This is a genomic window from Streptomyces longisporus, assembly GCF_039532765.1.
Classification (GTDB): Bacteria; Actinomycetota; Actinomycetes; order Streptomycetales; family Streptomycetaceae; genus Streptomyces; species Streptomyces longisporus.
In genome coordinates this window covers 228,491-284,841 of record NZ_BAAASG010000002.1, presented here as the reverse complement: position 1 = coordinate 284,841, position 56,351 = coordinate 228,491, and the positions used below count along the sequence as shown (strand labels likewise).

Annotated in this window: 49 protein-coding genes and 3 pseudogenes (2 of these 52 running past the window's edge); 23 read left to right on the top strand and 29 right to left on the bottom strand. The window is 72.2% G+C overall.

The annotated features are described in order from the left end of the window. The 5 genes in view from ABD355_RS02855 to ABD355_RS02835 are tightly spaced (at most 42 nt apart) and all read right to left on the bottom strand, a layout consistent with a single transcriptional unit that may run on beyond the window. Positions 1-1,042, bottom strand: the 5' portion of a protein-coding gene (locus ABD355_RS02855) for an NAD(P)-binding protein (protein WP_344398410.1). Its footprint begins 584 nt before the window's first position; the window shows 1,042 of its 1,626 coding nt (coding positions 1-1,042); the start codon lies at positions 1,040-1,042; the stop codon falls past the left edge of the window. After that, positions 1,039-2,049, bottom strand: coding sequence for a thiamine pyrophosphate-dependent enzyme (locus tag ABD355_RS02850; RefSeq protein WP_344398409.1), 1,011 nt, complete (start codon positions 2,047-2,049; stop codon positions 1,039-1,041). The genes ABD355_RS02855 and ABD355_RS02850 overlap by 4 nt, the downstream gene beginning before the upstream one ends. After that, positions 2,046-3,287: a pyruvate ferredoxin oxidoreductase gene (gene porA, locus ABD355_RS02845; protein ID WP_344398408.1), complete on the bottom strand. Its 1,242-nt coding sequence runs from the start codon at positions 3,285-3,287 to the stop codon at positions 2,046-2,048. The genes ABD355_RS02850 and porA overlap by 4 nt, the downstream gene beginning before the upstream one ends. Beyond that, entirely contained in the window at positions 3,271-3,849 is a 579-nt protein-coding gene (locus ABD355_RS02840; RefSeq protein WP_344398407.1) for a 2-oxoacid:acceptor oxidoreductase family protein, read from the bottom strand. Before ABD355_RS02840 ends, porA begins: the two co-directional genes overlap by 17 nt. Before the next feature lie 42 nt (positions 3,850-3,891). Beyond that, complete coding sequence (locus ABD355_RS02835; RefSeq protein WP_344398406.1) at positions 3,892-4,782, bottom strand: universal stress protein; 891 nt, start codon at positions 4,780-4,782, stop codon at positions 3,892-3,894. 277 nt (positions 4,783-5,059) lie between these two features. Between ABD355_RS02835 and ABD355_RS02830 the strand changes: the two genes are divergently transcribed. The 4 genes and pseudogenes from ABD355_RS02830 to ABD355_RS02815 all read left to right on the top strand — a co-directional run. Then, complete coding sequence (locus ABD355_RS02830) at positions 5,060-5,779, top strand: CBS domain-containing protein (protein WP_344398405.1); 720 nt, start codon at positions 5,060-5,062, stop codon at positions 5,777-5,779. Positions 5,780-5,927: 148 nt separating this feature from the next. Beyond that, positions 5,928-6,350: an Hsp20/alpha crystallin family protein gene (locus ABD355_RS02825; RefSeq protein ID WP_344398404.1), complete on the top strand. Its 423-nt coding sequence runs from the start codon at positions 5,928-5,930 to the stop codon at positions 6,348-6,350. A 176-nt stretch (positions 6,351-6,526) separates the two neighbouring features. Beyond that, positions 6,527-7,042, top strand: a complete 516-nt coding sequence (locus tag ABD355_RS02820; RefSeq protein WP_344398403.1) for a hydrogenase maturation protease — start codon at positions 6,527-6,529, stop codon at positions 7,040-7,042. A 190-nt stretch (positions 7,043-7,232) separates the two neighbouring features. After that, positions 7,233-7,719 (top strand): annotated as a pseudogene (locus ABD355_RS02815) (alcohol dehydrogenase catalytic domain-containing protein); the annotation flags it as partial. 88 nt (positions 7,720-7,807) lie between these two features. Here the strand turns inward: ABD355_RS02815 and ABD355_RS02810 are convergent. After that, positions 7,808-8,170 (bottom strand): winged helix-turn-helix transcriptional regulator, encoded by a 363-nt coding sequence (locus ABD355_RS02810; RefSeq protein WP_344399029.1) that lies wholly within the window; start codon positions 8,168-8,170, stop codon positions 7,808-7,810. A 174-nt stretch (positions 8,171-8,344) separates the two neighbouring features. Next, positions 8,345-8,566 (bottom strand): hypothetical protein, encoded by a 222-nt coding sequence (locus ABD355_RS02805; RefSeq protein ID WP_344398402.1) that lies wholly within the window; start codon positions 8,564-8,566, stop codon positions 8,345-8,347. 237 nt (positions 8,567-8,803) lie between these two features. Between ABD355_RS02805 and ABD355_RS02800 the strand changes: the two genes are divergently transcribed. From ABD355_RS02800 to ABD355_RS02775, 6 genes are all read left to right on the top strand, one after another. Further along, positions 8,804-9,679, top strand: coding sequence for a universal stress protein (locus tag ABD355_RS02800; protein ID WP_344398401.1), 876 nt, complete (start codon positions 8,804-8,806; stop codon positions 9,677-9,679). A gap of 118 nt (positions 9,680-9,797) precedes the next feature. Further along, a complete protein-coding gene (locus tag ABD355_RS02795) occupies positions 9,798-10,556 on the top strand; it encodes an HAD family hydrolase (protein WP_344399028.1) in 759 nt (252 codons plus the stop codon). Beyond that, a complete protein-coding gene (locus ABD355_RS02790; RefSeq protein ID WP_344398400.1) occupies positions 10,553-12,922 on the top strand; it encodes a glycoside hydrolase family 65 protein in 2,370 nt (789 codons plus the stop codon). Before ABD355_RS02795 ends, ABD355_RS02790 begins: the two co-directional genes overlap by 4 nt. A gap of 125 nt (positions 12,923-13,047) precedes the next feature. Beyond that, positions 13,048-13,314 (top strand): SHOCT domain-containing protein, encoded by a 267-nt coding sequence (locus tag ABD355_RS02785; protein ID WP_344398399.1) that lies wholly within the window; start codon positions 13,048-13,050, stop codon positions 13,312-13,314. Positions 13,315-13,351: 37 nt separating this feature from the next. Further along, a complete protein-coding gene (locus ABD355_RS02780; protein WP_344398398.1) occupies positions 13,352-14,341 on the top strand; it encodes an Acg family FMN-binding oxidoreductase in 990 nt (329 codons plus the stop codon). Positions 14,342-14,464: 123 nt separating this feature from the next. Beyond that, on the top strand, positions 14,465-15,256 hold the full coding sequence (locus ABD355_RS02775) for a universal stress protein (protein ID WP_344398397.1): 792 nt from the start codon (positions 14,465-14,467) through the stop codon (positions 15,254-15,256). Here ABD355_RS02775 and ABD355_RS02770 read toward each other — a convergent pair whose 3' ends face one another. After that, positions 15,257-15,961 (bottom strand): response regulator, encoded by a 705-nt coding sequence (locus ABD355_RS02770; RefSeq protein ID WP_344398396.1) that lies wholly within the window; start codon positions 15,959-15,961, stop codon positions 15,257-15,259. 228 nt (positions 15,962-16,189) lie between these two features. On the opposite strand from ABD355_RS02770, the gene ABD355_RS02765 reads away from it, so the two are divergent. Continuing rightward, entirely contained in the window at positions 16,190-16,777 is a 588-nt protein-coding gene (locus ABD355_RS02765) for an Rv1733c family protein (protein ID WP_344398395.1), read from the top strand. 34 nt (positions 16,778-16,811) lie between these two features. On the opposite strand, the gene ABD355_RS02760 is transcribed toward ABD355_RS02765, so the two are convergent. Together ABD355_RS02760 and ABD355_RS02755 are read right to left on the bottom strand one after the other, a co-directional pair. After that, a complete protein-coding gene (locus ABD355_RS02760) occupies positions 16,812-17,498 on the bottom strand; it encodes a CBS domain-containing protein (RefSeq protein ID WP_344398394.1) in 687 nt (228 codons plus the stop codon). A gap of 23 nt (positions 17,499-17,521) precedes the next feature. Beyond that, positions 17,522-17,986, bottom strand: coding sequence for a cyclic nucleotide-binding domain-containing protein (locus ABD355_RS02755; RefSeq protein ID WP_344398393.1), 465 nt, complete (start codon positions 17,984-17,986; stop codon positions 17,522-17,524). Positions 17,987-18,195: 209 nt separating this feature from the next. Here ABD355_RS02755 and ABD355_RS02750 point away from each other — a divergent pair, with 209 nt between their 5' ends. Further along, positions 18,196-18,420 (top strand): hypothetical protein, encoded by a 225-nt coding sequence (locus ABD355_RS02750; RefSeq protein ID WP_344398392.1) that lies wholly within the window; start codon positions 18,196-18,198, stop codon positions 18,418-18,420. Between the two features lie 5 nt (positions 18,421-18,425). On the opposite strand, the gene ABD355_RS02745 is transcribed toward ABD355_RS02750, so the two are convergent. Continuing rightward, entirely contained in the window at positions 18,426-20,120 is a 1,695-nt protein-coding gene (locus ABD355_RS02745) for a SulP family inorganic anion transporter (protein WP_344398391.1), read from the bottom strand. Positions 20,121-20,289: 169 nt separating this feature from the next. Here ABD355_RS02745 and ABD355_RS02740 point away from each other — a divergent pair, with 169 nt between their 5' ends. The 3 genes and pseudogenes from ABD355_RS02740 to ABD355_RS02730 all read left to right on the top strand — a co-directional run bounded on the left by ABD355_RS02740 (position 20,290) and on the right by ABD355_RS02730 (position 22,846). Next, on the top strand, positions 20,290-21,195 hold the full coding sequence (locus ABD355_RS02740; protein WP_344399027.1) for a universal stress protein: 906 nt from the start codon (positions 20,290-20,292) through the stop codon (positions 21,193-21,195). A 30-nt stretch (positions 21,196-21,225) separates the two neighbouring features. Further along, positions 21,226-21,968: pseudogene (locus tag ABD355_RS02735) on the top strand (zinc-binding dehydrogenase). A 5-nt stretch (positions 21,969-21,973) separates the two neighbouring features. Further along, the gene (locus ABD355_RS02730; RefSeq protein ID WP_344398390.1) at positions 21,974-22,846 is read left to right on the top strand and encodes a universal stress protein; all 873 of its coding nucleotides are present in this window, start codon (positions 21,974-21,976) and stop codon (positions 22,844-22,846) included. Between the two features lie 14 nt (positions 22,847-22,860). Here the strand turns inward: ABD355_RS02730 and ppk2 are convergent, their stop codons facing one another. Then, a complete protein-coding gene (ppk2, locus tag ABD355_RS02725) occupies positions 22,861-23,664 on the bottom strand; it encodes a polyphosphate kinase 2 (protein WP_344398389.1) in 804 nt (267 codons plus the stop codon). Between the two features lie 49 nt (positions 23,665-23,713). On the opposite strand from ppk2, the gene ABD355_RS02720 reads away from it, so the two are divergent. Together ABD355_RS02720 and ABD355_RS02715 are read left to right on the top strand one after the other, a co-directional pair. Then, positions 23,714-26,098, top strand: a complete 2,385-nt coding sequence (locus tag ABD355_RS02720; protein WP_344398388.1) for a phosphoketolase family protein — start codon at positions 23,714-23,716, stop codon at positions 26,096-26,098. A gap of 143 nt (positions 26,099-26,241) precedes the next feature. After that, a complete protein-coding gene (locus tag ABD355_RS02715) occupies positions 26,242-26,835 on the top strand; it encodes an Rv1733c family protein (protein ID WP_344398387.1) in 594 nt (197 codons plus the stop codon). A gap of 90 nt (positions 26,836-26,925) precedes the next feature. Here the strand turns inward: ABD355_RS02715 and ABD355_RS02710 are convergent, their stop codons facing one another. The 4 genes from ABD355_RS02710 to ABD355_RS02695 form a co-directional block, all read right to left on the bottom strand. Beyond that, positions 26,926-28,269: a S53 family peptidase gene (locus ABD355_RS02710; protein WP_344398385.1), complete on the bottom strand. Its 1,344-nt coding sequence runs from the start codon at positions 28,267-28,269 to the stop codon at positions 26,926-26,928. A gap of 28 nt (positions 28,270-28,297) precedes the next feature. Further along, entirely contained in the window at positions 28,298-30,967 is a 2,670-nt protein-coding gene (locus tag ABD355_RS02705; protein WP_344398383.1) for a lectin, read from the bottom strand. Continuing rightward, positions 30,960-32,027 (bottom strand): PI-PLC domain-containing protein, encoded by a 1,068-nt coding sequence (locus ABD355_RS02700; protein ID WP_344398382.1) that lies wholly within the window; start codon positions 32,025-32,027, stop codon positions 30,960-30,962. Before ABD355_RS02700 ends, ABD355_RS02705 begins: the two co-directional genes overlap by 8 nt. 216 nt (positions 32,028-32,243) lie before the next feature. Further along, positions 32,244-33,311 (bottom strand): S1 family peptidase, encoded by a 1,068-nt coding sequence (locus tag ABD355_RS02695; protein ID WP_344398381.1) that lies wholly within the window; start codon positions 33,309-33,311, stop codon positions 32,244-32,246. A 1,018-nt stretch (positions 33,312-34,329) separates the two neighbouring features. Between ABD355_RS02695 and ABD355_RS02690 the strand changes: the two genes are divergently transcribed. Further along, on the top strand, positions 34,330-35,238 hold the full coding sequence (locus ABD355_RS02690; protein ID WP_344398380.1) for an NAD-dependent protein deacetylase: 909 nt from the start codon (positions 34,330-34,332) through the stop codon (positions 35,236-35,238). 483 nt (positions 35,239-35,721) lie between these two features. Here the strand turns inward: ABD355_RS02690 and ABD355_RS02685 are convergent, their stop codons facing one another. The 7 genes from ABD355_RS02685 to ABD355_RS02655 all read right to left on the bottom strand — a co-directional run bounded on the left by ABD355_RS02685 (position 35,722) and on the right by ABD355_RS02655 (position 43,033). Continuing rightward, entirely contained in the window at positions 35,722-36,747 is a 1,026-nt protein-coding gene (locus tag ABD355_RS02685) for a 6-phosphofructokinase (protein WP_344398378.1), read from the bottom strand. Positions 36,748-37,013: 266 nt separating this feature from the next. After that, positions 37,014-37,301: a hypothetical protein gene (locus ABD355_RS02680; protein ID WP_344398377.1), complete on the bottom strand. Its 288-nt coding sequence runs from the start codon at positions 37,299-37,301 to the stop codon at positions 37,014-37,016. Between the two features lie 57 nt (positions 37,302-37,358). Then, the gene (locus ABD355_RS02675; protein ID WP_344398376.1) at positions 37,359-38,717 is read right to left on the bottom strand and encodes an SMI1/KNR4 family protein; all 1,359 of its coding nucleotides are present in this window, start codon (positions 38,715-38,717) and stop codon (positions 37,359-37,361) included. 109 nt (positions 38,718-38,826) lie between these two features. After that, the gene (locus ABD355_RS02670) at positions 38,827-40,137 is read right to left on the bottom strand and encodes a beta propeller repeat protein (RefSeq protein ID WP_344398375.1); all 1,311 of its coding nucleotides are present in this window, start codon (positions 40,135-40,137) and stop codon (positions 38,827-38,829) included. A gap of 315 nt (positions 40,138-40,452) precedes the next feature. After that, positions 40,453-41,211 (bottom strand): polysaccharide deacetylase family protein, encoded by a 759-nt coding sequence (locus ABD355_RS02665; RefSeq protein ID WP_344398374.1) that lies wholly within the window; start codon positions 41,209-41,211, stop codon positions 40,453-40,455. 39 nt (positions 41,212-41,250) lie between these two features. Continuing rightward, positions 41,251-42,171: a DMT family transporter gene (locus ABD355_RS02660; protein WP_344398373.1), complete on the bottom strand. Its 921-nt coding sequence runs from the start codon at positions 42,169-42,171 to the stop codon at positions 41,251-41,253. Positions 42,172-42,184: 13 nt separating this feature from the next. Continuing rightward, positions 42,185-43,033 carry an SDR family NAD(P)-dependent oxidoreductase gene (locus ABD355_RS02655; RefSeq protein ID WP_344398372.1) on the bottom strand — a complete coding sequence of 283 codons (849 nt, stop codon included), beginning with the start codon at positions 43,031-43,033 and terminating at the stop codon, positions 42,185-42,187. Positions 43,034-43,228: 195 nt separating this feature from the next. Between ABD355_RS02655 and ABD355_RS02650 the strand changes: the two genes are divergently transcribed. Both ABD355_RS02650 and ABD355_RS02645 read left to right on the top strand, forming a co-directional pair. Further along, positions 43,229-44,332, top strand: a complete 1,104-nt coding sequence (locus ABD355_RS02650; protein ID WP_344398371.1) for an MGDG synthase family glycosyltransferase — start codon at positions 43,229-43,231, stop codon at positions 44,330-44,332. A 60-nt stretch (positions 44,333-44,392) separates the two neighbouring features. Further along, the gene (locus tag ABD355_RS02645; protein WP_344398370.1) at positions 44,393-44,836 is read left to right on the top strand and encodes a phage holin family protein; all 444 of its coding nucleotides are present in this window, start codon (positions 44,393-44,395) and stop codon (positions 44,834-44,836) included. 158 nt (positions 44,837-44,994) lie between these two features. Here ABD355_RS02645 and ABD355_RS02640 read toward each other — a convergent pair. The 6 genes and pseudogenes from ABD355_RS02640 to ABD355_RS02615 form a co-directional block, all read right to left on the bottom strand. Continuing rightward, positions 44,995-45,390, bottom strand: a pseudogene (locus ABD355_RS02640) (respiratory nitrate reductase subunit gamma); the annotation flags it as partial. Between the two features lie 659 nt (positions 45,391-46,049). Further along, the gene (locus tag ABD355_RS02635; RefSeq protein ID WP_344398368.1) at positions 46,050-47,225 is read right to left on the bottom strand and encodes an ABC transporter permease; all 1,176 of its coding nucleotides are present in this window, start codon (positions 47,223-47,225) and stop codon (positions 46,050-46,052) included. After that, entirely contained in the window at positions 47,225-48,391 is a 1,167-nt protein-coding gene (locus tag ABD355_RS02630; RefSeq protein WP_344398367.1) for an ABC transporter permease, read from the bottom strand. The genes ABD355_RS02635 and ABD355_RS02630 overlap by 1 nt, the downstream gene beginning before the upstream one ends. 6 nt (positions 48,392-48,397) lie before the next feature. Continuing rightward, on the bottom strand, positions 48,398-49,375 hold the full coding sequence (locus tag ABD355_RS02625) for an ABC transporter ATP-binding protein (protein ID WP_344398366.1): 978 nt from the start codon (positions 49,373-49,375) through the stop codon (positions 48,398-48,400). A 35-nt stretch (positions 49,376-49,410) separates the two neighbouring features. Further along, entirely contained in the window at positions 49,411-51,735 is a 2,325-nt protein-coding gene (locus tag ABD355_RS02620; RefSeq protein WP_344398365.1) for a heavy metal translocating P-type ATPase, read from the bottom strand. A 30-nt stretch (positions 51,736-51,765) separates the two neighbouring features. Beyond that, positions 51,766-52,644 carry a universal stress protein gene (locus ABD355_RS02615; protein ID WP_344398364.1) on the bottom strand — a complete coding sequence of 293 codons (879 nt, stop codon included), beginning with the start codon at positions 52,642-52,644 and terminating at the stop codon, positions 51,766-51,768. 243 nt (positions 52,645-52,887) lie between these two features. On the opposite strand from ABD355_RS02615, the gene ABD355_RS02610 reads away from it, so the two are divergent. The 3 genes in view from ABD355_RS02610 to ABD355_RS02600 are tightly spaced (at most 16 nt apart) and all read left to right on the top strand, a layout consistent with a single transcriptional unit that may run on beyond the window. Beyond that, on the top strand, positions 52,888-55,581 hold the full coding sequence (locus ABD355_RS02610) for a bifunctional acetate--CoA ligase family protein/GNAT family N-acetyltransferase (protein WP_344398363.1): 2,694 nt from the start codon (positions 52,888-52,890) through the stop codon (positions 55,579-55,581). Between the two features lie 11 nt (positions 55,582-55,592). Next, positions 55,593-56,324, top strand: a complete 732-nt coding sequence (locus ABD355_RS02605) for a CBS domain-containing protein (protein ID WP_344398362.1) — start codon at positions 55,593-55,595, stop codon at positions 56,322-56,324. Positions 56,325-56,340: 16 nt separating this feature from the next. After that, positions 56,341-56,351 carry the 5' end (the start) of a flavodoxin domain-containing protein gene (locus tag ABD355_RS02600; RefSeq protein WP_344398361.1) on the top strand. It continues 499 nt past the right edge of the window, so the window shows 11 of its 510 coding nt (coding positions 1-11); its start codon is at positions 56,341-56,343; the stop codon falls past the right edge of the window.

Genomic DNA, 56,351 nt, shown 5'->3' with positions numbered 1-56,351 from the left:
CCGCCTCCAGCTCCTCGAACTCGCCGGTGGGCTGCGGGAATCCGGTCTCGTCGAGCTCCATCCGCTCGATGGTCAGCCGCCCCTCGTCGGCGTGCTTGATGGTCGAGAGCCACTTCATCCGCACGCCCTCCTCCAGCGCCTCCTCGACCTCCACGTCGTGCGCGGGCATACGGTCCCGGGTGCGCCGGTAGACCACGACCGCGTCGGTCGCACCGAGCCTGCGGGCGGTGCGGGCCGCGTCCATGGCCGTGTTGCCGCCGCCGTAGACCGCGACCCTGCGGCCCAGCAGCGGCCGGTCCTCGCCCTCCATGCTGCCCAGCAGCGTCACCGCGTCGAGGATGCGGGCGCTGTCACCGGCCGGGATGTAGGCACGCTTGCCGATGCCCGCGCCCACCGCGAGGAACACCGCGTCGAAGCCGCCGTCCCGCTGCGCGGCGAGCACGTCGTCGACCTTCGTGCCCAGCTGCAGTCCGACGCCCAGCGCCGTGATCCGGTCGATCTCGGCGTCCAGCACGTCGCGCGGCAGCCGGTAGCGCGGGATGCCGTAGCGCATCATCCCGCCGGGCTGCTCCTGCGCCTCTCGGATCGTCACCTCGTGGCCGAGCATCCTCAGGTGGTACGCGGCCGACAGCCCGGCCGGGCCGGAGCCGACGACCAGGACGCGCTTGCCCGAGGTCTTCTCAGGCACGGGCACCCTCCAGCCCCGCCTGATCGCCTCGTCGCCCAGGAACCGCTCGATCGAGTTGATGCCGACCGCGTTGTCGACCTGGACCCGGTTGCAGGCGGTCTCGCACGGGTGATAGCAGACGCGGCCCATCACGGCGGGCAGCGGATTGTCCCGCATCAGCTGCCGCCACGCGGACTCGTAGTCGCCGCTCTCCGCGTGGAACAGCCACTGCTGGATGTTCTCCCCGGCCGGGCAGGCCTGGTTGCACGGCGGCATCCGGTCGACGTAGACGGGACGTTCGGTGCGCCAGGCACCGGTGTGGTTCGCCCGGCTGGAGCCGACATCGAGAGTGATCGCGAACGGTTTGTCCTTCACGACGACGCCTCCTCATGGGCCAGTAGCCCGAAGCGGGCGATGTTGCGGTCGGCGGTCCGCTGCAGGCGGCCGATGACGTCCGTGCGCAGCTCCGGCCGGAAGAGGTGCGCGTAGCGCTTCTGCGGGCGCAGGTACTCCTCCACCGGCAGGCGCCGCCGGATCGGTGTGACGTCGGTGACCTCGCCGTCGAGCGCCTCGAACACCGGGAACAGCCCGGTCTGTTCGGCCAGCCGGGCGATGCGCACCGTGTCGTGGGACGCCGTGCCCCAGCCCAGCGGGCAGGGCACCAGCACATGCAGATAGCGGGCGCCGCGCATCCCCATCGCCCGGTGCACCTTGGCCTCCAGGTCGCGCAGACCCGCCACGGTGGCCGTGGCGACGTACGGGATCTCGTGCGCCATCGCGATCAGCGGCAGGTTCTTGCCCTGCCCGAAGGGGGCCCCGGGCTCCTCGCCCACCGCCTGGGTGGTGGCGGTGCGCGCGGTCGGGGGAGTGGCCCCGGAGCGCTGCACGCCGGTGTTCATGTACGCCTCGTTGTCATAACAGACGTACAGCACGTCGTCATTGCGCTCGAACATGCCGGACAGGCAGCCGAGGCCGATGTCGACGGTGCCGCCGTCGCCGCCCTGCCCGACCACACGGATGTCGGTGCGGCCCTTGGCGCGCAGTGCGGCGGCGACGCCCGCGGCGACCGCGGGCGCGTTGCCGAACAGCGAGTGCAGCCAGGGCAGTTGCCACGAGGTCTCCGGATACGGCGTCGAGAACACCTCCAGGCAGCCCGTCGCGTTCACCGCGATCACCTTGCCGCCGGCCGCCCGCTGGGCCGAGTCCAGGATGTAACGGGCGCCGAGCGCCTCGCCGCAGCCCTGGCAGGCACGGTGGCCGCAGGTCAGCGCGTTGGCACGGCCCGGATCGGCCTGGTCGGACTGCAGCTCGGGCCCCAGCAGCCGGTTCCCGGCCGCGAAGCTGCCCACCTGGTAGAACCTGACCTGCGGTGCGGCACTCATCGGTTGCTCCCCACATCACGCAGGATGTTCTCCGCGGACGGACCGGACCGCCTGGTCTGGGCCATCCGCGCCAACTCCCGCTCCACCAGCTCGGTGTCGAGGTCCAGGAACGTCAGCTCTCCGAGCCGGCCCGCGATCGCGTCGTCGAAGAGCCGGTGCAGGGATTCCTTGGTGACCGCCCGTCCGCCGAGCCCGGCGACCACCGTGTGCCCGTCGAGCAGGATCCCGGACAGCGCGGTGCGCACGTTCGCCGACACGATCCCGCCGACCCCGACCGCGAACGCCCGCTCCAGCACGAGCACCTGGCGTGCCCTGCCGAGCACGGTCCGCACCGCGTTGAGCGGGAAGGGCCGGAACGACGTGATGGCCAGCGCCCCGATCCGTACCCCGCGTGCACGCATCTCGTCGACGACGTCGCACACCGTTCCGAACACCGAGCCCAGGGCCACGACGATCGTGTCGGCGTCCTCGCAGGCGTAGGGGTGGACCAGGCCGCCGCTGGAGCGCCCGAAGACCTGCCGGAACTCGTCGGCCACCCGGGGGATCGCCTCCAGCGCCTGCATCTGCTTGGCGTGCGCCAGATAGCGCACCTCGGTGAAGGCGTCCGGGCCGACCATCGCACCGATCGACACCGGCTCGTCCGGGTCCAGGACCTGGCGTGGCTCGTACGGCGGCAGGAACGCGTCGACCTGTGTCTGCTCCGGCACCTCGATGCGCTCCCAGGCGTGGGTGAGCACGAAGCCGTCCATGCACACCATCACGGGCAGCGACAGCTCCTCGGCCAGGCGGAACGCCTGCGGATGCAGGTCGGCGGCCTCCTGGTTGTCGCGCGCGTACAGCTGGATCCAGCCGGAGTCGCGCTGCGACATGGTGTCGCTGTGGTCGTTCCAGATGTTGATGGGTGCGCCGATGGCCCGGTTGGCGACCGTCATCACGATCGGCAGACCGAGCCCGGAGGCGTTGTAGAGGGCCTCCACCATGTACAGCAGGCCCTGGCTCGCGGTCGCCGTATACGTGCGGGCGCCCGCGGCCGAGGCTCCGATGCACATGGACATCGCGGCGAACTCCGACTCCACGTTGACGTACTCGCACGGTTTCAGCGCACCGGACTTCACCAGGCGGCTGAGCTCCTCGACGATGTGCGTCTGCGGCGAGATCGGATATGCGGCGATCACTTCGGGCCGGCAGCAGGCGACGGTCTCGGCGACCGCACGCGACCCCTCAGTCTGCTTGAGCATGCGCCCGCTCCTCCCGCTGGGTCTTTTGTACGTGGTCGTACGCCTCCCGGGCCGCGGCTGCGTTGGCCTTGCCCAGCTCCCCGGGGAAACGTTCGCGGACGGCGGCGCCGAGCGACTCGATCCTCACGCAGCCGGTGAGCGCGGCGAGGCCGCCGAGCAGGACGGCGTTCGGCACCGGTCGGCCGAAGTGGCGCACGGCGAGTGCGGTGGCCGGGACGGTGAGGGCATGGCCGGCAAGCTCGCCGAGACCCAACTCGTCGGCGGGCCGCGGTGAGTTGATCAGCACGGCGCCGCCGGTCCGCAGCCCTTCGAAGACGTTCACCTGGTGCAGCAGCGTGGGATCCTGGACCACCAGCGCATCGGGCCGCATGACGGGCTCGCGCACCCGGATCGGCCGGTCGTCGATCCGGCAGAACGCCACGACCGGCGCCCCCGTCCGCTCCGATCCGAAGCTCGGGAACGCCTGCGCGTGACGGTCCTCCTTGAACGCCGCCACCGACAACAACTCGGCGGCCGTGACGGCTCCCTGGCCGCCACGGCCGTGGATGCGAACCTGGAACACGGCACCTTCCCTTCCACCCGGATCCTCGTGTCTTCGGGCGAGTCAGTCGTGCGGGACGATCACGACCGGGCAGCGCACGTGGTGCATCACCGCGTGCGCGACCGGCCCGGTGTGCGAGCCCAGCCTCGCCGGGCGGTTCCTGCGGCCGACGACCAGCAGCCCGGCGTCCTGCGTGGCGTGCAGCAGCTGCTGGGCCGGGCGGCCGTTCTCCACCAGCGTCCGGACCTTCACCGTCGGGTACTTCTCCCGCCACGGCTGGAGCGCGGCGTCCACTGCGGTTTCGGCGGCCTGCTGTGCCGCGGCGCTCATCGTGGCCGCCGCGGCGGGCGGGGCGTACGGCACGTGCCAGGTGTGCAGCACCTGCAGCCGTGCGGAACGCAGGGCCGCGCTCTCGAAGGCGAACGCGAGCAGTTCCTCGCACGGGTGCGCGATGTCCACACCGACCACGACGTCGCGATACGGCGTGCGCAGCGACGGCCGGCCCTCCGCGTCCGGCAGGTGGTCGTCCTCCGCGGTCCGGTCGGCCCGTACGAGCACCACGGGCCGCGCCACGCGGGCCACCGTCGCGAGCGCCACCGAACCGGCCATGAAGCCGCCGAATCCGCTGAACGCCCGGCTGCCCAGGACCAGCAGCTCGGCCTCGGCGCCCGCCTCCACGAGCGCGTCCGCCGCGGGCCGGGCGATCTGCTCGGCGCTGAGATACACCTGCGGGTGACGCTCATTGAGCTGGTCCATGGCTCCGCGCAGGATCCGCCGCGCCCAATACCGCGGCGCCTCCAGCTCGGGCAACTGCGACGTGTCGGACTCCAGTCCCTCCCACGCGTGCACCAGCCGCAGTGGCAGGCCGCGCCGCAATGCCTCCCCGGCCGCCCACTCGGCGGCGGCAAGGCTCTCACGCGAACCGTCCAGGCCTACGACAACAGGGCGAAGCACGGCGTCCACCTCCCCTGATCGGCGGCCGCCCGGCTCCGGGCGGCCCTCTGCACCACCAGCGTCTCCGGGAAGCCGCCTGCCCTGGCAGGGGCTGCGTGGCCTGCGGAACGGGCCGAACGGCCCTTGGACGCGTTGCTCGGGCCGAGCAGCACAAACAGAGCCCACCGGAACCCGGTACTGGGCCACTCGGCCCATGTCGACGGCGGGCGGGTGCCCGACGCTGAAGGTGTCGTGCGACCCGAGCAGGTCGCGGGCCGCGAGCACAAGGGAGAACGCCATGCACGGCACTCCGCACATCGTCAGCGATGTGATGACCCGCACCGTCGTCGCCCTCGGCCGCGGAGCGACGTTCAAGGAGATCGTGAAGACCATGCAGCAGTGGAAGGTCAGCGCCATGCCCGTGGTGGAGGGCGAGGGCCGGGTGATCGGTGTCGTCTCCGAGGCCGATCTGCTGCCCAAGGAGGAGTTCCGCGACGGCGACCCGGACCGCTACACCCAACTGCGGCGGCTGGCCGACCTGGTCAAGGCCGGCGCCGTGACCGCCGAGGAACTGATGAGCGCACCGGCCGTCACCGTGCAGGCACACGCCTCGCTCGCACAGGCCGCCCGGATCATGGCGCTCCACAAGGTGAAACGGCTCCCGGTCGTCGACGACGAAGACATGCTGCGGGGCATCGTCAGCAGGGCCGACCTGCTGAAGGTCTTCCTGCGCAGCGACCAGGACATCGCCGGGGAGGTGCGGCGCGACGTCGTCGACCACCTGTTCCCTGCCGAGGCCGAATCGATCCGGGTCGAGGTGCGCGAAGGCGTCGTGAGGCTCACCGGAAGGACCGGCGACACCGCCCTGGTGCCCATCGCCGCACGGCTGGTGCGGGCCGTCGAGGGCGTCGTGGACGTGGACTGCGCGCTGCTGGGACCGCGCCGGCGTCCGGATCTCGACCCGGATCTGCCGGACGCCGAGACGACCGCGCCGCCATCGGGAGTCGGTGGCGCGTGATGGGGCGGCGCCCCAACCGGCGGGTGCCGGGGGGACGTTGGGGCGCCAGGGCCGACCGGGCCCGGTACGGGTCCGGTCGGCCCACGCGCATCCCGCCCCGGCGCGAGACGCTCGAAGTGGCGAAGAAGAGGAAAGACGAGGAGGGGACATGACCGGCATGATCGAACGGCTGCCGGGCTGGCCGACCCTGCCCGACCTGTTCGGCTGGGTCGAGACCGGTTTCCCCGGGGCGCACACGGTCCCAGGGCTGCACGGCATCCGCATCGAAGAACACCTGGCGGACGAGACGTACGTGCTGCGGGCGGAGCTCCCGGGCATCGACCCCGCCAAGGATGTCGAAATCACCGTCGCGGAAGGCGTTCTGACCCTGCGGGCCGAGCGCAGTGAGGAGACGACACAGAAGCACCGCACGGAGTTCCGCTACGGCACCTTCGCCCGCTCCGTCCGGCTGCCGGCCGGAGCCAAGGGCGACGAGGCCACTGCCGAGTACAAGGACGGCGTCCTGACCGTCACCATCCCGGTGCCCGAGACCAAGACGGGCACGAAGACCATCCCGGTGCGGCAAGGCTGAGTGCGGGCGGGCGCTCGCCCGCACCCGCGGTGCGCGGCCGGTACGCCGGCCGCGCACACGTCTGCCCGGGCCGGGCGGCCGGGCCGGGCGGACCGTTTCCGAGGTCCTTCGGCCCAGCGACCGGAATACCGGGCTCCGGCAAGGGTGGAGACAGACGCAGTGCAGGGAGAAGAACCATGACTGTCTCCACTCGTATCGCGATCATCGCCATCGGCGATCCGGACCGGCACGACGACGGTGTGCCCCGAGCGGTGCTCTCCCGGTTGCGGGAGCGGGCCGCCGAACGGCCACTGCCCCCGGGCACCCGGCTCGCCGAATGCGACCCGGACCCGGCACGGCTGATCCGGCTGTGGGAGAACGCGGAGCTGGCCGTCGTGCTGGAGCCCGCCCACGCCCGCCCGAGCCACCCCGGCCGCATCTACCGCCTCGAACTGGACACCGCGGCGCTGTGGCGGGCCGGCACGATGCGCTCGCACGGCCTGGGCGAAGCCGTCGACGTGGGCAGGGCGCTCGGGTGGCTGCCCGCCCGCCTGGTGGCATACGCCGTGGACGGAGCGGACACCTCGCTCGGCCAGGGACTTTCCGAACCCGTCGCAGCAACGGTCGGGCACCTCGTGACCTGCGTCGAGGCGGAGATCACCCGTCATCGGGCTGCGGTCGCACAGGACTTGACCCACCGGTCCCGGCCATGAAGGACGGGAAGGGCCCTGTCCACTTCTCGCGGATCCTGATCGCGCGGTGCGCGGCCGTCGGCCGCTTCTCCGCGCCATTGCCGGGTCCTTCCCGTCACCTCCAGCACAACACGAGGACACCGGACACGCCAGGGCCACTCGGCCCCGAATCACGGACTCGGAGCGGCCCGGCAAGAGGGTGAGGCCGGACATGAAGGGGTACGTGTCCCACGGCCGAGGGCAGGCGGCCCGGGAAGAGGTCGCCGACCCGGGCACGGATCTGCACATCCTCAAGGGCGATGTGCCCGAGGTGCCCCGGGCGCGGTGCTGGGCGCGAGGCGGTCGGTGAGATCGTCGAGGTCGGCGGCGACGTGCGGACCGTCCGGCCCCGGGGACCGGGTCCTGATCTCCTGCATCAGTGCCTGCGGGCGCTGCCGCTACTGTCGCGAGACCACGTACGGACAGTGCCGGGGCGGCGGAGGCTGGATCCTCCGCCACCGGATCAACGGCACCCAGGCCGAGTACGTCCCGGTCCCTTAAGCAGTCCTCTCCTTACATCCGCTGCCGAGCGCGGTGGACGAAGCTCGGCGCCGGAGCAGCTGATCGCCGACCTCACCGACGGGCTCGGTGCCGACGTGGTCATCGAGGCGGTCGGCGCGCCCGAGAGCTTCCAGCTGTGCACGCGCATGGCAACGCCCACGGACAACAGGCCCGCTTTACCAGCTCTTCATAGGTGAGGGTGCAGTGCCGAGAATGCAGAGCTGTCGGACGGTTGCACGTGCGTCGTCAGGAGGTGCGAGCCTCGTGGTTCTCACGGTTTGCGAGGACCTCGGCCATGTGTGTCTGCGCCCAGTTTCTGAGCCCGCGCGTCATGTGGTGGAGCGAGAGGCCGAGGTCGGTCAGCTCGTAGGTGACGGTGACGGGGACGGTTGGCGTCGCGGTACGTGTGAGCAGGCCGTCGCGTTCCAGGGACCGGAGCGTCTGGGTCAGCATCTTCTCGCTGACCCCGGCCAGAAGACGAGAGATCTCGGAGTAACGCATCGCCTTCGGAGCGTCCGAGTGTGCTGCACCCGGGGGTCCAGGGTTGTTGTCGCCGCCCAGCGCACACAGGATCAGGACGACCCACTTGTCCGGGATTCGGTCGAGCAGCTGCCGGGCTGCGACCGCCGGAGCGGCCGGCGGACTTCGAGGTGGGTTCCGTGCCGAGCCCCACTCCGGGTGGCCCGCTCATGCAGGTCACCGAAGGCTGCGAGTTCCTTGTCGATGGCATGACGCAAGCCCCGGCCGGAGCAGCCGCCCGGCCGGGGCGGGGCCGTTCATGGCTCATGTGCGGTAGTGCCGGTGGTGATCGGCATTGCCCATGAAGTGCTTTTCGATGATCGTCTCGCCTTCACCGGGCCGACCGACCGCCCCCGGCGTGTTCATGAAGACGATCAGGCCCAGGATGCCGGCCGCCAGCAGGACGAAGCCGACGACGAACGAGCTGTACCCGAAGATCAGGCACGCGCCCAGTACGGCCGCACCGATCAGGATGAGAGGGACCATGACTGCCTTCCTTCGGTCGGCGGTGCACTGCGGCCCGGACCCGGAGGAACGGTCCGGTCACTCTCAGTGTCCTTGTGCAGCGGGGCCCGCCCCAGAGGCTGTGCGGGCACGGACCTGGGCCGAGCGGCCCCGCACGGGGGCCGAACCACCCCTGCTGAGGCCGGGCTGCCGGTGTCACGGTGGAAGTGGAGCTCTGCCCTGAGCTGCCGCACAGACCGACGAAAGGCGGTGGGGACGATGGAGCTGCCCCTGGTCGTGGGCGTCGACGGATCCGACGGCAGCCTCGCCGCGGTCGACTGGGCCGTGGACGAAGCGGCCCGGCACGGCCTGCCGTTGCGCCTGGTGTACGCCTCGCTGTGGGAACGCTACGAAGGCACCGTGCCGTCCAACAGTCTTGAACGTCCGTCCGAGCAGGTGATGGCGGAGCACGTCGTCGCCTCCGCGGCGGAGCGCGCCGGGCGGCGCAACCCCGACGTGAAGGTCACCACCGAGGTGCTCCCCGAAGAAGCGGCCGCCGCGCTCCTGCGTGAGGGCAACAACGCCTCCGTACTGGTGACCGGCTCGCGCGGGCGCGGCGAGCTGGCGGGCCTGCTGCTCGGCTCGGTCGGACTGGCCGTGGCCGCCCGCGCCCACGGTCCGGTGATCGTCGTCCGCGGCGACAAAGCCGGCCTCGCGGGCACCCACGAGCGGATCCTGCTCGGCGCGGGGGAGCCCGCGACCGGCGGCGAGGCCGTGCGGTTCGCCTTCCGCGAGGCCGAGGCACGCGGATGCCCCCTCGACGTCGTGCGCACCTGGCGCTGCCCCGCCCGTGAGAGTGCCGACCACCCCCGGCTGGCGCAGGACCCCGCGCACCGCCACGAGGAGCAGGCGTCCGCGCTGCTCGACGCCCTGCTGGCAGACGCGATCGCCGACCACCCGAGCGTCCTGGTGCACCGCGTCACCGTCGAGGGACCGGCCCGCAAGGTGCTGCTGCACCGCTCGGCCGCCGCCGACCTCGTGATCGTCGGAGCGCAGCGCCGCACCGGCCACAGCGGCCTCCAACTCGGCCGGGTGGCCCACACCTTGCTGCACCACGCCGACTGCCCGGTCGCGGTCGTGCCCCAGCAGGTGTGACGTGCGCCGCCCCCTTGGTGAGGCCCCGGGCGACACCGCGCCCCTTAAGGGGCGCGGGGAACTGCGCGACCAACCCCCACCGGCCCGCGCCCGCGGCGGAGCCGCACATCGATACGGCCTGAACGCCCTTGCAACGGAGCGCCCCGCACCGGTGCTGCGGGACGTACGGGCCGTCGTCTTCGACACCGACGGCGTCATCACCGACTCTGCCCGGGTGCACGCCGCCGCCTGGAAGACGGCCTTCGACGCCTTCCTGCGCGCCCACCCGCCCCGGGATCCGGGGCTGCGCCACCCCTTCGACGTACGCGACGACTACCTGCGCCATGTGGACGGCAAGTCCCGACTCGACGGCGCCGCGGCCTTCCTCCGTTCACGCGGCCTCGACCCGTCGCAGGAGACCGTGCGAGCCGTCGCCGCGGACAAGGAGCGCCTGTTCACCGAGCGGCTGCGCGCGCACGGCGTCGACGCGTACCCCGGAACGGTACGGCTGGTGCAGGCCCTCCGCCGGGCCGGGATACCCCGGGCCGCGGCCTCCGCGTCCCGCCACGCCGGTGAGCTGCTCGACCGGGCCGGGGTACTCGACCTCTTCGACGTGCTCGTGGACGGCGGCGAGGCGGCCCGACTGGGGCTGCCCGGCAAACCACGGCCGGAACTCTTCCTCGAAGCGGCCCGCCGCCTCGGCGTCCCCGCAGCACGCACCGCCGTCGTGGAGGACGCCCTGGCGGGCGTCGAGGCGGGCCGCCGGGGCGCATTCGCCCTGGTGATCGGCGTGGACCGCACGGACGGCCCGGACACCGGGCAGCGGCTGCTGCGGCACGGCGCCGACATCGTCGTGTCCGACCTCGCCGAACTGGTCGTACAAGGAGAGCCGAAGTGACGGGCCGGACCTGGGAGTACGAGGGCTACGAGCCCGCCGACGAGCGCCTGAGGGAGGCGCTGTGCACCCTGGGCAACGGCTACTTCGCCACCCGGGGAGCGCTGCCCGAGTGCGCCGCCGACGAGGTGCACTATCCAGGCACGTATGTGGCGGGCTGCTACAACCGGCTCACCTCCGAGGTGGCGGGCCGCCGGGTCGAGAACGAGGACATGGTCAACCTGCCGAACTGGCTGCCGTTGCGCTTCCGCCTCCCCGGCGGACGGTGGCTCACGCCCGACACCGCGACCGTCCTCGAACACCACGAGACCCTGCATCTGTCCTCGGGGCTGCTGGAGCGTCGGACGACGTACCACCTCGGCGAGGAGCGGGCGTTGACGGTGCGTCAGCAACGGTTGGTGCACATGGGCGACCCCCATCTGGCCGCATTGCACACGGAGTTCAGGGCGGAAGGTTGGGCCGGTCGGCTCGATGTCGAGGCCGCCCTCGACGGCGGCGTCACCAACAGCGGTGTGCCCCGCTACCGGGACCTCGACGGCCGCCACCTCACCCATGTGCACACCGGAACCGCGGCCCCGGACACCGTGTGGCTGCGCTGCCGCACCCGCACGTCGGACATCCGTGTCGGCATGGCGGCCCGCCTGACCGCCGACACACCCGCCACGATCAGCCACCGAGGTCCGCGCGCCGTCCAGCGGTTGGGCCTGGACCTGGCCACCGGGCACACCGCCGTCGTCGACAAGACGGTCGCCCTGCACACGTCACGCGACCCGGCGATCAGCGACCCGCTCTTCGCCGCCGTCGACCGGGTGAACCGGGCGCCCGGCTTCGACGAGCTCCTCGAATCCCATCTGACGGCCTGGGACCAGCTCTGGCGCCGCGCGGACCTCGACGTCGACGGGGAGGCGGGCCGCATCCTGCGGCTGCACCTCTTCCACGTCCTGCAGACGCTCTCCCCGCACACCGCCGACCTCGACGTCGGCGTACCCGCCCGCGGACTGCACGGCGAGGCCTACCGCGGACATGTCTTCTGGGACGAACTGTTCGTCCTGCCCTACCTCAACCTGCACTTCCCCGAGGTCTCCCGCGCCCTGCTCCGCTACCGCCACCGCCGCCTCGGACAGGCCTGCACCGCTGCCCGATCGGCGGGCCGCAGGGGTGCGCTGTATCCCTGGCAGAGCGGGAGCGACGGGCGCGAGGAGACCCAGCAGCTGCATCTCAACCCCCGTTCGGGACGCTGGCTGCCCGACCACTCCCGGCTCCAGCACCACGTCGGCTCGGCCATCGCATACAACGTATGGCAGTACTGCGAGGCCAGCGGGGACGCCGAGTTCCGCAACACCAAAGGCGCCGAGATGCTGCTGCAGATCGCCCGATTCTGGGCCGACTCGGCCGTCTATGACGAAAGGCTCGGACGCCATCGCATCAAGGGCGTGGTCGGCCCCGACGAGTATCACGACGCCTACCCCGGCGCCTCGGAGCCCGGCCTCCACGACAACGCCTACACGAACGTCACCGCCGCCTGGGTGCTCACGCGCACGCTCGAACTGATGCAGTCGCTGCCCGAGCCACGGCGGCGCGAACTCGTCGAACGCACCGGGCTCGACGGCGGCGAACTCGAACAGTGGCAGGACGTCTCCCGCACCCTTCACGTGCCCTTCCACGACGGCGTCATCAGCCAGTTCGAAGGCTACGGCGACCTCGCCGAACTCGACTGGGACGGCTACCGCGAGCGCTACGGCGACATCCGGCGACTGGACCGGATCCTGGAGGCGGAGGGCGACACCGTCAACCGCTACCGGGCCTCCAAGCAGGCGGACGTCCTGATGCTCGGCTATCTCTTCGCACCGGCCGAACTGCAGGGCCTGTTCCGCCGGCTGGGGCTGCGCCTCGACGAGGACCTGTGGCGGCGCACCGTCGACCACTACCTGCAGCGCACCAGCCACGGCTCCACGCTCAGCGGGCTGGTCCACGGCTGGGTCCTGGCCCGGGCCCGGCGGGCGGAGGCGTGGAAGTTCTGCCAGGAAGCCCTCCGGGGCGATGTCGCCGACGTCCAGGGCGGCACCACCGGTGAGGGGATCCACCTGGGCGCCATGGCCGGCACCCTCGACCTCGTCCAGCGCGGACTGACCGGCCTGGAGACCAGGGGCGGCGCGCTGTGGCTCGACCCGGTGCCGCTGCCCGAGCTGTCCTCGTACGGGTTCGCGCTGCGCTACCACGAGCACTGGGGGGTACGGCTGAGGCTGGAGCGCGGTCTGCTGGAGATCGCGGTGCCGTCGTCCGACGGTACGCCCATCGACATACGGCTGCCGGACCGGGCGGTCTGCCTGCAGCCGGGGGAGACCGGCCGACTGCTGCTCGGGGACTGAGGGCGAACGGGTCCGGGCTTGGGCCGGATGGTCCCGTATCGACACCGGGCGGCCCATACCCGCTGGTCGTGCGGGGTGTGAGGGTGGTCGTGAGAAGGAGTCCGAGACAGAGGAAGCGGTCCGCGATGTACTGGAACGGTCACGACATGAACGGATGGGGCTGGTTCACGATGTCGATCGGCACGGTCCTGCTGTGGGCCCTGCTCATCACCGTGGCCGTACTGCTCTACCGCACCCTGAACCGGGCCCCGGAGCCCCCGCGCACCCCTCCCGCCGCCTCGGCCGAGCAATTGCTCGCCGAGCGATTCGCCCGGGGTGAGATCGACGAGGAGCAGTACCGCCGAAGCCTGGCCGTGCTGCGCGGGGACGGCCCCACCCTCGCCAAACACTGACCGAACCGCCCCGCCCGTCCGAGGGGAGGTGCGCCCCATGTCGGCGCGACCACTCGACACGAGGAACATCACGAGCCTGGTGGCCGCCGCCACGGCCGCGCCCTCCCTGCACAACGCGCAGCCGTGGCGATTCCGCCATCACACCAGGGTCGGCACGGTCGAACTGCGTGCCGACTTCGAGCGCGCCATGCCGCACACCGACCCGAACAACCGCGGCCTGCATATCGGCTGCGGAGCGGCCCTGTTCAACCTCCGTGTCGCCGCCGCCGACAGCGGCCTGCACGTCGATGTGCATCTGCTGCCCGATCCCGCCGACCGGGAGCTGCTCGCCGTCGTGCATCTCAACGACAGCGACCGGCCCGACCGTGACCTGGCGACACTGTTCCCGGCGATCGCCCGCCGGCACACCAGCCGCCATCCCTTCCAGGACAGGCCGATCCCGGCCGCAGTCCGGGACGCCCTGCGCGACGCCGCCTTCAGGGAGGGCGCCCAGCTGGCCTTCCCCGACGCCTGGCACGTGGAGTCACTGCTGGAGCACGTCCGCGACGTCGAGGGACGAGACAGCCTGCACCCCGAGCGCCTCGAGGACATACAGAGGTGGACCCGCATCGGGGCGGAGAGCGCCGGCCCGGCTGTGGACGGCATTCCCGAGGGGGCCTTCGGGCCGCGCAAGCAGGGCGGCCGCGCTCCGGTCCGTGACTTCGCCGGCCGTAGCGCCGTGCCCGGCCGCCCGGCGGCCGTCTTCGAGACCGCGCCGCACCTCGCCCTGCTGGGCACCCGCAACGACCACCCCGACGACTGGCTGCGCGCGGGACAGGCGCTCGAACGAGTCCTCCTGCTGGCCACGCTCGACGGCCTGGCCACCTCCCTCACCTCCCACGCACTGGAGCAGGCGGACCTGCGGGAGCTGGCCCGCGATCCACGCTCGGCCATGGGCTTCGTGCACATGGTGCTGCGCCTCGGCTACGGGCCCGCGGGGACGGGGGCGCCCCGCCGCCCCGTGGACGAGGTGCTGGAGATCGGCTGAGCGTACGGCCGGCCCGTGAGAGGGCCGGTCGGCGCGTGCCCCTGGGCCCGTCGGCCCAGTGCGGCCAAGGCCTGGCAGGCGAAGCCTGAGAACCGTGAAAACCGCAGACGAGGGAGGGGCACCATGAACGGTCCGGTCGTGGTGGGAGTGGACGGTTCGCCGTCGGGTCTGGCGGCCGTGGAAGCCGCGGCGTGGGAGGCCGACCGGCGCGGAGTGGGCCTTGAGCTGGCACACGCCCTGACCTGGTCAAAGGAGCTGGTGCCGGCCGGTGTGGCGCCCTGGGATCCGGACGGCGGCGGGCTGCGGGACCGGGTGAACGAGGCACTGGCCGATGCCGAGTGGCGGGCCCGGCGTGTGGCGCCCGACCTGGCGATCACGCGTGAAGTCCTCGTCGGCGAGCCGGTCACGGTGCTCGGGTCCGCGTCGCGCGCCGCATCGCTCACCGTGGTGGGGAGCCGCCCCGCGCACGGCATGCGCGGCCGCCTGCACGGCTCGGTCGCCGGTCGTCTGCCGGCCCGTGCGGGCTGCCCGGTGCTGGTGGTGTGCGGCAGGCAGAGCCGGAGCGGTCCCGTCGTCCTGGCGCAGGACGAGTCACCGGGGGCCCACGAAGCCGCCGAGTTCGCCTTCGCGGAGGCATCGGAGCGCGGTGCGGACCTGGTGGTCCTGCACAGGACGGCGGCCGTCCGCGCCCTGTCCGGGCTGCGCGAGCGGTATCCGGACGTCGCCGTGCGCACACGCCCGGTCCGGAGCAGCCGGCACCGCTCCCTGGTCGAGGCGAGCGTCGGCGCGCAGCTCGTCGTGGTCGGCGTACGACGGCGCAACGGCAGTGCGACCGCGCTGTCCGGCCCCGGCGGCCGGGCGATCCTGCGCCACGCACACTGCCCCGTCGCTCTGGTCCCGTCCGGGAAGGTGTGATCAGTGCGGGGGGCGGTCGCCCATCTCCTGCTGCTGGTCCAGGTGCGTGGCCAGGACCGCGGCCTGCACGCGGCGTTGCACACCGAGCTTGGCCAGCAGCCGGGAGATGTGGTTCTTGACGGTCTTCTCCGACAGATAGAGCTGCTTGCCGATCTCACGGTTGGTGAGTCCGTCCCCGATCAGCGCCAGGATCTCCCGCTCGCGCGGCGACAGACCCGCCAACTCGGGTGCCACCGAGGGTGTTTCGGCGGGTTCGGTGCGCAGGGAGCGCATCAGCCGGGCGGTGGTTGCCGGGTCCAGCATGGACTGGCCGGAGGCGACGGTACGGACCGCCGAGATCAGGTCGGAGCCCTTGATCTGCTTGAGGACATAGCCGGAGGCGCCGGCCATGATGGCGTCGAGGAGCGCGTCCTCGTCGTCGAACGAGGTGAGCATCAGCACGGCGAGCTCGGGCATACGGCTGCGCAGGTCCCGGCAGACGGAGATGCCGTCGCCGTCGGGCAGTCGGACGTCCAGGACGGCGACATGGGGGCGCACGGCGGGTGCGCGGACGAGGGCGTGCTCGACGTTCTCGGCATCTCCGACGACGCTGATGTCGGGTTCGGCGTCCAGCAGGTCGGCCAGCCCGCGTCGGACGACCTCGTGGTCGTCGAGCAGGAAGACGCGGATCGGGTCCTGCGCCGTGAAGGTACGTGCCTCGGTCATGTCGACCCCTCGTTCCCCGGATGTATGACGTACCGGCGGCGGACCGCACGTCACGACGATCATCACCCGTGGGGACCGGACGCACTAGGGCCGACCGGCCCCACTCGTCGCCGCACCACCCGGTCCGCTGCACCGTGCGAAAGGCCTGCTGCCCCTCCCGCCGACGGCGATCTGGTGAGACCTTTTAGGTGTGTGCGTCCTCATTGCACCCGTAAGGGGGTGTGACCGATGCGAAAGGTCAGACGCGCGAAGGTCCTGGGGTGGCGCTGGCGGAGCAACCCGTTGCGGCGGCGCAGCGATGTGCTGGAGGCGTGGATCGTGCTGGCCGCCTGGGCGGCCGCGACGGCCGGAGCGGTTGCCGCCGGGATGGTCGGGGCGCAGGCCGCGCAGCGCGTGGTGAACGAGGACCGGGCGGGCCGTCGCCCCGTGTCGGCGGTGGTCGTGAAGACCGTGGCCGGAAGCGGGCGGGACGTCGTCACCGGTGTGCGGTACGACCGGGTGCTGGCGACGGTGCGCTGGAGCGACGGGAAGGGAACGGCCCACACGGGCACGGTGGACGTGAAGCCCCCGGCGAAGCCGGGCGGCGAAGTCCGGGCCTGGACGGACGCACACGGCCGCCTGGTGTCGGCACCCGTGAACGCCGGCGAGGCGGCGACACGTGTCGTACTGGCCGGCACCGGAGTCGGGCTGGCGACGGGGCTGACCGTGCTCGGCGGCGGGCAGCTGGTGCGGCTGCGCGTCCAGCGGCGGGCCACCGAGCGGTGGGGAGCCGAATGGGAGCGGGTCGGACGGGAATGGGGGCACACGACAGGCTGAGACGACTGGCCGGCAACCGCGATGACGACGCCGGTCAGATCGCAGACCGATCCTGTGCGTCGTGGTCGTTGTGTCCGTCGTGTCCGTCGAGTGCGAACTCCACGTCCACGACGCCCTCGACCGCCCGGACCAGGCGAGCGGCCACCGGCACGAGGGACGTGTCGCGGACCCGGCCGCCGAGCGTCACGACGCCGTCGCGGACCTCGACGCGTACCGCCGAGGCCGGTGCCGGGAGCAGGTACGAGACGATTTCCCGCCGTACCTCCTCGGCGATGTCCTCGTCGTCCCGCAGGAACACCTTGAGCAGGTCCGCCCGGCTGACGATGCCCTCCAGCCTCCCGCCGTCGTCGACCACCGGCAGACGCTTGACCCGGGCGCGGGCCATCTCCCGCGCGGCCTGCGCGAGCGTGGTGCCCGCCCGGACGGTGAGGGCCGGTGAGGTCATCAGCTCGCCGGCGGTGACCGAGCCGGCCTTCGCGAGATCGGACAGCCGCCGCAACTGCGTGTAGCGGTCGGGATCGCTGTCGCGGAACTCCTCCTTGGGCAGCAGATCGGCCTCGGACACGACCCCCACGACCCGGCCCCCGCCGTCCACCACGGGCACCGCACTGACCTTCCGGTCCTGCATGGTCCGCACGATGTCCTTGAAGGCGGCCTCGCGGCCGACTGCAGCGACGTTGCGGGTCATCACGTCACTCACGATGTGCGGGGATGCGTACACGACGCCTCCTTGATCGCTCGGGTTCAGCGGAGCGTCCCGCTGCCGTACGGGGCATAGAGGTCCAGCAGCCGTACCCGGGCCGCCTGCAGCCGGTGGGCCACGACCTCGCCCACCCAGCGGGCGACGGTCCGTCCGAACGCGGGATCCTCCTGGCAGATCGTCCGCACGGTCGTGGCGTCGAACTCGTAGGCCCGCAGCGGCGAAGACGCCTCGGCGCCGAGGTGCCAGATGTACGGGGCGAACAGCCAGGACCAGCCGACCAGTTCGTTGTGCCCGAGGGACTCGATGACGGCGGCCCGGCGGCCGGGCACGCGCATGTCGAGATCGACCGTGCCGGTGCGGATGATCCAGAACCGGTCGGCGTGACCGCCCTCCTCGAAGAGGCGGGTGCCCTCGGGGAACGACACCTCCCGGGCGATCCGCATCAGCCGTTGCCGGTGCTCGGCAGGCAGCGCCCGCGGCATGCTCGTGGTGACGGGAGCGTTCATGGCGTGCCTCCACTCAGGCGTACGGACTACCACTCCCAGCGTGTGCGCCCGGTTCGGCACGGGCCAGGGGCCACCCGGCCCCACGATCGGGCCGACCGGCGGTGCGCCCCACCCCAGTGGCACCCTGTGCCATCCGCCCGCCCGCGGTTCGATGGTGGTGAGAGAGCCACCCCACAGTGCAGAACGACAGAGCGGAAAGGGGGAACACCATGGGTACGAGCCTGACTCCGGAGTTCTGGCGGCAGTCCGCCGTTCTCCTGGTGATCGCCATGGCCGTCACCTTCGTGCTCAGCGCGGCACTCGATGCGCTGGTCCTGCGGGCGCAACAGCGCCGTGCCGCACGGGGGCCGTCGGACACAGGGACGTCCGCACCGACCGGGACGACCGGGACGACGACGCGCCGCCCCGTCGTGCGCACACCCGTGAAGAACTGACCGGCCTACCCCTCGCGGCACCACGTCCGATACGCCGCCACGGCGGTCGGCAGGGTGGGAAAGATCAGGTCCCTGCCCACTGCTTCGGCCAGCCCGTACGCCTCCAGGTCGTCCAGCAGGTCCTGCTTGACCCGGGCGAGGGCGAACACGATGCCACGGCGGGTGAGTTCGCGGCGCACCTCGTCGACCGCGTCCAGGGCGGTGATGTCCACCTCCACGTTCGCCTCGGTGTTGAGGACGAACCAGCGGACCGGGGTGGTCTGTTCGTCCACCGCGGCCAGCGCCCGGCGGTGGAAGTCCTGCGCGTTGGCGAAGAAGAGCGGTGAGTCGTAGCGGTAGACGAGCAGGCCCGGGACGGTCCGGGCCTGCGGGTAGTCGTCCACGTCGTGCATGCCGGCCACGCCCGGCACCAGCCCCTCGACGGCGTCGTGCGGGCGCGCCACGCGGCTCAGCAGCTCCGCCACGGACAGCCCGACGGCGACGATCACGCCGTAGAGGATGTCCAGGGTCAGCACCCCGGCCAGGCAGCCGAGGGCCAGCAGCAGTTCACGCCGCCGGAAGGACGCCAGCCGGCGAAAGCCCGCCACGTCGATCATGCGGACGGCGGCGTACACCACGATCGCGCCCAGCACGGCCGACGGCGTGTGGGTCAGCAGCGGGCTGAGGAACAGCAGTACGGCGACCACCACCAGACCAGCCACCAGTGAGTACGCCTGGCTCCGCGCCCCGGTCGAGGAGGCGAGCGCGGTGCGGCTGGCGCTGCTGCTCACCGGAAAGCCGTGCAGACAGGCGGCACCGAGGTTGGCCGCGCCGAGGGCCAGGAACTCCTGGTTGGCATCCAGCTCCGAGCCGTCGTCGTCAGGACCGGTGAAGCCGCGGGCGGTGAGGACGAAGTCCGTGTAGGCGACCAGGAGGACACCGAGGGCCGGCAGCACCAGGTGCGGCACTTGCGTCAGGTCCGGAAGGGCGAAGTCGGGCAGGCCCGCCGGGACCGCGCCGATCACCTTGATGCCGTGCCGGCCGTCCAGGTCGAAGACGGCCACGGACGCGGTGCCCAGCGCCAGGACCAGTAGCGGTCCGGGTGCCAGGGGGAGCCATCGCCGGACCGCGAACAGGAGCACGATCGTGACGGCGGAGAACAACACCGTGGCGGGTTGGGCTCGGCCGAGGTGGCGGATGAAGGACCACAGCTGCGGGAAGAACGTCGAGCCTGTCGTCGGCACCCGGGTCAGCTTGGTCAGCTGGTCCACGACCATGATCAGGGCGACGCCCGCCAGATAGCCGATCAGGACCGGGCGGGAGAGCAGGTCGGCGACGAAGCCCAGGCGCAGCACCCTCGCGGCCAGGCAGAGCAGGCCGACCGTGGCCGCCAGCGCGGTGGCCAGCGTGGCGTAGCGGCCCGGGTCGGCACCGGCCAGGGGAGCCACCACGGTGGCCGTCATCAGCGCCGCCGTCGTCTCGGGACCCACCGACAGCAGCCGTGACGTGCCCAGCAGGGCGTACAACGCGAACGAGGGCAGGATCGCCCACAGCCCCGTGACCGGTGGCAGTCCGGCCACGCTTGCGTACGCCATCACCTGCGGCACGAGATAGGCGGCCACCGTCACCCCGGCCAGCAGGTCGCCGCGCAGCCACGCCCGCCGGTAGCCGAGCAGCATGGCGAGCCCCGGCAGCAACCGCCCTGCGGATCTTCGCACCATGGCCCGCCCTTCGCCGTCCGGCCCCAGGATCCAACGGCCGCACGCACCGCCGCAGCACTCTCCCCGCGATGGGGCCGGTCGGCCCCCGCTCAGGACCAGCGGCCCCTGCACCGCACCCCCTCTGGGAGCCGACGCTGGGAACGGATCAAACCGGGAGGTGGAGATCATGATGCCCCGTACCGTCACCGTGGGCCTGGACGGGTCGCCCGAGAGTCACGCCGCCGCCGAATGGGCCGCCCGCGAGGCGGACCTGCGCGGCCTGCCATTGAAGCTGGTGCACGTCTGGGAGGCCGCACCCGACCCGATCGCGCAGGCACCGCTGCTCGAAGCCGAGACGCTCCAGCACTGGACCGAGCGCGTTCCTCGCGAGGCCGCCGAAGGACTGCGGCTGCGTCACCCCGGCGTCGAGGTGATCACCGAGCACTTCACGGGACGGCCCGCCGAGATCCTGGCCGCCCAGGCGAAGGAGGCCGAACTGCTCGTCATGGGTTCCCGGGGCCTGAGCGGGATCGGCGGCTTCCTGATCGGCTCGGTCGGCTACGAGGTCGTCGCGCACGCCGACCGTCCGGTGGTCCTGGTCCGCGCCGGGGAACAGGCCGCGGACGAGCACACGCCGGACCCGGTGGGCATCCCTTCCACCGCGGCCCCCTACCTGCCCGTGCTGCTCGGCCTGGACACGGACTCCCCCGACGAGGCACCGATCGAGTTCGCTCTCGACGAGGCCGTCCGCCGGTCCACCTCCCTGCGGGTCGTCCATGGCTGGAACCCGTCGCCGTACATCGCCTACGGCGTCCCCGCGGACTACGAACTCCACCGGTCGCTGGCCCGGCAGCACGCCGACGCCCTGACGGACGTCATGCGCCCGTGGCGGCAGAAGTTCCCGGACATCTCCATCACCGAGGAGTCCCGTTACGGCAGCCCGGCGAGTCTCCTGGTCGACGCCTCCGGCGATGCCTCCCTGGTCGTCGTCGGCCGGCGCCACCGGCACGGCCCTCTGCGTCCCCACATCGGCCCCGTCACGCACGCGGTCCTGCACCACGCCACCGCCCCCGTCGCCGTCGTGGCCCACGACTGACGCACCCCCGCTGACAGGAGCTCAACAACCATGAAGGCAGCAGTCGTACGGGCCCTCGGTGCCCCCTGGTCATCGAGGACCGGCCCGACCGCGGCCACGTCGAGAAGCTCGGCGACGGCGTCACCGATCCGAGCGTGGGGGAGCGGGTCGCCGTGCCGTGGCTCGGCAAGGCCTGCGGGCGGTGCGAGCACTGCCTGTCCGGCTGGGAGACGCTGTGCGAGCAGCAGATCGACACCGGGTACGGCTGCGACGGCGGATACGCGGAGAAGATGCCGGCCTGGGCCGACTTCGCGCAGCCGGTGCCCGAGGGCGTGGGCGCGGACGAGCCCGCCTCGCTGACCTGCGTCTCCGGCATCGGTGGCCTCGCCCTGGCCGTCCAGGACGCGAAGATCGCCGGCGCCACCGTCGCGGCCGCCGACGTCAGCCACGAGAAGCTCGAACCGGCCACCGAACTCCGCGTCGACCTCGTCATCGACGCCCGCAAACAGAACGTCGGCCAGGTGCTGCTCCGGCACGGCGGCGCCCACGCGGCGATCGCCTTGAACTCCGGGTTGCGGCGCGGCGGGAAGCTGGTGATGGTGGCTCTGCCGGCGCACGGCACCAGCCGGCTTTCGATCTCCGACACCGTTGTGAACGGCACCTCGGTGATCGGCTCGATCGTGGGCACCCGTCAGGACCTCGACGAGGCCTTCAGGGACCCCCAGCTCGTCGACGAGGTGCTGCGCGGCCATGCCGAGGCCCGCATCGTGTTCGACCTCTGCACGGAAAGGTGAAAACGATGGAACTCCCTCTGGTCGTGGGCGTGGACGGCTCCGAGCCGAGCCTGCGTGCCGTCGACTGGGCCGCCGACGAGGCTGTGCTGCACGGAGTGGAGCTGCGGGTCGTGTACGCCTCCCTGTGGGAGCGCTACGAGGGCACCTCCCTCGCCACGGACCTCGGCAAGCCCTCCGAGGCGGTGCTCGCCCAGGACGTCGTCGACCTCGGGTCCCGGAGGGCCCACGAGCGCCATCCGGACCTGAAGGTGACGCCGGTGGCACTGGCCGAGGAGCCCGAGTACGCCCTGGTGCACGAGGGGCGTCAGGCCTCCGCGCTGGTGATGGGCAGCCGTGGCCGCAGCGGCATCGCGGAGTTCCTGCTCGGTTCCGTCAGCCTGTCCGTGGCCGCGCACGCCGACTGCCCGGTGATCGTGTTGCGCGGCAACCACGACAAGCAGGCGGTGCCGGGCACCCACGGACGCATCGTCCTGGGCGTCGGCGAGGACGGTGCCGAGTCGTCGGCCGTGCGCTTCGCGGTCGACGAGGCGCGCCGCCGCGGGGCGCGTCTGGAGGCCGTACGGGCCTGGCGGTGCCCCGCGCACGAGAGCACCGACCATCCGCTGATGGCCGGGGAACCCGCCCGGCTGCACGAGGAGCGGGCCGTGGCCGCGCTGGAGGGTGCGCTGCGCGATGTCCCGGCGGACGCCGACGTGCACCGCCGCACCGTCGAGGGCCACGCCCGCAGGGTCCTGGCCGATCTCTCCCGCGACGCCGACCTGCTGGTCGTGGGGGCCAAGCGGCGCGAGGGACGCTTCGGGCTGCAGCTCGGCCGCGTCGCCCACGCGGTGCTGCACCACTCCGCCTGCCCGGTCGCCGTCGTACCGCAGCGGGCGTGAGCGCCGTGACGGGCTTACAGGGTCGCCGCGTGATCGGGGACGTACGTCTGCAGGTCACGGGGCGAGCGCTCGTAGCCGGTCGACTCCGGCCGGTCCGGCAGCTCAAGGACCGGCGGCGGTACGTCGTGATAGGGCAGGGAGTCCAGCAGATGGGCGATCATGTTCAGCCGTGCCCGGCGCTTGTCGTCGCTCTCCACGACGAACCACGGCGCCTCGGTGATGTCGGTGTGCACCATCATCTCGTCCTTGGCCCGGGAGTACGCCTCCCAGCGGGTGATCGACTCCAGGTCCATCGGCGACAGCTTCCAGCGCCGCAGCGGATCCTCCAGCCGGCGCCGGAAGCGCTCCTGCTGCTCGGTGTCGCTCACCGAGAACCAGTACTTGCGCAGCACGATCCCGGCCTCCACCAGCATCCGCTCGAAGATCGGGCACTGCCGCAGGAAGAGCTGGTACTCCTCCTTGGTGCAGAAGCCCATCACATGCTCGACCCCGGCCCGGTTGTACCAGGACCGGTCGAACAGCACGATCTCCCCGGCGGCCGGCAGATGCTCGACGTACCGCTGGAAGTACCACTGGGTGCGTTGGCGCTCGGTCGGCTTCGGGAGGGCCGCGATCCGGGCGACACGGGGGTTGAGGTGTTCGGTGACCCGCTTGATGGTGCCGCCCTTGCCGGCCGCGTCCCGTCCCTCGAAGACGATGACGAGGCGTGCGCCCTCCGCACGTACCCACTCCTGTAGCTTCACCAACTCCGTCTGCAGGCGCAGCAGTTCCTTCTCATACGTCTTGCGCGGCACCTTCGCCGCCTTCTTGTCGGCCATGCCGCCTCCACCGCCCCGTTGACCACGCCGATGACTTCCGGAGTGCCCGATGACCAAGGTCGAACACCAGAACAGCAGCACCGTACTGACCGACGACGAACTGCGCACCCTGGACGCGCACTGGCGTGCCGCCAACTACCTTTCCGCCGGACAGATCTACCTCATGGCCAACCCGCTGCTGCGTGAACCGCTGCTGCCGGAGCACATCAAGCCGCGGCTGCTCGGCCACTGGGGCACCTCGCCCGGTCTGAATCTCGTCTACACCCACCTCAACCGTGTCATCAAGGCCCGCGACATCGACGCCCTGTGCATCTGGGGCCCGGGCCACGGCGGACCGTCCGTGCTGGCCAACTCCTGGCTGGAGGGCAGCTACAGCCAGACGTATCCGGACGTCGGCCGGGACGGGGCCGGCATGGAGCGTCTGTTCCGTCAGTTCTCCTTCCCCGGCGGCGTGCCGAGCCATGTGGCGCCGGAGACCCCCGGCTCCATCCATGAGGGCGGTGAACTGGGCTACTCGCTCTCGCACGCCTACGGCGCGGCCCTGGACAACCCGGACCTGCTGGTCGCCTGTGTGATCGGCGACGGCGAGGCGGAGACCGGACCGCTGGCCGCCTCCTGGCACTCCAACAAGTTCCTCGACCCGGTCCACGACGGGGCCGTGCTGCCGATCCTCCACCTCAACGGCTACAAGATTGCCAACCCGACGGTGCTCGCGCGTCTGCCCGAGCACGAGCTCGACGAGCTGCTGCGCGGGTACGGCCATTCGCCGATCCACGTCAGCGGCGACGACCCGGCCACCGTGCACCGCGCGATGGCGCAGGCGATGGACGACGCGCTGGACCGCATCGGCGCGCTGCAGGAGTCGGCCCGCGAGGCCGGCGTGGGCGAGCGCTCGCATTGGCCGGTGATCGTGCTGCGCACCCCCAAGGGCTGGACCGGGCCCGCCGAGGTCGACGGAGTGCCGGTCGAGGGCACCTGGCGCGCCCATCAGGTCCCGCTGGCCGGCGTACGCGAGAACCCGGAGCACCTGCGGCAGCTGGAGGCGTGGCTGCGCTCGTACCACCCGGAGGAGCTGTTCGACGCCGACGGCCGGCCGGTCGCCGACGCCCTCGCCTGCATTCCCGAGGGGACCAGGCGTCTGGGCGCCACCCCGCACGCCAACGGCGGCCTGCTCCTGCGCGACCTGCCCGTCCCGTCCCTCGACCGGTTCGCCGTGCCCGTCGACAAGCCGGGAACGACCCTCCACGAGCCCACCCGGGTCCTCGGCGACCTTCTGGAAAAGGTCATGGAGGACACCTCGGCCCGCCGCGACTTCCGGATCGTGGGCCCCGACGAGACCGCCTCCAACCGGCTGCAGGCCGTTTTCGACGCCAGCGGAAAGGCCTGGCAGGCCCAGCACTTCCCGGTCGACGAGCACCTCGACCGGCACGGCCGCGTGATGGAGATCCTCTCCGAACACACCTGCCAGGGCTGGCTGGAGGGCTATCTGCTCACCGGCAGGCACGGACTGTTCTCCTGCTACGAGGCCTTCGTGCACATCGTCGACTCGATGGTCAACCAGCACATCAAGTGGCTGAAGACGTCCAGGCAGCTTCCCTGGCGCGCCCCGATCGCCTCCCTCAACTACCTGCTGACCTCGCACGTGTGGCGCCAGGACCACAACGGCTTCTCCCATCAGGACCCCGGCTTCGTCGACCACGTCCTCAACAAGAGCCCCGAGGTCGTACGGGTCTACCTGCCGCCGGACGCCAACACGCTGCTGTCCGTCGCCGACCACGCACTGCACAGTCGCGACTACGTCAATGTGATCGTGGCCGGCAAGCAGCCCTGCTTCGACTGGCTGTCCATGGACCGGGCCCGCGCCCACTGCGCCCGCGGAGCAGGCATCTGGGAGTGGGCGGGCACCGAGAACGGCGGGGAACCGGACGTCGTCCTCGCCTGCGCCGGAGACGTCCCCACCCAGGAAGTGCTCGCCGCCGCCCAGCTGCTCCGCCGCCATCTGCCCGACCTCGCGGTCCGCGTGGTCAACGTCGTCGACATGGCCCGCCTGATGCCGCGCGAGGAGCACCCGCACGGCATGAGCGACTTCGAGTACGACGGCCTGTTCACCGAGGACAAGCCGGTGATCTTCGCCTACCACGGCTACCCGTGGCTGATCCACCGCCTCGCCTACCGGCGCTCCGGCCACAAGCACCTGCATGTGCGCGGCTACAAGGAGTCCGGCACCACGACCACGCCGTTCGACATGGTCGTCCGCAACGACCTGGACCGCTATCGGCTGGTCATGGACGTCATCGACCGTGTGCCCGGACTGGCGGTGCGCGCGGCGGCCGTACGCCAGCGCATGGAGGACGCGCGCATGCGCCACCACGACTGGATCCGCATCCACGGCACCGACCTGCCGGAGGTCGCGGAGTGGACCTGGAGCGGCTGAGCGGGGATTTCTCGGCGGGGGACCGACCGGCTCCGGCGGGGGACCGACCGGCTCGTGCGTTCCCGGCTGCCGTGACGGAGGCTGGAAGAAGGCGACGTCCCTCCGGGAGATCTTCGAGTCGACAGACAAGGGGGTGTCGGGCCATGGCACTGACGCGTCCCACCCCGGTGAAGAAGGTGCGGTTCTGGCGGTGGCGGCACAGTCCGCTGCGTCGGCACAGCGACGTCATGGAGGCCTGGATCGTCCTGGCCACCTGGACCATCGCCCTGGTGGGCGGCCTGCTCGCGGGCGCTGCGGCGGACGTGGCCATGCAGGACAGCCTTGCCGCACGACGCGCTGCCGTGCACGCCGTGTCGGCCGAGCTCACCCGGAACGCGGACAGCACCGCGAACGTGTCGACCGACGGTGGGGCCACGGTCTGGGGGACGGTGCGCTGGACGGCCGCCGACGGGACGACGCACACGGGTCTTGCACGGGTGGCCCCGAGCAGCACCGCCGGCACCCCGGTCATCGTGTGGGTCGACGGCCGGGGCGCGCTGACCACCCGGCCTCCCACCGAGGGGAATGCGCGCGGGCAGTCGGCGCTGACAGGTGCGCTGGCCGCGGCCGGTGCCGCCGGCGTGGTCCTGGGCGGCGGACGGCTCACCCGGCAACGCCTCGACCGGCGGCGCATGCGCGCCTGGGAGACCGAGTGGGAGCGCGTCGGCCCCCAGTGGCGGAAGAAGATGAACGGATGACCGACGACCCGTGCCGGTCCGGCTGGTCACAGGTCCCGGAAGGGACCGGGGAGACCTGCCGCCCGAGTCCTCGGGCGGCAGCCCCTCGGGTCAGCGCCGTCCGGCCAGAGCATGGACGAGTTTCGTCGCGTCCACCGTCCCCAGGCCCGTCGCCTGGTCGTACCCCGGCCCCGCCGTGAAGCCGCCCGCGCCCGTGCTGCCGGTCGTGACGTCCACCAGGCCGGTGCCCGGGTGGCCGTAGAGGCGGTACAGGAGGCCGTCGACCTGGCCCAGGCGGTGGCCGGCGAGCTGGTCGGCGAGGGCCACGACGGCGGCGAAGAGGGGGGACGACTCGCTGGTGCCGTTGCCGCCCGCCGTCCAGCCGGTGCGGGTCGGGTCGTAGGACGAGTAGAGCCACAGCGCGCCGTCCGGGGATGCCGCCATGCTGATGTCCGGCGTGCCGCGGTGCGGGCCCACCACCGAGGCGACCGGGTTCTGGTAGGCGGGGCGGGAGAAGACCTTGGAGTGGTCGCCGCCGCTTCCCGACCAGGCTGCGTCCGGCTTCAGACGGTTGCCCGTGTCGTCCAGGTAGAGCTCGGTGCCGCCGACCGCGGTGACGAGGGGGTCGCCTGCGGGCCAGGCCGCATCCACCCGGCCCGCGTGACCGCCGCCGTCACCGGAGCTGGCGGTGAGGGTGACGCCGTACCGGGCGGCCGCCTGGAAGCCGTAGCGCAGGGTCGTGAGGCTGGTGTGGTCGCCGAGGTCGAAGCCGGGGAAGCGGGCCTCGCTGGTGGCCCAGCTCATGGAGACGACGTCGCCCTTGCCCTCCTTCGCCAGGTGGTTGATGGCGCTCTGCATCTCGGGGATGCCCACCGGGCCCTCGGTCTCCGAGACGCCGGTCTCGACGAGGACGATGCGCGCGCCCGGCGCCACCGCGTGGGCGGCCTCGACGTCGAGGGTGGTCTCGTCGGCCCAGCCGTTCATGTCCGCGTCGGTGGGATCGAAGGCCGGGACGTCGCCCCACTTCAGCACGTCGACCTGGGTGTCGGGCAGCCCCCACTGCTTGTCGAAGACCTCCAGGTCGTGCTGGATGGTGGGGGAGCCGAAGGAGTCGGTGATGACGATCGTGCGGCCCCTGCCGGTGATGCCCTCGGCGTACAGGGGCGAAAGGTCGTACGCCCTCTCGTACTGGAGCGGGGAGTAGCAGCCGCGGTGGATCTGCTTGCGGCACTCGCTGGTGCTCACCGGGCTGCTGAACACCGGGTTCAGCGCCTGCTGCCCGAGGACGCTCTGCGGTGACCGTACGGTGCGGGTCGAGGCAGCCGACGCCGCCGGGGCCGTACCGCCGGGTGCGCCCGAGCCCGGGAGGACCGCGAGGGCGAGGGCCGACAGGGCGGCCGCGGTCGTGGTGAGCAGGGCACGGCGCCGTAACGAGGTGACCATGACAGATCTCATGAGGAACCTTTCCACTGGAGGGGCAGGGTCACGCGGACGACGGGACCGTCCATCGCTGGCCGGCGCTGCCCGCGCAGGCCGCGATCGTCAACTGTGTCTTGATGGTGGCGCCGTTGCTCGCATCGGTGAGACAGAGGCCGGAGGCCGGGTTGACGATCTCGCCCGACGCGTCCTTCTGCCACTGCTCGGCCTGGGTGCCGTTGCAGGTGTGCAGCTGGACCTTCGTGCCGGCGGTGGTCGCGCCGTTCGTCACGTCCATGCAGTCGTTCAGCACCTGCAGGGTGCCGTCGGGGACGACCTTCCAGGTCTGCGCGGAGGTGCCGTTGCAGGTGTAGATCTGGATGGCGGTGCCGTTCGAGGTGCCCGAGCCGGCGTCGTCCACGCACTTGCCGGTGGCGGTCTCGGTGATCGGGCCGCTGGGCTGGGCGACTCCGGTGCCCGGGGTGCCGTCGTAGGAGGGAGGCGGGCTCGTCGCGGCCCAGGCGGTGTTCGCCGACGAGGAGAGCGTGAAGTCCAGTTCCGTGGAGCCGGTGAGGTACGACGCCGGGACGTACGCCTTGTTCCAGGACCCGCCGTTGAGGGTGAGTGACTGGACGTAGGGCGAACCGTCCGCCGCCGCGGGGGCGTTGACGGTCAGCGTGTGTCCGCTGCCCGTCGTGACGACCGCCGAGGTGAACATCGGGCTGCCGATGGCGAGGTCGGCGGTGCCGGGGATCTCCGGGTAGAGACCGAGCGCCGACCACACGTACCAGGCGCTCATCTCGCCGAGGTCGTCGTTGCCGGGCAGCCCGCCCGCGGCGTTCGTCCAGAGCTGGTCCTGGACGGCCCGTACCGTCGACTGCGCCTTGTACGGCTCGCCGACCCAGTCGTACTCCCAGGGCAGGCCGATGCTCGGCTCGTTGCCCATGTTGGACTGGGTGCCGATGACGCTGCCCAGGCCCTGGAAGCCGCTGAGCACGCTGTCCAGGTACGACGCCATCGACGCGTTGCCGCCTTCCAGGGACGCCAGCTTGGCGAGGTTGAAGGGGATCATCGGGGTGTAGGTGAAGGCGTCGCCCTCGGCGAAGTCGTTGGACGAGGTGCCGGTGATCAGCTTGGCGTTGAAGCCGTCCATCCAGCGGCCGTTGGAGTGCTGGGGCTGGATGTAGCCGGAGGACGAGTTGTAGATGTTCTCCCAGTCCTGCGCCCGGTCCTGGAACTTCTTCTGCGTGGCGCTGTCGCCGAGCGCGCCCGCGAAGGCCGACAGCGCGAAGTCGTCGGTGTCGTACTCCAGTTGGGTGGAGACCGTGGCGTACTCGTGACAGCAGCCGTAGAGCGAGTTGGTGGGCAGGTAGCCGAAGGAGTCGAGGTAGGTCACACCGGGGGTGACGTCGGTGTTCGTGGTCTGTTCCTTGACCATCGCGGACAGGGCGGTCGCCGTGTCGAAGTTGCGGGCGCCGAAGGCGTGGTAGGCGGCGAGCAGCGGTACGGCGGAGTCGCCGACCATGATGTGCGTCTCGGCGGTCTCCATGCCCCACTTGGTGAGGGTGCCGCCCTGCTGGTAGTCGTCGATGACGGACTGCGCCATGTCGGAGGCGGCCGACGGGTCGAGCAGCGCGGTGAGCTGGGCCTGGGAGCGGTAGGTGTCCCAGGTGGAGAAGTCGGCGTACTTCGCCGTGTGACCGCTGCCGACCGTGTGGACAGCGTTGTCGAAGCCCCGGTACGAGCCGTCCGCGTCGCTGATGACGGACGGGAACAGGGAGGCGTGGTAGAGCGCGGTGTAGAAGACCGTCCGCTGGTCGGAGGTGCCGCCGGTGACGGCGACCTTCGACAGCGCGGTGCTCCACGCGGACACCGCGGCCGACTTGACGGCCGCGAAGGTCTTCCCGGTCACCTCGGCGTCCCGGTTGGCCGCGGCCTCGGCGACCGAGGTGTAGGAGATGCCGACGCGGGCCTCGACCGTCCTGCCGTTCGTGGTGTCGAAGGTCAGGTACTCACCGCCGCTGAAGGTGCCGGAGGCGGTGAAAGGATGGTCGAAGGTGATCGCGTAGTGGAGCGTGATCGGGGTGTTGTCCTCGCAGAAGCCAGTGCTGGTGATCGACCCGGTCACCGTGTTCCCGCCGCTCAGGGTGAGCGTCGAGGAGGTGTACGGCGTCTGGGTGTTCTGCACCTTGAGGAGGAGGTTCGCCTGGGTGGAGGACGGGAAGGTGAACCGGCCGATCCCTGCGCGCGTGGTGGTCGTCAGCGCTGCACTCGTGCCGTTGCCCAGACTGACGGAGTAACTGCCCGGCGAAGCCTGCTCGTCGGAGTGCGAGAAGGACTCCGTCGTGGACGCGGGGTCCGAGCCGAGCGCGCCCACGACGGGCAGGATCGGCAGGTCCCCCGCCGCGTCGCAGCCGACGCCGGAGACATGGGTGAGGCTGAAGCCGGAGATCGCCGAGTCGGCGTAGTTGTAGCCGCCGCCCTTGGGACGTGATGTGGTGTCGGGGGACCACTGGAGCATGCCGTGCGGCGCGTCGGCCCCGGGGAAGGTGTTCCCGGCGCTGAAGTCGCCGTTGCCGCCGGTGCCGATGTAGGGGTTGACCGACGACACGGGGTCGGCCGTGGCGGCCACCGCCCCAGCCGCGCCGGCCAGTTGGCCGGACACGGCGAGGGCGAGTGCCGCGGCACCCGTGGTCAGGGTCCGCAGGAGCGCGCGGGGGCGCCTGGTCTCAGCCACGGGCCGGCACGTCGCTGAGGACGCCGTTTGCCGGGGCGGTGATCCAGTCGGTGGAGATGTACGAGGCTCCGTCGGCGGCGAGCATGGCGACCCGGGCCCGGGCGTCGGCGAGCGACGGCGCGGAGGAACTCAGCGCGGGCGAGACGTCGTAGGCATCGGTGACGACCTGCAGGTAGTGGTTGGCGTTGTACCACTCGGTGTTGCCGTCGCCGACCCAGGCGGCGGCGTCCGCGTCGAACACCACGAACCAGGGGCGCAGCGTGGTGTCGCTGTAGCGGGTGCGCGGGTCGACGGCCTGGGCGCCGAGGACGCTGGGGAAGACCGCCGCCTGGCTGATGTTCCCCGCGGCGGCGAGGTCCTTGAGGTGCTGGGCGTAGACCACGTCCGACCACGAGGAGGCGGGGCTGACGGCTTGCTCGAAGGTGCCGGGGATGATCTCCACGATCGCGCGGCCCGCGAGCGAGCCGTAGGCGGCCCAGTTGTTGGCGCGGGCGGCGGTGTCGAGGTCCGCGTACTTCGTGCCGTCGCTCTTGGTGAGCAGGTCGGCGGGGGTGTAGAGGACGCTGCCGAGGTGCGCCTTGACGTAGCTGTCGAACTCGGTCGGGTTCATGCCGAGGGTGTCGTAGAACCCGTTCTTCATCTCGATCTTGACCATGAGCGGGTGGCTCGTGGGGTGGGCCTGCAGCCAGATCCGGATGTCGTCGAGGCAGCTGTCGAGGTTCTGGTTGCGGTCGCCGGTGTAGAGGTCGGCGGCCGTGGACGCCTGGACGCAGTTGTTGTTGCTGCCCAGCGGGTTGCTGTGGCTCACGTCCCACTTGCCGTTGAACACGTTGTGCCAGGTGTCGAGTTCGACCAGCGAGGTGCCGGTGTCCAGCGCGTTCGCCAGGTAGGTGTACGTGGACTTGTCGTCGTACGTGTTGTGGATGCCGGTCCCGGACACACCGGCCAGCGTCTGCCCGCCCAGATCGGCGGCGTGTGCGGTGGGCGACGCCACCGCACCGAGCAGCAGGGTCACGGCCGTCAGGAGCGCGGCGCGGATTCTTCGGCGAATCATGGGCATGCCAGACCCTTTCGTGATGCTCGGGGGACGGGCGGAGCCTAGAGGTGCGGGATGGACGTCCGCTACGCCTTGGTGACAAATTGCCGTCGCGAGCCTGAATCCCTGGAGAGAAAAGGGAGTTGGGCGGTTGACAAGCCCGCACCGCTGGTCGTACCGGCCGCATCCGCGAGGTGACCGCTCACCGAAGTGAGCGGCCACCCAAGGGAGTTGGGGCGGCTACGGAATCGTTGCGCCTTCCGCGCTGAGCGCCGCCGTCACCGGCTGGAAGAACGTCTCGCCGCCGGAGCTGCAGTCGCCGCTGCCGCCCGAGGTGAGGCCGATCGCGGAGGCGCCGTCGAAGAGGGCGCCGCCGCTGTCGCCGGGCTCGGCGCAGACGTCCGTGTCGATCAGGCCGGAGACGGAGCCCTCCGAGTAGTTCACGGTGGCGTCGAGGCCGGTGACCGAGCCGCTGTGCAGACCGCTGGTGCTGCCGCTGCGCTGGACCGACTCACCGACGTAGGCGTCGGCGGCGCCGGTGATCTGCTGGGTGCTCCCGTCGTACAGGTCGACCTCGCTGGCGGGCGAGGCGCCGGCGTCGTCGTACTGCACGAGGGCGTAGTCGGTGCCGGGGAACTGGGAGTCGACGGTCTGGCCGATCTCGCCGCCGCCCTGGGAGTCGGACCAGGTCGAGGAGGCGTTGCCGCAGTGTCCGGCGGTGAGGAAGTAGGGGGCGCCGTTCACGGTGACGTTGAATCCGAGGGAGCAGCGCACCGAGCTGCCCCAGATGGCGTCCCCGCCGGCCACGAGCGGCTTGAAGGCGGTGGCCGCGTGGCGCAGGACGGCCTTGCCGCCGAGCGCCTTGAGCGCCGCGTTCAGCCGGGTGCGCTTCGCTCCGGTGACGGTGGGGTCGGCGGTGACCACGACCTTGTCCTGCCGGGGGTCGATCGACCAGGCGGTGCCTGCGATCCGGGCCTGCTTGGCCAATGTGGCGACGGCGGAGTGCAGTTGGGCCGTGGAGTAGGGCACGAGTCTGGGGACGGCTCCGGCGGCCAGGACCTGCCGGGTCGCCGACCGGTCGGTGATGTCGACGACCATCCGCCGGGAGGCGGCGTCGTAGTAGGAACCGGCGGCGCGGTCGCCGAGCCGGGCGGCGAGGGCGGCTGCGGCCCTCGCCTGGTGGGCCGGAGCGGCGGGTGCGGCGGTGGCCGCGCCGGCGCCCGGCAGCAGTACGGCGGTGGCGGCGAGGGCCGCCGCGGCGGTGCCCGCGAGGGTGAGGCGGGCGGTGGATGTCGGACGGTTCGTCACGAGTGAGCCTCCTGAGGGGGGCGTCCCGCCCGCTGGGCAGGCAGGACCGGAGGGATCGGGGAGGGCATGGAGCCGGCTTGATTTGCTGGCGTGACCATGCCAGCTGAAGCGTCGATGAGTGTTGCCATGCACCGCCCGCCCCCACAAGGCACCTTTCCGGCCGCGCGGTTGAGGTGCGCGGGTAATCCAACTCCCCGGGGCACAGGGCAGATCAGCCGCCATGACCAGGGAAGCGACACTGCGCGATGGCCATCGCACCCGGCATGCGGCCACTCGGTACGTCCGCCCGGCTGGCCGGTAGGCAGCGGTCCCGTTCGTTTTCCGGACCGGCTGTTCTGGCGCCGGACGCGCTGAGCGCGCAGGTCAGGCCACTTTCGGTCAACTGTGCTTCGCGGAAGTGAAAAAACGTGGCAATGCCGGTTCGAGGCCGCGGCGAGGGGGTCGGCACGCCGTCGGCGATCACCTCGCGACGACGGCGCCATGGCCGCCGTACGCCCACCGACTTCCCGTCCTCCAGCCCGGACACGCCGGCCTGCGACGGGAGCCGGCGGAAGGCGACCGGCCGCCGGGGGATCAGCGACGTGTACGAGCTGCCGACCCGGCGGTCCGCCGCCGGTGCCCGATGGGCCCGAGGGCGACGGAAGGTGATGGCCGCCCACAGCGGAGTGGCCACTGTCCGGGTCGGTGTCGCCGGCCACCTCCGACGCACCACATTCCGCGTAGCCGGTGCGGCCTCGGCCACCGCCTCGGCCCGGTCCAGCCGCTGCCGTACGGCGGGGCGAGCCCTGGTCGGACCGTGCCCGGCTTCCAGGACCTCACGCGGCGGAGCAACGTCGGCTACCCGGCCGCCCCCGGACGGTGTACGGATCTCGGAACCTCGCACGTGCGACCCTCCGGGAGCGCCTGCGCGGCGGCAGCTGACCGTTCGGACCGCCGCTCACCGCCCGGGGAACCAGTGTCACCGGTCGGCGCGCCTTGGCGCCGCGGCATCGGTCGCAGGGTTTCGTACCCTGGCGCCATGCGCATGCGCCCCACCCTGAGCTGGACCCCCTCCGAGGACCCGCCGCCGAGTACGACGGACCTGCGGCCGGTCGTCGACGCGCTGGCTGCCGGTCGGGTACTGGTGCTCAGCGGTGCGGGCATCTCCACCGAGTCGGGCATCCCCGACTACCGAGGTGAGGGCGGCAGCCTGAGCCGGCACACCCCGATGCTCTACCAGGACTTCACCGACAGCGCGCACGCGCGGCGGCGGTACTGGGCACGCAGTCACCTCGGCTGGCGGGCCTTCGGCCGGGCGAGGCCGAACGCCGGGCACCGGGCGGTGGCCGCGTTCGGGCGGCACGCGATGCTCTCCGGCATGATCACCCAGAACGTGGACGGGCTGCATCAGGCCGCAGGCAGCGAGGGCGTCGTCGAGCTCCACGGCGGGCTCGACCGGGTGGTCTGCCTCGGGTGCGGCGTCCTCATCGCGCGCAGGGAGCTCGCCCGACGACTGGAGGAGGCCAATCCCGCTTTCGCGCCGGTTGCCGCCGGTATGAACCCTGATGGTGACGCCGACCTCACCGACGACCAGGTCGCAGACTTCCACGTCGTGCCCTGCGCACTCTGTGGCGGGGTCCTCAAGCCGGACGTGGTGTTCTTCGGTGAGGCGGTGTCGCGCCACCGGGTCGAACAGTGCCGCGACCTCGTCCAAGCGGCGGACTCACTACTCGTCCTCGGATCCTCGCTGACAGTGATGTCCGGACTGCGGTTCGTCCGCCAGGCCGCGCAGGCCGGGAAACCGGTGCTCATCATCAACCGGGACGTGACCCGCGGCGACCGGTACGCCGTCACCCGGGTCGACCTACCGCTCGGAGCGGCCCTCACCACGGTGGCAGACCGACTGGGCGTTTCCGTCGATGACGACGAGGCGGCGGTCGGGGCCTGAGTCCGCGCCGGCAACGGCTGATCGGCATCTGGCACCCGGCCCAGCAGCGTGCGTCCAGGGCAGGACGTGGGCCGGGGCCGGGCCGCGCGGGCAGCGGCGCTGCGTGGGTTCCCCCTGCGTCTCCTGCATGGATCTCCGCCGCTTGCGGGCGACGCGATCCCGGCACCGGCAGTGGCGACACTGCACCACTTGGGTGGGCGCATGCTCCAGACCCCCGTGGCTGCACTGCTTGCCGTTGGACGTGGCGCCGGGCTCCTGGTGGTCGCCGCACGGGGCGCCCCGGCTTCGACGGGTTCGCGGTGGGTGCGGTGGCCCTTGGGGCGGCGGCAGCGGCCGCCTGCACTGTCGTGACGACCCCCGCCCGTTCAGCATGTGTCCACCCACCCGCGGGCGGCCGAGGACTGGGGCCGGTCGCCCATGCCGTGGCGCACCACGGCCGCCTCCGGTGGCGATCGTCCCGCACACCGGCTGACCGGCAGGAGATCAGCCGAAGAACACCTGGAACTCGTCGTACAACGACGGATCCACCAGCTTGGTGTGCGCGGTGGCCTCGGCGAGGGGAATGCGGATGATCTCGGTGCCGCGCAGGGCGACCATCATGCCGAAGTCGCCGTCGTTGACCGCGTCGACGGCGTGCAGCCCGAAGCGCGTGGCCAGCCAGCGGTCGAAGGCGCTCGGGGTGCCGCCGCGCTGGATGTGACCGAGGACCGTGGTACGGGCATCCGTGCCGGTGCGCTGCTCGATCTCCTGAGCCAGCCACTCGCCGATGCCCGACAGGTGCACATGGCCGAACTCGTCCAGCGTCCGGTCCTTCAGGATCATCTGGCCCTCTTTGGGGACCGCCCCCTCGGCCGCCACGACGATCGGCGCGTAATTGATCTTGAACCGGCTCTTCACCCACGCACAGACCTGGTCGATGTCGAACGGCCGCTCCGGAACGAGGATCACGTTGGCCCCGCCCGCGACACCGGCCCGCAGCGCGATCCACCCGGAGTGGCGGCCCATCACCTCGACCACCAGCGTTCGCATGTGCGACTCGGCAGTGGTGTGCAGACGGTCGATCGCCTCCGTCGCGATCCCCACGGCCGTGTCGAAGCCGAAGGTGCAGTCGGTGCCGGACACGTCGTTGTCGATGGTCTTGGGCACGCCCACCAGACGGATCCCCTGACGGCTCAGCTCGGTGGCCACGCCCAGCGTGTCCTCACCGCCGATCACGACCAGCGCGTCCACATCGTGCGAGGCCAGCGTGTCCCGAATGCGCTGCACCCCGTCCTCGTGCTTGAACGGGTTGGTGCGGGAGGAACCGAGAATGGTGCCGCCGCGGGGCAGGATCCCCCGCACTTCCTGGATGCCCAGCGGCACGACGTGGCCCCGCAGCGCACCGCGCCAGCCGTCGCGCAGACCGACGAAGTCGAAGCCGTACTCCTGGACGCCCTTACGGACGACGCTGCGGATCACGGCATTGAGACCGGGACAGTCGCCGCCGCCCGTCAGCACTCCCACCTTCATGGCTTCGCTCACCTCCGCGGGCGTGAACCCCGAGCGCCGTTCGGCTCCCTTTCCATCATGTGTGACGGCGGTCCGTCGATGCACCTGCAGGCGAGTCCACCAGCACCGTCCAGGACGCGGGCGGCATGGCCATCACCGGAGAAGGCCCCGTAGGACGCCGCCGGGCGCCAGGTCAGCCGCAGCCTGCCCGCCTCCAGCGGATCCGACGCCCACGCCATTGCCGCAGCGCCACATCACGCCCTCACGGCCCAATCTGCGCCCCGAGATCAGCCGAGACCACGATGGGCGGCCCACAACACCCCGGCCCGGCTGGCGGCATCGGAGACCAGGGACGCCAGTTCGGGTTTGTCCGGCACGGGGAACGAGACGTATGCGCCCCGACCACCACCGGTTGGTCTGCCGTAGGCTTTCACGGCGAGGTGACCTCCCGGAAGAAGCCGGACGTTGAGTGTGGTCAGCGTGAACTCTTCACCGCGTCGCGTGTCCGTCCAGCGGAAAGCGTGCGGGATCACGACATTGATCGCCAGAGCACTTACTTCCAGATCGCTGCTCATGGACGGATGGTCTCACGCGAGTACTCCGGCCCCGTACGGCGTTGCTGTCCTGCCGGCCTAGTGGGCGCCGGGGCCGGTGCCTCGGGGCGTGGCCAGGATGTCGCGGCCGCGGTCCGGGGTGATCAGCTGGGCCAGGACCGGGTCGGCGAACAGGGATATCGGGGCGATATGGTCCTCGCACACCGGGTGCCACAGGCGCAGCGCTGCCCGGAGTTCGGGCCAGGCTTCGTCACACAGGTCCGTGCGGGCCTTGCGGAGCTCGGCCGGGTCGGACAGTGGGTGGGGTTGGGGCCGCGGGTCGCCGCCTGCATACAGGGTGACGACGATCGGCCCCGTGCGGATCGGCGGTTCGTCCGGCGCGTGGAAGGCCGGATGCCCGGCGAGGCGGTCGGCGACAGCGTGCACGGCCGCGTCGAACTCGGACCCCCCGAACGTGAGCCGGAAGCCCGGCTCGGCCGCGCGGGCCTCGTAGTCGGCGACGAGTGCCCGCACGGGTTCGGGCGCGTGCTCCTTGAGCCGTGGCAGGGGCCGCAGGTCGTGGGGGTGCGCGAGCTGGTCCTGCCGGACCAGGAGCGGCAGGAGTTCCGCGGCGAACAGAGGACTGAACAGGAGGTCGTCGTGCCCCGGGCGGTACCACATCAGGTTCGCGATCTGGCCGCGCCAGTCGCCGAGCATCGCCTTCATCTGCATGCTCAGCACATCTGCCCGGTCCCGCCCGTACTCGTGCGCCTGGGCGAACACCGCCAGCGGTCCGTCGACTGCCCCGGCCAGCGCCTCGCATCTGGCCTGCTCGACCTTGGCGTCCCAGTGATCCCGGGTGGCGCCCGGCGGCTTGCGCAGGGCGTGGAAGGACACCCACTGTCGGTGCATGAGGTCGTGGAAGGAGCCGTACCGCTCCGGTCCCTCGCCGGACCAGGAGGCGAGCCAGTACGCCGCCCACTCGCCGTCCTCGTCCACGTCCTCCGGGTCGAGCAGCATGACCGCCGCGTCACCCTCGAGGGACAGGCGCAGGGAGCGGGCGAGGACCTTCGCCTCCTGAACGCCGAACGCCTCCTCGCCGTCCTCGTCCTCCTCGCCGTCGTCCTCCGCGAGGTCTTCCCAGATCTCTGTCCAGGTGCGGTCGTCGGTGTCCCTCAGCCATTCCAGCTCCGCGGTGCCCGCCAGCCGGTAGATGAAGTTGCCCGCGTCCCGCCACCCGTTGGTGACCAGTAGGAACTCCCGCAGCGAAGGCGGCAGTCGGCGCCCCAGTCGGGCCTCGGCCGCGGTGACCTCGGCCTCACTCGCCGGCGCGAACCCGAGCCACACGTCACGCACGACCTCCGGCGCGAGCGGTGCGTCCTTGTCCGGGTCGTGCCCGGCGATCCACTCCGCGCTCCACTGCTCCAGGAACGGCCGCCACGCCGTACGCTCACCCATTGTCCCCTCCGCCTCTCGTTCTCCCCGTCGCCTGACCTCACCTCACCACAGGGCTACGACAACGGGTGTGCGGCCCGACTCGGCCGTGCCCGCCTGCCGCGAGGAGACATCAAGACCCATGGCCAGGTCGCGCGGCCGGGCTTCGGGAGAGCCAGAGGTCCCGGTTGCCGGCGATCAGCACCCGCCCGTCCTTGAGGGTGACCGCCGCGCTCGGGGGGTCCTCGCCGCAGCCGAGGCTGCCGCGTTTCCAGCCCTTGGTCGTCCCGTTGCCGACCCAGACGGAACTGCACAGCACTGTGCGGGTGTTCGGATTGGTCTTGGGCCGGGGAGCCGAGCCGACCAGGACCGGGTGGCCCGCTGAGTCGACGGTCGCGGCCGTGATCTCGCCGGTGCCCATGGGCGAGGTGTCCGTCCGGGTCCAGTGGTTGCCGTCCCGGCTGGTGAGAACCAGCGGGAGGGAGTCGTAGAAGGCACCGGCCTTGGCATGGCCGCCGACGGCGAACCAGCGGCCCGACACGTGCAGGACGCGGTGCACCTGTGTGCCCGGTGGCGTCCCGGTGATGTGGCCGGACGTCCAGTGCGCGCCGCCGTCCGCGCTGCGCCAGAACGGGATCGTGCCCGTGGAGTGGAAGTCGTAGGCGTTGGTGGCTGCCGCGCCGAAGGCGACGACCTCCCTGCCGTTGACGCCGAAGTCACCCACGGGTGTGGACGGTTGCCGGCCGTCGATCGGCGGCAGCGACACGCGACGCACGGTCTTGCCCGCGTCGTCGGACGCGAACACGTACGGAGACTCGACCTGGTCGACGGTCTGGCCGCCGCCGATCAGCAGGAGCGAACCCACCTTCACGGCGGTGTTCACCGTGGCGTCGTCCGCGGTCTCCTGCTCGGGGCGGCTGTTGAACGTCAGCGGCAGCGTGGCGAGCCGGACCTGCTCTCCGTCCGGTCCCCGGCGGGTCAACGTGGCGCCGACCCCGATCAGCGAACCGTCGCCCCACGGCACCACCACGGCGCCCGGCAGACCGCCCCCGAGCCAGCCGCTGCGCATGGAGTACGGCACGTCGCTTTCGTCTGCGGCGCCAGGCTTCGGAGTGATCGAGAGCCTCGTACAGCCATGGGAGCCAGCCCAGTTGACGTTCACGTAGCGGTACCCGTTGGCGAACGTCCCCTCGCCCAGGACGCAGTTGCCCAGCGGCACAAGTTGCCGCAGTCCCTCGCGGGGTGCCACGTACCCCTTGTCGTGCGGACCGGTCACCGACGGGTAGTCCACCGCGCCCGCATACTCCTTGAACCCGAGCTCTGCCGCACTCGGGCCGCTCGCGTCGGTGTCCCCTGCTCTGATCGTGCCGCAGCCGCCCAGTACCAGGGCCGCGCTCACTGCCAGGCTCGCTACGACTGCGAGCCTCCCCCCGCGTGTTCTCATCCCCCCACGCTACTGAAATCGAACGCGTGATGCCGGGAGTTGTCTTCGTGACTGCTGGGGCGCACATCGGCGGTGGGTGCGGGGCCTCATGGTCTTCGCGCTGGAGACAGCGTCCTCGCTCACTGCCACCGGCGCCAAGGCGGCGACGCCACTGGAGCACGTGGTCACCGACCCCAAGCAGTACTTCGCCGCCGGCCGCCAGCCGGTCCGGGCGCTGGACATCCGGGACGGCGGGCTCGGCATCAAGCCGGCGGGCTTCGCAGCTGCCGTCGCGGGACGCTGCGGCCGCAGCGGCTGCCTTGCGCCTCGCTCAGCTCAGCCGCGTGCGGCGAGCGCTGTCCCGTGCTCGGCGAGCGGGCCGATCGACAGGCCGGCCTCGCGGCAACCGGACACGATGGCGGGCAGGGCGCCGAGTGCGGCACGCCAGCAGCCGGGGGCCGACATGCGGTCCGTGTCGTGCAGGAGGACGGTGCCGCCGCCACGGAGATCGGCCATGACGGTCGAGCGCACCGACTCGGGGGTGGCCCGTGTCGTCCAGTCCCGGCCCCAGGCCGTCCACAGGACCGTCCGCAGACCTGCCGCGTGGGCGGCCGCCCAGCGCCCGGACGTGAGGATGCCGTAGGGCGGGCGGTACCAGAGGGGGCGGCGGCCCGTCACGTCGCGGAGGGCGCCGATCGCGCGGCGCAGGGCGCGTACGTCGCCTGCCGGGTCGGGAAACCAGGGACGGTTGTGACTCCAGCCGTGCACGGCCAGTTCGTGCCCACGGCGGACGGTCTCCTGGGCCAGGGCGGGATGCCGTACCACGCTGTCGCCCAGCACGAAAAAGGTCGCCCGGATCCCGAGGGAGTCCAGTGCCTCGAGGAAGGAGGGGGTGGAGGCGGGGTCGGGCCCGTCGTCGAACGTGAGGGCGACGTGGTCGGGGCGGCCGACGCCTGCCAGGCGGGTGAGGCCGAGGCGGCGGACCACGGGCAGCCAGGTGGCGGCCGGGGCGATGTGCGCCGCGGCGACGGTCGCGAGAGGAGCCAGCGCTGCTGCCCCGCGCCGGGCGGGCGAGGAGCCGGGAGAACCGGGCATCGACGTCGACTCCTTCGTGGTGACGGTTGCTGCGCCGGGTCAGGATTCCTGAGGTACCGGTCTTTGCGGATCGGTACCCGGGCCGTCCCGCGCACCCGACGCCGTGTCCCAGCCGCCGGCGACCGACGGGGCACGCGCCAGCCCGATGCTGCCCGCTCCCATGAGCACCACGCCGACCACCTCGGGTGCGATCCGCACGCCGAGTTCGATCTGCTCTCCGAACAGGAACCACCCCAGCGCCACGCTCGTCAACGCGTCACCGACGGTGAGGGTGGGTTGGGACGCGGCGAGCGTCCCGGCCCGGAACGCGCTCTGCAGCAACAAGAACCCGACGACTCCCGTCGCCGCGGTGGCGTACGGATGCCATGTCGTGAACACGGCGCCCAGCCCGTTCTGAACGCTGCCGGTCACCTCTTTGAGCAGTGCGGCGGTCGCGGCGAAGGAGATGGCGGACGCCAGCCCCAACAGGGCCGCGCGGGGCGCGCCCCGCACCGCGCGGGCGGCCACTGCCAGCCCGGCCACGGCCGCCGGCAGCACCCCGGCGAGCGGCAGCCAGCGACCCGCGGAGGCGGTGGACCGGCCGGAGGCGGGGGCGGCTGCCGCCAGGAACATCGCCAGCCCGGCGGCAAGGGCGGCGAACGCAAGCCAGGTCCTGATGTCCGGACGGCGATGGAAGACCACGCTGCCGACGACAAGGGTGAACAGCAACTCCGCGGCGAGCAGCGGCTGGACCAGGGACAGACCGCCCGTGCCCAGGGCGGCCGCCTGCAGAACGGTGGACAGGGCGAGCAGCGTCGTACCGGCCAACCAGTGGGGCCGCCGCAGCACATGCCCGAGCCAGCGCACGGCCTGCCGAAGACCGGTCCCCCCTTCCGGTTCATCGGTCGCGGCGCGCCGCTGCAGCACGGAGGCCGAGGCGTTGGACAGCGCCGCCAGCAGAGCCAGGACGACGGTGAGCACGCGCTGTCACCGTTCAGCCGAACGCGGCGGCGAGCCGCCGGTACAGGGCCGGTGCCGCGCCGCGCACCCGGACGGGCAGACGCAGCCAGCCGGGAACGTAGATCTCGTCCCGCCCTCGGGAGACCGCGGTCCACACGGCGTCCGCCACTCGCTCGGGCGGTACCGGCCTGGGGCGCGACCGCCGGTAAGGGGTGCCGCGCCGCTCGAAGAAGGGGGTGTCCACGACACCGGGCACCACATGACTGATCTCCACGCCGGTGCCGCGCAGTTCATAGCGCAGGGCGTCGGCGAAGGTGCCCAGCGCTGCCTTTGCCGCCGAGTACACGGCCTCACCCCGCACTCCTACCGCCCCTGCCAGGGACCCGAGGAGCACCACACGTCCGGACCCCGCCTCCACCATGTGCGGCACGAACTGCCGTACCAGACGGAGCGTGGCCAGCAGATCGACCTCGACGACCTCATCGAGGGCGGACTCGGGCATGGTGATGAAGTCCCCGGCCCAGCCGATGCCTGCGCCGGCCACCAGCAGATCCACTCGCCCGGCCTCGGTCAGGGCGAACCGGGCCAACTGCCGTTCGGCGCCGGGCAGGGTGAGATCCCTGGGAAAGGCCCGCGCTCCGGTCGGCCCCGCGACCTGCTCGAGGCGCGCCACATCGCGCCCGTTGAGAACGAGCCTCCACCCTTCGGCGGCCAGCCGACGGGCCACCGCGGCACCGATACCCGAGGAGGCGCCCGTCACGAGCGCCGTGCCCGAGTGCTTGACCCCGTCGGCCGGGGATCCGGGTGCCGGCGAGGACTGCGGGAACGACGTGCGCGTTCGCGAAACCTCGGCCGTCCCGGCACGGGAGGGAGCGTGAGACATGGGCGGATCCTCGGCAGCGAGGGGTGAACGCGCGAGAAGCAGCCGACCGCGGCGCTCCCGGCGTTCGGCGGGGAAGGCTACTCCAGAGTTACCAGGGTCCGGGCCGCCGAAACATTCGGTGAGGGCGTTTCACCGGCGCCGCGCAGGGAGACCCCCTACGCCGTGCACTCACCCTCGCCGGTACCGCGCCGGCCCATGACACGGGCGGGCGGCCCGCTGCGGCTGCTGATCATCAGCGCGAGCATGGGAGCCGGCCACGACACGGTGGCCCGGGAACTCGCCCGTCGCGCCCGGGAGCAGGGTCATGACGCGCATGTCCTGGACGTCCTGCGACTGTTGCCGCTCGGTCTGGGAAGCGGGCTGCGCCTCTTCTACCAGTCGTCCATACGGCACTACCCCTGGGCGTACGGCGGCCTCTACCAGGCGCTGCTGCGCCCCGGCACCGGGCATCGTCCCAACGGTGTCCCCCTGGCCCGCCTGGCGAGCAGCCGTCTGACGGAATCGGTGGAACACACGGGCCCCGATGTGGTGGTCTCCGTCTTCCACCTGGCCGCGCAGCTGACCGGCCACCTGAGAGCCCTCGGAAGGCTGCGGCAGCCGAGCGCCGTCTTCGTGACCGACTTCGCCGTGCACCGGCAGTGGCTCCATCCCGGCAACGACCTGTACCTCTGCGTGACCGACGACGCCGCGCGGGCGGTGCGAGGGAGCACAGCCGTCCCCGTCGAGACGACCGGCCCGGTCGTGGCGCCCGACTTCTTCAGGCCGGCCGCCAGCGCCGCGACGTGGCGACAGCGCTTCGAGTGGTACGGCCCCGGGCGCACGCCGGTTCTGCTGTCCGCCGGAGCATGGGGCGCCGCCTCGGGACTGGACGAGACCGCTCGGCTGCTGAGCGCCGCCGGTTATCTCCCCGTCGTGCTGTGCGGCCGCAATGAGCGCCTGCGCGCCCGCATGGCACGGGTGCCGGGCACGCTCGTCCTGGGCTGGGTCACCGACATGCCCGGCCTGTTGCGCGCGGCCCGCGTCATGGTCGACAACGCCGCCGGTCAGACCGCCGTACAGGCTCTCGCCTCCGGGCTGCCGGTGGTGGGTCACCGCCCGCTGCCCGGCCATGGTGCGGACGGTGTACGACGGATGGCGGCGCTCGGTGTCTCGGAGACGGCCCCGGACGGCACCGCCCTGCTGAGGGCGCTCAGGAGACTGACGACGGACGGCGCGGCCCGGGACCTCAGAATCGCCCAGGGCCGTGGTCTGTTCCGGGGGGATGCGCTGGCCCGGGTGGCGGCACTTGCCGAGGCGTGACGCCGGAACCGGCACCACCACGGGGAAGCCCCGCAGATGAGTGACGGACAGGAGAGGACGATGCGCGCGCGAGGTGACAACACGGAGTCGGCCGGCGGCCGTATGGGGGATGCCGCGGCCCGGCTGGCCGAGGACACCGCTGAACTGGCCCGTCGGGAGGTCAGGGCGATCCAGGACGAGGCGGTGACCGCGCTCCGCAGGTTCGGAACAGGCGGACTGCTGCTCGCCGGGGCGGGCACCTGTGGCGTACTCGCCCTGGGCGCGGCCCACGAGGCACTGCTGCGGGCTGTCGAGTCGGTTCTGCCGAGAGGGAAAGCGGCAGGGGTGTTGATGTGCGCCTATGCGTCCGGGGCCATAGCCCTCGGTGTGTTGGCCCGCAACCGGATCCGGGCCGGGACCAACGCCACCGCCGGGGCACTGGAGAAGGAAGCGGGACAGCTGGAGCAGGAGCACATGCCGTTGCGAAGCGACTCGACGGGCTCTCGCAAGACGGACGCCCCGTAAGACCTGTACGGCGGCGTACGGCTGCCGGCGGCAGCTGAGGGACCGGGCGCGGGGGCCCGGTCAGCGTCGGGTGTACGCCGAGGGGTTCGCGGGGCAGCATGCGCAGGACACAACCGGCAGCGCGTGGGAGGCCGACAAGTGCCAGTCGCCGACCCGATTCAAGCAGCGCGTCGGACGGGCGCCTCGGACGCCGGGGTGTGGTCCACGACAGGTGCCGGTGTGGCTGCCCGGCGTCGGTAGACCAGGTACGGGCGAAAGAGGTAGCCGAAAGGCACGCTCCACACGTGGACGAGGCGGGTGAACGGCCAGGCCGCGAAGAGCAGACAGGCGGTCACGGCGTGCAGCTGGAAGAGCAGCGGGGCGTCGGCGACGGCCGCCGGGTGCGGCTGAAGGGTGAAGACGCCGCGGAACCAGACCGACACGGTCTCCCGGTAGTCGTAGCCGCCGCCGAAGACGTTGTGCGCGGCGGTGGCGGAGATGCCCAGCAGGACCGTGGCGGACAGCAGCGGGAAGAGGACCTTGTCGCTGCGGTCGGATCCGGACGTTAGGCGGCGCACCCCTTGCTCCGCTTGGGCCGACGGCCTCCGACAAGTGGCCTTTCGGCCCACTTCTGCGCGGCGGGAACAGAGCCGATGGTCCCGTGGTACGGGAGGGAGGCCGACGAGACGGGCCCTTTACGGGCCCACGGCGCCCCTGCATGACCGGTTCCACTACGGTGGCGGGCCGCCCCGGGACCGCGTGTGCCGCGGACCTGATGACCACCGAAGGGCGGCGCTCCGTTTCGGCCGTCGGCACCTCCGGCGTGGCCGGGTGGCCCGCCCACTGCCGCACCACGCACTGCTCGGCGACCGTCTTCCCGCAACATGGGCGGCCCTTCGCGTCGGCCGGGCGGTCTCCGCATGCGTCACGCCCGCGGTGGGAGGCGGGGAGGCCGGTGCCGTCAGCAGGGGCAGGGTCGAGTACGCCCACGCTGGGTGGCCCGGGCGGGCGTCGGGAAACCGTCCGCCCGGGAGCAGGACGATGACGAGTGCGACGAAACGACCGGCACTCTCGGGCGCACACCGACCCGGACACCGGCGATCCACTCCGGCGGGCAGGGGCCCTTGCCCACCCGTCCCAGGTCAGTCGGGAGCGTCCAGGCTCAGCACGCCAGTACACCAAGGGGCAGTTGCCGCCATTGCAGGCCGGCCGGACCGATGTGGGAGCCGGTCGGTCACACTCCGGCGCCGGCGGTCAGCCGGTGCCGCAGGGCGAGTGACGCGCAGGTGAGGAGCACCACCGCGAAGCCCGCGAGGACCGCCAGGTCCCGCATGATCGCCGACAGGTCCCCGTTCCGGGACAGCAGCGTCGTCCACGCGTCGACGGCCCAGGCATGCGGCACGGAATGGCCAGCGGCGCGCAGCCAGCCGGGCACCAGCGCCAGCGGCCACATGCAGCCGCCCAGCATGCCCATCCCGATGCCGAGTGCCGGCCCGATCGCGTGCACCTGCTCCGGCGTACGGAACACGGCCCCGGCCAGCACCCCGGCGCCGGTGCCGACCAGCGCCCACACGGCGATCAGCGCCCCGGCGGCGAGCGGATCACCCCAGGCGACGTCGAAGGCCAACGCCCCGATACCGACGATCAGCAGGGACTGCAGGACGGCCAGCAGCAGATAGGCGACCGTCTCCCCGAACACCAGGGTGCGGGCGGCGACCGGCGCCGCGAGCGCCCGGGCGTACACGCCGGTCCGGCGGGTCTGCACGATGGCCGCGCCGCCCCCCAGGGCGTTGATGAAAACGAAAAGCACCAGCATGGTCGGCGTGCTGTAGCTGTACCCCAGCGGCAGATAGTCGCTCTCACCGTTGACGGTCTCGGCCCGTACGGCGATGGGGGTCGAGCCTCGTTCCGCTTCGTGGGCGAGCACGAGGGCACCGCCGAAGGAGCCGCCGGTCTCGTCCTGGGCGAATCGGGCGGCCTGCAGGCGTGCCGCGTGCCCGGCCACCACGGCCGACACCGAGGTCACGGCCGAGTGCCCGGCACTGCCCGAGGGCTCCACCAGGACCCGTACGGTGACCGAGTGCCCCGCCCGTACCTGCGCGTCGAGCCCGGACGGCACGACGACGACCGCGTCCAGCTCGGCGCGGCGCAGCGCGGTGCGCGCGTCGGACGCGGTGTCGTAGGTGCGCGTACGCAGCCCGGGCGCATCCCGCAGATCCGCCGTCAACTCCTGTGCCACCGGGCCCGCTTGCGCGGCCGGCACGAGTCCGATCCGGAACCTGTCGAAGCCGCTGACGGTGACACCGATGACGACGATGATCGCCACCGGGAGCAGCACCATGAAGAACAGCGCCGTACGGTCGCGCAGCACCCGCGTGAGGGTGGCCCGGGTCACGGCGAGCGCGGTCATCACGTCCTCCTCAGCCGAAGGAGCAGCACCGTCAGCGCGGTCACGGCCGCCGAGAACAGGGCGATGCCGAGCAGCGGGGCGCCGACCGCGTCCCAGCCGCGCACCCCGGTGCCCAGGTCGGTGAAACCGCGCAGGGCCCAGCCGTTGGGCGTGAACAGGGCAAGGCGGCGGATCAGTGGGGTCGAACCGGAGGCGAAGACGAAGTTGCCGCCGAGCAGGACGAGCGCGAAGACCAGGACCGAGGCGAGCCCCTGGGCCTGCTGCTCGGTGCGCACGACGGCGATGACCAGCGCCGTCAGGCACACCACGGACACCGCCATGGCCACGCTGAGCGCCGCGACCCCCAGCGGATCGGCCCACTCGGCGTCGAAGGCGAGCCAGGACACGAGCGTCACGGTGGCGAGACCGGCCAGGCTGTAGACGAACGTCGAGACCGACTTGCCGATCAGCAGTGCACCCCGCCCCACGGGCGCCGCGGCGATCCGGGCGAGGGTGCCCTGCTGCTGCTCGACGAAGTAGCCGCGCGCCGCGAAACCGACCGTGAACAGCACGAAGAACATGCCCATGCTCGGCCCGAAGTAGCTGATCACCTTCAACGGGTCGTCGGGCAGACCCTGTGCCCTGATCTGCTCCGGCAGCCTCAACAGGGCCGCCTTCGCGGCCAGGTGGGGGATGTCACCGTGCGGGGCGCCCGCCGCGACCGCCGTGGCGACCGAGAGCCGGTCGGCGTTGACCTGGGCGACGTACGACTCGGTGACCGCCCGCGCGAGCTGCGCCTGCAGGCCGTAGTCGACGCTGTCCAGGACCCGCACCGGAGCGGCGGTCCCGCCGTGCAGCGACGCGGTGAACCCCTGCGGCACGACGATCGCGGCGTGCACGTCGCCCGAGTCCACCGCCCGCCGGGCAGCGGCCTCGGCGCCGTACGAGCGCACGTGGACGGTTCCTCGAAGCTCCGGGCTCTTCAGCACCTCGGTGAGCCCGGCGGCGGCCGGGCCCCGGTCCAGATCCACCACGCCGAGGTTCGCGCGGAACGTGTCGTTGTTGTTGAACGCCAGGGCCATCAGCGCGGAGATCAGCACCGGCGCCAGGAACACGATCACCCAGGCCGACCGGTCGCGCAGCCGCTGTCGCAGGTCCTTGGCGGCGATGGCGAGGACTACCCGCATGGCGGCTCACTCCCTCAGCGCGGTGCCGGTCAGATGGAGGAACACCGCCTCCAGGTCGGGCTCGTCGATCTCCACACTGCGGATGCCGACGGCCTGCCGGTGGGCGAGGTCGAGCAGGTCCGGCAGCAGGCTCCGGGCGTCCTTGACGACCAGCTCGACCACGTCGCCGCGATCGCCGCCGCGCGCCACGCCCTCGACCCGGGGCAGTCGGCGGCAGGCCTCCGCGTACGCCGACAGACCTCCGACGGCGGTGAGCCGGACCCGGTCGCGCTCGGCCACCAGCTGCACCAGTTCACGGGGGCTGCCTTCGGCGATCAGTCGGCCGCGGTCGATGATGCCGACCCGGTGGCACAGCCGCTCGGCCTCCTCCATGTAGTGCGTGGTGTAGAGGACGGCCATGCCCTCCTCGCCGAAGCGGGTGACGCTCTCCAGGATCGCGTGCCGGCTCTGCGGGTCGACGCCCACGGTGGGCTCGTCGAGTACCAGCAGGGTCGGCGAATGCACCAGCCCCGCACCGATGTTGAGGCGCCTGCGCATGCCGCCCGACAGCGACTCGACGCGGTCGCCCGCCCGGGGGGCCAGGTCGACGAGGTCCAGCACCTCGTCGACGCGCCGCTCCAGCCGGCGGCGCGGCAGCCGGTAGAGCCGGCCGAAGAAACGCAGGTTCTCGCGGACGCTGAGGTCCGCATAGAGCGCCACGTCCTGCGGGACGAAGCCGATCAGCTGCTTGGCGGGCCCGGCCGCGGTGCTCACCGGACGGCCGGCCACACGCACGCTCCCGGCGTCGGGGCGCAGCAGGCCGCAGACCATCCGGATCGTCGTCGTCTTGCCCGCGCCGTTGGGGCCGAGCAGCCCGTATGTCTCGCCCGGCGCGATGCGCAGGCTCACGTCGTCGACGGCCGTGCGGTCACCGAACCGCCGTACGAGATGGGCGCAGTCGAGGACCAGCCGCGCGGTGTCCGGGTTTCGCGGGGGATCGGTCATGTCGTCTCCTCGAAGAGCGTGGCCCCCAGGGGCCCTCAGGGCGCGAGGGAGAAGTAGCTCTCCTCCTCCTGCGTGAAGTGCAGGCGCAGCACGGTGTGCAGGCCGTAGAGGCAGGCCCGCAGGTCGTCGAGCTGTTCCGGCGACAGGGAGCCGTCGCGGCGGGCCAGTTCCAGATGGGTGGCGATGCGGCGGGCGAGTCGTGCGATCTCCGCGTGCGCCCGGCTCATGGTGACGGTCGCCTCGGGCCCGCCGAGGGTGGGGGCGAGCGCGGGGTACAACTGGTGCTCCTCGGCGTACTCGTGCGGCAGCAGACGCTCGGTGAGCAGCCGGTGCACTTCGCCCACCGAGGCGAGGGACTGCGGGCCCGCCCCGTCCGACAACCGGTCCGCGGCATCGCGTACGGCGTCCAGGACGTCCTGCAGGTCGTCGTGTTCCGCGGCGAACCGGTGGATGAGGGCCTCGGCCGAGGGCGTGAGCAGCGGCCGGCCCCGCCGGTCGTCGCGCAGCACGCGCAGCGCGTTGAGGATCACCGCGACATCGATGCCCTCCTGCAGCAGCGCACCCACGGCCGGCACCAGCAGGCCGAAGGCGGCCGCGACCATGGCGGCCAGGGACAGCACCATGCCGCCGAGCGCGCTCTGCACGGCGATGCGCCGGGCCCGTACGGCGATGGCGACGGCGTCGGCCAGGCGGTCCACCCGGTCGGTGGTCAGGACGATGTCGGCGGCCTCCGAGGATGCCGTGGAGCCCCGGGCGCCCATCGCCACGCCGATGTCGGCGGCCGCGAGGGCGGGGGCGTCGTTGACTCCGTCGCCGACCATCACGGTGACGGCACGCTCGTGCTCGGCGCGCACCGCGGTGACCTTGTCGGCCGGCGCGAGCCCGGCCCGTACGTCGTCGAGGCCGAGGACGGCACCCACCTCGCGCGCGGGCTCGGCACGGTCGCCGGTCAGCATCACGAGCCGTTCGATCCCGGCCGCGCGCAGGCGGCGCAGGGTGCGCGGTGCGTCCGGGCGCAGGGGATCGCGCAGGAGCACGGCGCCGACGGGGCTGCCGTCCACGCAGAGCCAGGCCACGGCCGCCCCGTCCAGGACCGCCCGGTTGTCCACCGCCCGGGTCCAGGCGGGCAGTTCGGCAGCTCCGCCGCGGCGGCCGATCGTCATCCGCCGCCCGGCCACGATGCCGGTCGCACCGCGGCCCGGCTCCTCCGACACGTCCTCGGGCACGGACAGCCGAAGCCCCCGCTCGCGGGCCGCGTCCACCACGGCCTCGGCCAGGACGTGCGGGGAGTACTGGTCGAGGGAGGCCGCCAGCCGCAGCACCTGGGCCGGCTGCCAGCGCGGCGCGGCGACCACGTCGAGAACGCGGGGGCGGCCGGCCGTGAGGGTGCCCGTCTTGTCGAGCAGCAGCGTCCGGGCCCGGCCGAGGTTCTCCAGAGCCCCTCCGTCGCGGATCACCACCCCGAGGCGGGAGGCCCGGGACAGACCCGAGACGACGGCCACCGGCGCCGCCAGCAGCAGCGGACATGGTGTTGCCACCACCAGCACCGCCACCGCCCGCACCGCGGAACCGCTCAGCAGCCAGGCCAGCCCGGCGACCGCCAGGGACAGCGGCAGGAACCAGGCCGCATAGCGGTCGGCCAGCCGCACCACGGGAGCCGACTCCGCGCCCGCCTGCCGGGCCAGCCGCACGATCCCCGCGTAGGTGCTGTCCTGCTCGGTCGCGGTGGCGCGCAGTTCGAAGGCACCGCCCGCGTTGACCACCCCGCTGCGCACCGACTCGCCCTGCACACGCCGCACGCTGAGCGGCTCGCCGGTCAGCGCGGACTCGTCCAGCACGGCCTCCTCCCCGGCCACCCGGCCGTCGACGGGAACCACCTCGCCGGGCCCGACGACCAGCAGGTCACCGACGGCGACCTGCGCCGACGGGACCGTGCTCACCCCGTCGTCGGTGAGCAGCCGCGCGGTACGCGGGGCACGTTCCAGCAGGGCCCGCAGATCACGGGAGGCGCGCCGCTGCGCCGCCGCCTCGAGGGTGCGGCCGGTGGCGAGCATCAACGCGATGAGCGCTCCGGCCAGGTACTCGTGCACCAGCAGGGTGCCGCCGAGCGCCAGCACGGCGATCACGTCGACACCGGCGTGGCCGCGCCGCAGGTCGGCCAGCACCCAGCCGAGCGCCGGGCCCACGGCGGCGACGGTGCCCAGAGCCCAGCACAGGTCGGCGAGACCGGCAGCCCCGGCGAGCCGGCCGATGCCGCCCGCGACGAGTGCCGCCGCCGTCACGGCCAGCAGGACGGGTTCGAGCCCCGGCGCCCCGAGCAGTCGGCGCTGCTGCTGTTTCCCCATGGTGCTTCGGTCCATGACAAGCCTCGATCGGGCGGCCGGCGCGGGTCAGTCGTGCGGTATCACGGCGACGGGGCACGGGAGGTGGTGCAGGGCCGCGTGCGCCACCGGGCCGAGCTTCCAGGTGAGCGGCGAGGGATGGCGCCGGCGGCCCACCACGGTGAGCCTGCTGCGCGCGGACGCCGCCAGCAGAACCTGGGACGCGGAACCCCGGGCGACGTGGTGGACGACCTCGACGCCCGGGAACTTCTCCTGCCACGGCGCGAGGTCGGCGGCGAGCCGTGTGCGTTCGTCGGCCTCGTAGCTCTCCCCGGCGTGGGACGCGTGCGGATGCGTCACCAGCGACGACGACAGTGCGCGGACCGCGCGCACCCTGGCTCCGCGCAACTCGGCTGTCGTGAAGGCGAACTCCAGCAGCGGATCGGCGGCCGGAGAAGGTTCCTGGACGCCGACGACGACCTCCTTCCGGCCGATCGCCGCCGGGTTTCCCCAGCCGTCCTCCACGGCGGGATCGCCGGCCCGCACGGTCACGGCGGGGCACTGGGCCAGGCCCAGGACGTGCAGGCTGACCGAGCCGAGCAGGAAGCCTGCCAGAGAGCCGTGGCTGCGCGAGCCGAGCACCAGGAGCGTCGCGGTCTCGCCCGCGTCCACGAGAGCCTTCGAGGCGGACTCCGAAACCAGTTCCGTGACCAGGGAGAGGTCGGCGTACCGGTGCAGCAGCTCGGCCTCGGTCCGCTGCAGCACCAGCCCTCCGTAGCGCTGCTTGCCGAGGGTCTCCTGCGCGACGGGCACGTCGAGCGGCTGGGTGGTCCACGAGTGCAGCAGCAGCAGGGGCAGGTGCCGGTCCACGGCCTCACGCGCCGCCCACCACGCGGCCGTCACGCTCGCGGGAGAGCCGTCGACTCCGACGACGACGGGTCCGGTCATGGCGCACCTCCGGTGTCGGCACGGCGAATGCCGCACATGTGCCTGCCACCCTCAAGGCTGGCCGCCGCACGACCGGCGAGGGAGGGCCGGACGGTGCGCCCCTGGGGCCCGTATGGCCCCCTGCGACGCGACCGAAAGTGAGCCGAGGGCCGACCGGCCCCCTCATCACCGCCGGTCAGCCCCTGGGGCACCGCCCCGCTCCGCTGGACGCTCGAGGTGGAGAGAAACCTGGAGGAGACCGCGATGACGGACCACATGACCAGCGCGCCCCCGGTCCACGCCCTGCTCGCGGACGGCACCATGGTGTGCATCCGTCCCGCGGTGGCTGCCGACCACGCGCAACTACAGGGGCTGTACGAGGAGATGTCCCCGGAGAACCTGCGGTTGCGGTTCTTCGGACTCAGCCGGCGTTCCGCCGAAATGGCCGCCGATCGTGCCTGTGCCGCGCCCCATCGCGGATACCGCGCGCTGCTGGCCGAGCGGGCGGGTCAGGTGATCGGTCTCGCCGAGTACGACACCGGCGGCCTCGGCACCGAGGCCGACATGTCCATCGCCGTCGCCGACGGGCTGCACCACCGCGGCGTCGGCACCCTCCTCGTCGAACACCTCGTGTCCGCCGCACGCGCGGAGGGCATCACGTCGTTCACCGCCGACGCGCTGAGCGAGAACCGCGAGGTGCTCCGGCTCTTCTCCGACCTCGGCCTGCACATCGGCCGTCGCTTCGAGGGCCCCGAGGTGCGCTGCACCATCGCGCTCGACGAGGACGACACCTACTTCTCGGCGGTCGAGGAGCGCGGCCGGGCCGCCGACGTGCTCAGCCTGCGCCCCCTGCTGCGGCCGCAGGCGATCGCCGTCATCGGGGCCGGGCGCAAACCGGGCTCCGTGGGCCGGGCGATCCTGCACCATCTGAAGGCCGGCGGCTACACCCGCCGCATGTTCGCGGTGAACCCGGCCGCGACCTCCCTCCTCGGCGTGCCCTGCCACCCCTCGGTCAGCGCCCTGCCCCGGACCCCGGACCTCGCCGTCGTCGCCGTGCCCGCCGCCGCGGTACCCGCCACCGCCGAGGAGTGCGGCAAGGCGGGCGTACGGGCCCTGCTCGTGGTCACCGCCGGGCTTGACGCCGACCAGGCGCAGGCCCTGCTGGCGGCCTGCCGCACGTACGGCATGCGGCTGGTCGGCCCCAACTGCCTGGGCCTGTCCAACACCGACCCGGAGCTGAGCCTGGACGCGACCTTCGCCGCGAACCATCCGCGCCCCGGCACGGCGGGCGTGGCCGTGCAGTCCGGCGGGGTGGGCATCGCCCTCCTGGACGGGCTGTCCCGGCTGGGCATCGGCGTGTCGACCTTCGCATCGCTCGGTGACAAGTACGACGTCAGCGGCAACGACATGCTCCAGTGGTGGGAGAGCGACGGCCGCACCCGCCTGGCGCTGCTGCACCTGGAGTCGTTCGGCAACCCCCGGGCCTTCTCCCACACCGCCCGCCGCGTGGCGCGCCGTATGCCCGTGCTCACCGTCGACGCGGGGCGCACCGAAGCGGGCCGGCGCGCCGCCGCCTCGCACACCGCCGCGGCCGCCACCCGCACCATGACCCGCGCAGCACTCTTCACCCAGGCCGGCATCACCGCCACCCGTTCGGTCGGCGAACTCCTCGACGCAGCGGCCCTGCTGCACTCCCAGCCGCTGCCCGCCGGACCCCGGATCGCGATCGTCACCAACGCCGGCGGCGCCGGAGTCCTCGCCGCGGACGCCTGCGCCGAGGCCGGACTGACGGTGCCCGCGCCCACCCCGCACCTGATCGACGACCTGCTCGCCCTGCTGCCCGACGGCGCCGCCGCCCAAAACCCCGTCGACGCCACCGCGGCCGTCACGGAGGACCAGCTCGCGCAGTGCGTGGACCGCCTCATGCAACACGGCGACGCCGACGCCGTCCTGGTCGCCCTGGTGCCCACGGCGGTGGCCGCGGCCACCGGCGACGACCTCGTAAGGGCCGTGACCCGGCCGTCCGGACCCCGGCCGAAGCCGGTGGTCGCCGTACGCCTCGAACAGGCGCTGCCCGTGGAGCTGCTGCCCACGACCGACGGCGGCACCATCCCGTCGTACGCCGAACCGCAGGCGGCGGCACGGGCGCTGGCCCATGCCGTGCGCCGCACGGAATGGCTCGCCCGGCCCGCCGGGACCGTCCCGGCCCTCGACGGCGTCGACACGGCGCGCGCCCGCTCCGCCGTCGCGATCTACCTCGACGCACACCCGGACGGCGGCTGGCTGGGTCCGCGGGAGTGCGCCGCACTCCTCGACTGCTACCGCATACCCCAGTTGCCGTGGGCCTGGGCCGAGACCGAGGACGACGCCGTGCTCGCCGCGGACCGGCTGCGCGGCGCCGACGGCCGGGTGGTCATGAAGGGCCACTGGCCGGGCCTGCTGCACAAGAGCGCCGAACAGGCCGTCCATCTCGACCTGCGCGGCGACTCCCAAGTGCGGGCCGCCTTCCGGGACCTGGAGACCCGGTTCGCCGGCCTGCTGACGGGCGTGGTGCTGCAGCCGCTCGCCGACCGCGGCACCGAACTGTTCGCAGGTGTCGTCCAGGACGAGGTCTTCGGCCCGCTCGTGCTGTTCGGCCTCGGCGGCACCGCCACCGAGGTGCTCGCCGACCACGCCGCCCGTCTGGCCCCGCTCACCGGCCACGACGTGCACGACCTGATCACGGCGCCGCGCTGTGCTCCGCTCCTGTTCGGCGCGAACGGTGCGCGGCCCGTCGACCTCGAAGGCCTCGAACAGCTGCTGCTGCGCCTGTCCCGGATGGCGAGCGACCTGCCGCAGCTCGCCGAGGCCGACTTCAACCCCGTACTCGCGACACCGGGCGGAGTGACCGTGCTCGACGCACGGGTGCGCCTGCTGCCGCGCACGTCCCACGACCCGTATCTGCGCCGCCTGCGCTGAGGAGGAACGTCATGAAGCACAACAAGGTCGGCTCCGTGATGACCACGGACGTCGTCCGCGCGACGTACGGCACCCCCTTCAAAGAGGTGGCACGGCTGCTCGGCGAGCACCGCATCAGCGGCCTGCCGGTGGTCGACGAGGACGAGAAGGTCATCGGTGTCATCTCGGAGACGGATCTCATGGTCCGGCAGGCCGAGACGCCGGACCCGTTCGAGCCGAAGAAGCGCCACTGGCCGGCCTCGGTGACCCGTGCGTCCCGGCAGCGGGCCACGAAGGTCAGGGCGCGCACGGCCGGTCAGCTGATGACCGAGCCGCCCCTGACGGTGCACGCCGACAACACCATCGTCGAGGCGGCCCGCACCATGGCGCAGCACCACATCGAGCGGCTGCCCGTCCTCGACGAGGAGCACCGGCTGGTCGGCATCGTCACCCGCCGCGACCTGCTCCAGGTCTTCCTGCGGTCCGACGCGGACATCCGCACCGAGGTCGTCGAAGAGGTGCTGGTGCACGCGCTGTGGCTGCCGCCGCGCAGCATCGACGTCCAGGTGGTGGAGGGCGTGGTCACGCTATCCGGCCAGATGGAACGCAAGAGCGAGACGGAGATCGCCGTCTCCATGACCCGGCAGATCGACGGAGTCGTCGCTGTCGTCGACAAGCTCACCTACCGGCTGGACGACGCCAAGATCCAGCCCCAAGAGCAGGCCCTGCACGGCGTGGCCGACAACTGGCTGCGCAAGCTGTGAGAGGAGGCGGACCGCCATGCCGGGCAA

What these genes read in the sequence shown, in the direction of transcription:
- ABD355_RS02850 (WP_344398409.1), bottom strand. Translation starts at nt 2,049, where the DNA reads ATGAGTGCCGCACCGCAGGTCAGGTTCTACCAGGTGGGCAGCTTCGCG.
- porA (WP_344398408.1), bottom strand. Translation starts at nt 3,287, where the DNA reads ATGCTCAAGCAGACTGAGGGGTCGCGTGCGGTCGCCGAGACCGTCGCC.
- ABD355_RS02830 (WP_344398405.1), top strand. Translation starts at nt 5,060, where the DNA reads ATGCACGGCACTCCGCACATCGTCAGCGATGTGATGACCCGCACCGTC.
- ABD355_RS02825 (WP_344398404.1), top strand. Translation starts at nt 5,928, where the DNA reads ATGACCGGCATGATCGAACGGCTGCCGGGCTGGCCGACCCTGCCCGAC.
- ABD355_RS02820 (WP_344398403.1), top strand. Translation starts at nt 6,527, where the DNA reads ATGACTGTCTCCACTCGTATCGCGATCATCGCCATCGGCGATCCGGAC.
- ABD355_RS02805 (WP_344398402.1), bottom strand. Translation starts at nt 8,566, where the DNA reads ATGGTCCCTCTCATCCTGATCGGTGCGGCCGTACTGGGCGCGTGCCTG.
- ABD355_RS02800 (WP_344398401.1), top strand. Translation starts at nt 8,804, where the DNA reads ATGGAGCTGCCCCTGGTCGTGGGCGTCGACGGATCCGACGGCAGCCTC.
- ABD355_RS02785 (WP_344398399.1), top strand. Translation starts at nt 13,048, where the DNA reads ATGTACTGGAACGGTCACGACATGAACGGATGGGGCTGGTTCACGATG.
- ABD355_RS02780 (WP_344398398.1), top strand. Translation starts at nt 13,352, where the DNA reads ATGTCGGCGCGACCACTCGACACGAGGAACATCACGAGCCTGGTGGCC.
- ABD355_RS02775 (WP_344398397.1), top strand. Translation starts at nt 14,465, where the DNA reads ATGAACGGTCCGGTCGTGGTGGGAGTGGACGGTTCGCCGTCGGGTCTG.
- ABD355_RS02770 (WP_344398396.1), bottom strand. Translation starts at nt 15,961, where the DNA reads ATGACCGAGGCACGTACCTTCACGGCGCAGGACCCGATCCGCGTCTTC.
- ABD355_RS02765 (WP_344398395.1), top strand. Translation starts at nt 16,190, where the DNA reads ATGCGAAAGGTCAGACGCGCGAAGGTCCTGGGGTGGCGCTGGCGGAGC.
- ABD355_RS02755 (WP_344398393.1), bottom strand. Translation starts at nt 17,986, where the DNA reads ATGAACGCTCCCGTCACCACGAGCATGCCGCGGGCGCTGCCTGCCGAG.
- ABD355_RS02750 (WP_344398392.1), top strand. Translation starts at nt 18,196, where the DNA reads ATGGGTACGAGCCTGACTCCGGAGTTCTGGCGGCAGTCCGCCGTTCTC.
- ABD355_RS02745 (WP_344398391.1), bottom strand. Translation starts at nt 20,120, where the DNA reads ATGGTGCGAAGATCCGCAGGGCGGTTGCTGCCGGGGCTCGCCATGCTG.
- ABD355_RS02740 (WP_344399027.1), top strand. Translation starts at nt 20,290, where the DNA reads ATGCCCCGTACCGTCACCGTGGGCCTGGACGGGTCGCCCGAGAGTCAC.
- ABD355_RS02730 (WP_344398390.1), top strand. Translation starts at nt 21,974, where the DNA reads ATGGAACTCCCTCTGGTCGTGGGCGTGGACGGCTCCGAGCCGAGCCTG.
- ppk2 (WP_344398389.1), bottom strand. Translation starts at nt 23,664, where the DNA reads ATGGCCGACAAGAAGGCGGCGAAGGTGCCGCGCAAGACGTATGAGAAG.
- ABD355_RS02720 (WP_344398388.1), top strand. Translation starts at nt 23,714, where the DNA reads ATGACCAAGGTCGAACACCAGAACAGCAGCACCGTACTGACCGACGAC.
- ABD355_RS02715 (WP_344398387.1), top strand. Translation starts at nt 26,242, where the DNA reads ATGGCACTGACGCGTCCCACCCCGGTGAAGAAGGTGCGGTTCTGGCGG.
- ABD355_RS02710 (WP_344398385.1), bottom strand. Translation starts at nt 28,269, where the DNA reads ATGAGATCTGTCATGGTCACCTCGTTACGGCGCCGTGCCCTGCTCACC.
- ABD355_RS02700 (WP_344398382.1), bottom strand. Translation starts at nt 32,027, where the DNA reads ATGCCCATGATTCGCCGAAGAATCCGCGCCGCGCTCCTGACGGCCGTG.
- ABD355_RS02690 (WP_344398380.1), top strand. Translation starts at nt 34,330, where the DNA reads ATGCGCATGCGCCCCACCCTGAGCTGGACCCCCTCCGAGGACCCGCCG.
- ABD355_RS02685 (WP_344398378.1), bottom strand. Translation starts at nt 36,747, where the DNA reads ATGAAGGTGGGAGTGCTGACGGGCGGCGGCGACTGTCCCGGTCTCAAT.
- ABD355_RS02680 (WP_344398377.1), bottom strand. Translation starts at nt 37,301, where the DNA reads ATGAGCAGCGATCTGGAAGTAAGTGCTCTGGCGATCAATGTCGTGATC.
- ABD355_RS02675 (WP_344398376.1), bottom strand. Translation starts at nt 38,717, where the DNA reads ATGGGTGAGCGTACGGCGTGGCGGCCGTTCCTGGAGCAGTGGAGCGCG.
- ABD355_RS02670 (WP_344398375.1), bottom strand. Translation starts at nt 40,137, where the DNA reads ATGAGAACACGCGGGGGGAGGCTCGCAGTCGTAGCGAGCCTGGCAGTG.
- ABD355_RS02665 (WP_344398374.1), bottom strand. Translation starts at nt 41,211, where the DNA reads ATGCCCGGTTCTCCCGGCTCCTCGCCCGCCCGGCGCGGGGCAGCAGCG.
- ABD355_RS02655 (WP_344398372.1), bottom strand. Translation starts at nt 43,033, where the DNA reads ATGTCTCACGCTCCCTCCCGTGCCGGGACGGCCGAGGTTTCGCGAACG.
- ABD355_RS02650 (WP_344398371.1), top strand. Translation starts at nt 43,229, where the DNA reads ATGACACGGGCGGGCGGCCCGCTGCGGCTGCTGATCATCAGCGCGAGC.
- ABD355_RS02645 (WP_344398370.1), top strand. Translation starts at nt 44,393, where the DNA reads ATGCGCGCGCGAGGTGACAACACGGAGTCGGCCGGCGGCCGTATGGGG.
- ABD355_RS02635 (WP_344398368.1), bottom strand. Translation starts at nt 47,225, where the DNA reads ATGACCGCGCTCGCCGTGACCCGGGCCACCCTCACGCGGGTGCTGCGC.
- ABD355_RS02630 (WP_344398367.1), bottom strand. Translation starts at nt 48,391, where the DNA reads ATGCGGGTAGTCCTCGCCATCGCCGCCAAGGACCTGCGACAGCGGCTG.
- ABD355_RS02625 (WP_344398366.1), bottom strand. Translation starts at nt 49,375, where the DNA reads ATGACCGATCCCCCGCGAAACCCGGACACCGCGCGGCTGGTCCTCGAC.
- ABD355_RS02620 (WP_344398365.1), bottom strand. Translation starts at nt 51,735, where the DNA reads ATGGACCGAAGCACCATGGGGAAACAGCAGCAGCGCCGACTGCTCGGG.
- ABD355_RS02615 (WP_344398364.1), bottom strand. Translation starts at nt 52,644, where the DNA reads ATGACCGGACCCGTCGTCGTCGGAGTCGACGGCTCTCCCGCGAGCGTG.
- ABD355_RS02610 (WP_344398363.1), top strand. Translation starts at nt 52,888, where the DNA reads ATGACGGACCACATGACCAGCGCGCCCCCGGTCCACGCCCTGCTCGCG.
- ABD355_RS02605 (WP_344398362.1), top strand. Translation starts at nt 55,593, where the DNA reads ATGAAGCACAACAAGGTCGGCTCCGTGATGACCACGGACGTCGTCCGC.